We start from the raw sequence: 57,671 nt of genomic DNA, 5'->3' as shown, positions 1-57,671 counted from the left end.
GCTAGCTTATTGGCTTTTTGAGCCTGGGCATCTTCCTTCTGCCTGTTCACTTCATTCTTTAGCTCGGCATCTCGCCTGCTTAGTATCTCTACCACTTCTTCGTATACATCTGACAAAACCGTTGGATGAGCAGAGTACCATGACATGGCCGTATCAAACTCCGCCTTGGTCATTTGGTGCTGATCAAGGATAAAACGGTAATACCCTGACACTTTATCTTCCTTGCTTGAATTATAGGACAAACGCGTTTGACCAAGTAAGCTCTCCACCTGATACATATCGGCTAGCACTTCAGCCATTAGCTCTTCCTGAGGCAAGTCACGCGGCACACTCGGGCGCGTTGAGCAACTGAATAAAAGAACAACTAGTGATATGTACATAAATATTTTCAGCATACTAACTTTTTTATCTACCATCTGCCCTTAACATGGTACGGATGGTTTTGAGAACAATGACAAAATCTAAACGTAAAGACCAATTATCTATATACTCAAGATCCATACGCATCCAATCCTCAAAGGACACATCGTTTCTGTTGGGTGAAATTTGCCAGATACAAGTAATACCAGGTTTCATTGATAAACGACGGAGCTGCCAGCGCTCATACTCTTTTACTTCTGATGGTACTGGCGGACGAGGCCCTACAATAGACATGTCGCCCAACATCACATTAAAGAACTGCGGCAACTCATCCAAACTCGTCTTACGTAAAAAATGACCAATACCTGTAATGCGAGGATCGCGTTCCATTTTAAAAGCCGGGCCATCCATCTCGTTCTTCTCCATCAAACTGGCTTTCAAGTCCTCAGCATTGGTCACCATGGTACGAAACTTATACACCCAAAACTTACGTCCACGCATACCCACACGCTTCTGTTTAAAAAAGATAGGACCTTTAGAACTTAATTTAATCCCAAGAGCAATACCTATAAAAAGTGGTGAAAAGATGGTGATGGTAAAAAATGAAACAAAAAAATCAAATACACTCTTGAACTTTAGCAAAAGGTAATCCATCGGCGTATTGGAAATAGTTAAAACCGGGATTGTATCGAAATAATGCAAGTGAGTCTTGTTCGTTAGCATATTAAAAAATGGCGATGACATTCGGAAGATAACACCTAACTCATTACAACTTGTTAAGATGACCATGATGTCTTCCATGCGCGCTTTTTCGCAACAATAAATAACTTCATCAATGGTTTTCTCTTCGATGATCTTATCAATATTAGAACCTTCAGGCAACATTGTCACCCGTTGTCCTATGCGCTCCTTTAACTCATCATTGCCAATAACACCCACAATTCGGTAGCCCCACTCATCGTAGTTGAGCACCTGATTAATAAAACTCATTGCAGACACATCACCTACAACAAGAATATTCCTCGAATTCAGCCCCTTACGCCTAGCTCCCTTAATATAGGTAAAGAACAAAACCTTTAAAGTAAACAAAACCAATGCGGACACACCACCAAAATAGATGAGTGGAACAACTCCGATGTAATGCAGGTTAAATACAAAAACCGCCAAAGCTAAAATCCCCACGCCAATAGTAGTGGCTGCAGTAACATTAAACAACAATATGGAATATGGTCTTGATCGATAGATTTCATTAGCCCTAAACGCTTTAGAAAGAAAGAACCACAAACCTAAAACCACTAGATGGAGGATGATGGAATCTTTATTACTTAGGAAAGTAAATTGACCAAAATAAAGATAAAAAGCTATATCTAAAGAAATCCAAGCAAGGACAGCATCAACTATTGCCAGAAAATTATTGACAACTCTTTCTTTCTCCTTTAACATTCGTGCATGCGTTTTATTTTGTGCAAAAATAAGGAATTACCTATACAAAAGTGACTTCTTGGTCTATTAAAATGCTGGAATGTAAACCAAACTAAGTTGGCCTCCAACAGAATTATACAATTGGCCCACATCAAAAGCGATTTTCCCTTTCACATAAAATCCTTCCAGCCAATTGGTTTGCCAATCTATCTCTAACATCGAATACATTTGACGTTTAGTGCTTTTGAAAAAATAACTCTCTGTCTCCTCCCAGCTTGATCGACCTCTAAACTCCTCAGCATAGCTTCCCTTATTTAGGGTGTAGCTTGTTTTAATACGATACTTCAATACAGGTAATATATAGCCACTTGCTCCCAAATGAAAACCATTCACCCGGTTATTGTAGAACAAAACCTGATCATATTCATCCCACGGCGAAGCGTATTTTCTCACTTTTGTAGCCGTATGATACAGAGGCGTCCCCATATTATTGCCATGATAAATCCAACCATTGTAATAACTACCGTTATTCATGTAATCATCGCGTCCACCATAAGCGTAACCCTCATTTAACTCTACCTCAAGGTAACGGCTAACCTCATCTTCTGTCCATCCGGTTTTAGTCTCACCAAACACCTCGTACATAAAGCCATCCAAATCGTCCTCAATCTCATGCATCCAAATAATCGAACCTTGTGGATGCCCGTTATAAGCCACTGGATAAAGTGGGTCAGGAATTCCATAGCCAGACTGATGATCTGTACGAAACACTTCAAACGAAAAACCCTGCAACCACTTTAAATCTTTCGGCTCCAACAATACGCCCAAGCTATAGTCCTTATTGTATCCATTGTAAAACCGCATACCCGAAGCATCTGCAAAGGGCATTTGCCAATAGAAATGCACATCTGCAAAATTGTTATCCCAGTTAAAACCAAAATCCCACAATCCCATATGAGCTCCTGCAGCATTCGTTTCCTCACCTCCTCCCAAGGACGCTGATCCTTTAGCGGTGAATGTTGCCCAAAAATCAATTGGAATTTCAGTACCATTGGGTCGTGTTCCTCCGAACAATGCAGAATGCATTAAACCGGCATAAGGCTTTAGTTTTAATCCGCCAACGCGTAGGTAAGCAAACTTTTCGTGAAGCAGCACATCACTGGCACTATTCCCCTTCTCAATGCGATCGTCGTTCAACCAGCCTTGGGACATCCCACCTTTAATCTCCACCCAATCATTTGTAAAGCCCAATGGTAAATAATCAAAAATACCCATATTGACCTTGGGTACTGGTCGGGCATTTGAATTCATCAGAAACATACCAGAACTTAATTCATCGTTGATAATAACTGGAGAAAACTGCTCCTTACCCAATGAAAAATCAATAAACCACAACTTTCCTTTTACATAAGCTTCCTGCAAAATACTGTTCGACACATTGGCATTAAGCAGCCCCCTTACTCCTATATTCAGTGCCACATTCTTATTGTTTAAGACCTCATAATCAGCTCCCAATTCAAGCAAGGTTTCAGAATAGCCAAACTGTTCAAACTTCCCCCATTCATTCGCAACTAACCACATGGGGCGTACATCATCAGTAGAGCCCAATGTATGAAAACTAAGATCTGCTTTTAAGTTATTTTCCTGAGCTTTTGCAGTATTAAACACCGTAAAGCAAAGCAAAACAATCATTAATTGATTACTTAATTTATGAATCATTAATTTATATACTTGTTGTTTATAATTCCAGCATCAAAGGTACTATTAAAATCCATGCGTAATATTAGGATGAAAGGATGCTACAAAGCACTATTAAACATATCATCTTTTTACTATCTTCGCAGCACCAAAACAAACTATTACCGACCTTGAAAAACCTTGTTTGCTATATCGTTGCTTGTTGCTTTGGAACTTTAGCTTTGCATTCGCAAACCCCTACTAGCACAGACAATGCAAAACCCGAACACACGTACTTGGGTGCCAAACTCCATGGAGGCATCGTGGTTCCTCATCATGTTAACATGATGTATTTTATCGAGGATTTTTCAGGTGGACTTGAGCTCACCTATAGCCGCGCCTTGTTTTCACCTGATAGTTGGGAGAGCTATTTCAATTATCCCGAGATAGGCCTTGGTTTTTACTATGGCACATTTGGCAATAAAGATATTTTTGGTTCTGGCATAGCCATCTATCCTTTCATTAATTACAACATTCACCGATCACCCAAACTATCGATAAAAAACCGGGTTTCAATGGGCATCGGCTATGCCACCAAGCCTTTCGACATCGAAACCAATACCTACAATACCGTATTTAGCTCTCACCTCAACGCCTATATCGGGCTTGACATATCGCTTGATTATCGTATATCTAATCGTTTTTCTTTAGCCTTGAGTGCCACTTTAACGCATTTATCCAATGGCGCAGCCAGAAAACCGAACCATGGCGTCAATACCTTTACTGCTGGCTTTGGAACCAAGTATCATTTTAATGAAGCCTTAACGCCCATATTAGCCCAAACCACACCCCCTAACAGCGAACACCGCGAGATAATAATTGTAGGCAGTGTAGGACGCAGCCAGAGCACTCCCTATAACACAACCCTTTATTGGAATGGAAGTCTGAGCATTAACCACCTTTGGTATCTGAATGAAAAACGCGCCATCGGCTTAGGTTATGATCAGTTTTATTCAGAAACGGCACCCCACAGTTGGGAGGCCTATGAAGATTCAAATGGAGACATTCAGTTCTCCAGCAGACATTACTTATTTAATGCTTTGTTTGCATCCTACAATGTCTTCCTCGGCAAAACTACCCTTTTCGTCAACATTGGTGCATACCTACACACCAACATCGATCCACCACAACCAGTTTATCCACGTATGGGCATCAGACATTACCTAGGCAAAAATTTAATCGCTAACTTCAGCGTCAAAGCCAGCTTCTTCCGCTCCGAATTTTTAGAATTCGGGCTGGGATATCGAATTAATTATAAAAGAGACAAACAATAATGAACCAATATACACCACTTAAAATCACACTCCTAGTTGCTGTATGTATGCTATTGGGATCGTGTGAATACATTCAAAATTTAATGGGTGATGATGAAGTGATTGACCAAACGATGGAATTAGGGATTATTTCTCATATTGTTGCCGATGCCCCATGCCGTATAGTATTGCATAACAAGGAAAGTAACATCGTCAGCATAAGTGGACAGAAACGACTGGTTGACAACCTGGAACTCAGCACCGACGATGGTGCTTTAACCATTAGTCATACTAAGAAAAACTTTCTGCAAAAAAGTAAACTGATTGAAATTGGTATTTCAGCCAAGCACCTGACTCGATTAACTGCCAACATGGCGATTGAACTGGAAGCACCGGAGACTATAAAAGCGGATCATTTCACGATGCTTATAAATGGAGGAGCAAAGTTTGCGGAAATAGAACTAGATCTTTATTGCCAATCTATTCAACTCAGAGTACATGGCAACAACAACATTGGTAATTACCATTTAAGTGGGCTAACAAATCAGGCATTTATTGTGCTCGAAGGCAGCGTTAATGTTGATGCACTAAAGTTAATAACTAGCAATTGTAAAATAAAACATATGTCTATCGGCAGCTGCAAAGTTCATGCCAGCACAAACCTTAAGGTCGACACCTACTCCTCGGGCAATACCTACTACCAGGGTGGAGCCGTAGTAAGCCACCAATGCATAAAAGTGCCCTATCTCAATTGCACCGGAAAAGTTATTAACCTTGATTAATTCACACTCATGCAAACTCCAAAGGTCTCCTTATTTTTAACCACATACAATTGGTCAGAAGCATTACAACTTTGCTTACTAAGCATCAGTAAACAAACGCACATGCCCGATGAAGTAATTGTGGCAGATGACGGATCTGGCAACGAAACAAAGCTTGTAGTAGAGCGCATGAAAGAGAACTTTCCTTGCCCCTTAATTCATGTATGGCAAGAGGATGAGGGTTATCGCATCAATGCCATCCGTAATAAAGCAATTAAAGTTGCGAAATACCCATACGTTATACAGATTGATGGGGATATTTTGTGTGATGAAAATTTTGTGAGAGACCACATACAGTTTGCCAAAGCTAATCGCCTGGTTATTGGTCGACGAACTGACATTTCATCATCCGACACCGAAAAATATTGTCAGAAGCTTAACTATGCGAACATTCCTAACTTTAGGAATAAAATGATTGCCGTGGCCCACCAACATTTACTCTACGATGCAAAAAAAGTAAAAGGAGTACGGGGTTGCAACATGGCCTATTGGCGGGACGATGCTTTCAGAATCAATGGATTTGAAGAAAGCATGGTAGGTAAAGGTCCTGATGACAAAGAGTTTGCTATCCGACTAATCCACGCGGGTATTGAGGCCTATAACCTCAAGTTTTATGCTATTGCCAACCATCTTTATCATGGTGATGAAGGTTTACGCAACAACTACGGCAGCAATCAGAAATTATACGCCGACACTATCTTAGAAGGTCGAATCAGAGCCATTAAGGGCTTAGAATAAATAGACTATGAACATCTTATTTGTATGCTCAGCTAAAGCCTGGGGCGGCAACGAAAAATGGACATCCATGGCGATGTCGGCACTTTCAAAAAACCACCAGCTATTCTTCATTGGCAAATCAGAGAAACTCCTCCCTAAATTTGGACAACATAGTGGAGCAAGAACTTTACCTTTTGCTTCCTACTTTGATGCCTACACATTTCTGAAGCTCAAAGCATTCATCAAGACAAATAAAATCGACCTGATCGTCAGCACGAAGAAGAAGGAATACTTTATGTGTGGGATCATTGCCCGCCAGTTGGGTATTAAACATCTTATGCGCTTAGGTGTCAGTCGTAAGATGAATATTCCTTTTTGGCATCAATTAAATTATCGTGATTTAAACGACGGCCTAATTGTCAATGCCCATTATTTAAAAAAAGAGCTACAACACAACTCCATCTTTAGCAAGCATCCAATACATGTGCTTTACAATGGCATACCAGGATTTACTTCGAACAATCACTTAGCACCAAAAACACAACTCGACACATTCAAAATCGTAAGCAGTGGACGCATCACACGACAAAAGGGTTATGGTTTATTAATCGACGCTATCAGGGGATTGGATGAAGAGCTAAGAAAAAGGCTTGAAGTGCAAATTATTGGAGAAGGGCGCAATGAACAGGAATTTGAACGCCAGTGTGAAAAACTTGGACTGAATACAATCATTCGTTTTACGGGTTTTGTTGATCACCCCTGTGACTTAATGAAAAATGCTGATTTATTTGTTCTTCTATCAGAACGTGAGGGTATCTCCAACAGCATATTAGAAGCCATGACTATAGGCATACCAGTACTATCAACTGACACTGGCGGCATAAAAGAGCTGATCAAGGATGAAGAGACAGGGTTTCTTGTTGAACGGTCTGTGGACAAAATCACGGCTAAACTAACTGAACTGATTGAGAAAAAGGGCTCCATATCAAGCAAAGGAGAAAAAGCTTTTCAGCTTGTCAAAAAGCAATTTGCTTTTGATATTTTCGAGAAAAAGATAAACGACCTGTTTCAGCGTTTCGAATAATTCAATAGTCATTGTAACTTCTTTTATAAACAATCATTGCTGAGCGACCAATCTTTGTTGAATGTATTGAATAGAACAAAGCATTAACTGTTCGTAACGTGAACCTTTAAAAACTAACCATCTTCTCTTTATTTGCCCGCAGATTAACGCTGATATACACAGATTTGTTTTCCTTTGAAAACTTAAGAAAACTCTAAAAAAAATGTTTTACCGGAGAGTTAAAGGAGAACGCGGAGAGAATCCACCTCCTAATCTAAAATTATTACTTGGCGACCTTGACTTATATAATTCTTCGCGGCCTTTGCGTACAATACTCATCTCTTTTTTCTCTCCTCTTTTTACCCGCAGATTGACACTGATTATTTTTTTTCGTAAAAATGATTCTTGTACGAAAAGCGTTTGCTTGTTAATATACCTGTCAAACTTAGCCAAAAAAACTATTTTCGGCCTTTGCCTGAAATACTCTCTTCTGTCCTCTCTTCTCTATTTTTGTCCACAGATAAGCACAGATTTGTTTCCTTCGGAAACTTAAGTGCACTCTATAAAAATTTTTACTGCAGAGTTAAAGGAGAACGCGGAGAGAATCCACATCATAATCTAAAATTATTACTTGGCGACCTTGACTCATTTAATTCTTCGCGGCCTTTGCGTACAATACTCATCTCTTTTTTCTCTCTTCTTTTTACACGCAGATTTACACTGATTTGTTTTACTTCGTAAAAATGATTCTTGTACGAAAAACGTTTGCTTGTTAATATACCTGTCGAACTTAGCGTAAAAAACTAATTTCGGCCTTGTCTAAAACACTCTATTCTCCACTCTCTTCTCTTTTTTTTGCCCACAGTTTGACACAGATAAACGCAGCTTTGTTTCCTTGCGGAAAGTTTAGAGCACTCATAAAAATATTTTACCGCAGAGTTGAAGGAGAATGCGGCGAGAATTAACCTCCTAATCAAAATTATTCCTTGACGAACTTACCGAAAAAGAATCCGAGGCATTGCGTACAATACACCTCCCTCTTTTCTCTCCTCTTTTTGTCAGCAGATTGACGCAGATTATTTTACTTCGTAAAAATAGTTCTTGTACGAAACTGTTTGTCTGTTAATATACCTGTCGAACTTAGCGTAAAAACTATTTTCGGCTTTATCTAAAATACTCTTTACTCCTCTCTCTTCTCTTTTTTTGTCACTTGACAAATCAAATAGAGAATTTTCTCCTCAATTAATTGGACATAGTAATCCTGAATATGTAAATTGATTCTGTTTAACCAATAAAATAGAATTATGAATAGAATATTACTCTTAGCAAGTCTGCTATTAATCTGCGCATCTGCATTTGCACAACTTTCAATTACTACAATTAACCAAGCCGATGTTATTACTTTTGATCAGACATTAGACGGCATCAACAATGGAATTTTTAATGCATCTGGTTTCTCTCCCTCTCCTAACGAAGGACAACTTGATTCTGACGGACTAATAATCACAGGCTTTTCCGATGGCGATGTACTTTTGGGCGAGACCAAGCTTGATGGTGATTTTGCCAGAGGAGCATCAGAAGGAGGAGTTGGCACAGGTGGTATTTATGCCTTTAAAGTGGCTGAAAATGATTATGCACTAGGCCTGCAACCCGGTGGCACAGACCTAACTCCTGGTGACATCATAATTAAAATAATTAATAATACAGGTGGCGTTGTTAATTCAATCGACATCTCGTACGATATTTACGAGTATAACGATCAAAATCGCTCTTGTAGTGTAAATTTATCCACTTCTGAGAATTCTATTGATTACACGCCCAAAGCCTCCACAGATTACCTGACTCAGGAAGTAGCTGAAGCAACACCCACATGGATCAAGCAGGAGCAAAATTTGAGTCAAAATCAGAACATACCCAATAGTGCTACTTTTTACCTCAAATTTACCATTGATGATGCAGGTGGTTCTGGCTCACGTGATGAAATAGCAATAGACAATATCAGCATCCGCTTTAATGACACACCAACCTCAATTACAAGTCCAACTCTAAGCACCTGCAGCATTGTGCCACATCCTGTAAAAGAATTCTTTACTTTTAACAGTGACAAAACTGTTAAACACCTGATGATTTATGATACCACTGGCCAAATCGTTAAACAAATTGATGAGCGAAGCAAACAAATAGTTGTTCCTGTATCAGCTTTAAGTAAAGGAATCTATTTATTGCATGTCACTTTTGAAGACAATAGCAAGGCGTGTAAAAAGATAGTAATCCAATAGTTGAGTAATAAAAAGTAAGGTCTTATTTCTCTTTATTGAAAACAATAAACGTAAAGAGCGCAAGGGAAATGTCTCCTTGCGCTATTTGTGTAGTTTGGAACTCCTCCTAATCTTACAAATAATTAGTGCTTGCCCGAAAAGTCCAATTTCTTCGTTACGCCCTTTTTGAAAACAGTCATTTACAAAAGTAAACTCCTAGATTTTCAGAAAAGACCAAGCCTTGAAATTTAACTTCTCCATCCAATCACTTGAGAAATATCTGAGTTTTCTTGCAGAGACTAATTAGGAAGGAAGATTATTTTTTGGTATGATTAACTCTCTTTTTGAAACTCTTTGATTCGTTGCTCCTCTTTTTTCTGGCATACCATAAACACACCGTTGGCTTCCGTCACGATACAATCCTTTAAACCTTGTAACACCACTTTACGCCCATCGGGGATTGTGATGATGTTATTTTCACAATCATAAGTCTTCACAGCATCGCCAACTACCGTATTGCCGGCTTCATCCTTCTCTCTCTTTTCCCATAGGCTGCCCCAGGTACCCAAATCAGACCAGCCAAAATCCGCTGGCATCACGTAAATATTATTGGCATGCTCCATTATGCCATAGTCGATGGATATATTCTCACATTGTGGAAATTGACTATCCACAAAAGCCTGCTCTCCATTGGTATAATAGACTGTTTCACCTGCTTTAAATATTTTAGCAAGCTCCGGTAGATAACTTTCAAAAGCGTTCAGGATACTCTTTGATGACCACAAGAATATACCAGCATTCCAAAAGAAATTACCCTCTGATAAATAATTCTCAGCTGTCGCCAGATTGGGCTTTTCTTTAAAAGCTTGTACGGTATTAATAACATCATTAACACTAGCACCTGCCTGAATATAACCATAGCCCGTTTCCGGTCGATGAGGATGAATACCTAAAGTCAGTAAAACATCATTGGTACTCACAAAATCTAGCCCGTCCTGAATGACCTTTCTAAATGCCTCTTCTTTGGTAATTAAATGATCAGATGGCGCTACAACAATGTTAGCATCCGGATTCTGCTGATTAATCTTATAGACCGCATAGGCAATACAGGGAGCTGTATTACGCATGCAAGGCTCCATTAAGATCTGCTCGTCCTTGATCTCGGGCAGCTGTTCTTTAATCAAAGCTTTGTAGCGCTTCCCGGTAACAATGTATACATTTTCAATCGGCACAATACCGTGCAAACGATTGATCGTCTGCTGAATCATGGTTTGTCCTGTTCCCAGAATATCCAAAAATTGCTTCGGTGTTTCCGGCGTGCTCATGGGCCAAAAGCGGGAACCTATGCCGCCGGCCATTATTACTAGGTAGTTGTTGTTCATAGCTTATTGTTTTCGAGCTGAGTCGTGAGAAGGGAGAGATGAAAAAATTTATTTATCTGACCCATGGTAGAATTATACCGATTACTATTCAAAATGCGCCTTTCGTTCGCTTCACTCCTAAAAGCACTAAGAATATGTATCGGCATTATACCAGCACATTTTAATATTTAAATGGTATTACATTACTCACCACTCATTACTCTACTCTCACATCTAATTTACATACCACTGATACATCTTCTCTATTCCCTCTTCGACATCTATCTGGTGATGCCAACCTAAGTCATGAATCTTTGTCGGATCGGTGAGTTTACGCATGGTACCATCGGGCTTATCGGAATTAAAAATCAAATCACCCTCAAAACCAACTTTCTCTTTGATGGTCTCAGCCAATTGCTTAATGGAAATTTCCTTACCTGTTCCTATGTTGATGTGTGTATTTCTGACTTCACTTTTGTTCGCAGAGTCAGTCGACGCATAAGTATCTTTAAAATCGACTTTCTCCATCACATACACACAAGCAGCCGCCATCTCTTCCGACCAAAGGAATTCGCGCATGGGCTTGCCTGTCCCCCAAATCTCTATACTTACTCGCGAATTAGGCAAATGGTCATCCGAATTAAACGAATTTAAACGAATGCCGTATTTATCAAGCTTATTGAGTATTTCTTCTTCGGAGTGACTACCATTAATGCCTTCAATCGGATTTTTATCCAAATCAGCACGCAAGGCTGTCCAGTCATTATTTTGAAGGCATTTACCCAGGTGATTTTTACGTACCAAAGCAGGTAAGACATGAGACTTCTCCAAGTCAAAATTATCGTTTGGACCGTACAAATTCGTTGGCATCACCGAAATAAAATTGGTTCCATACTGCAAGTTGTAAGACTCACACATTTTAATCCCAGCAATCTTAGCAATGGCATAGGGCTCATTGGTATATTCCAGGGGAGATGTCAACAAACAATCTTCCGGCATGGGCTGTGGTGCCTGCTTAGGGTAAATACATGTAGAACCTAAAAACAATAGTTTCTTCACACCATGTACATAAGCCGAGTGAATCACATTGTTTTGTATCATTAGGTTCTCGTAAATGAACTGTCCCCGATAGGTATTATTGGCCACAATACCGCCCACCTTCGCAGCTGCCAATATCACATAATCCGGTTTCTCGGCTTTAAAAAATTGATTAACCGCTTCGGAATCCATCAGGTTTAGCTCGTCAATTGAACGTCCTATTAAATTGGTATAGCCTTTATTTTGCAGGGTCTTCCATAAGGCTGAACCTACCAGGCCACGATGGCCAGCTATGTATATCTTTTCTGTATATTTCATATACTTACGAATTGTACTAATTATTGCGAATTGTGCGAATACACCTTTCTAATTATTCGAATATTGTGGATTGATAATACGTTTATAGGATAAAGAAGCCGTACCAAAGTTGACCAATATCCCAAGTCTATGATTGATAGCTCGTAAATAATTACCCGTCTGATCATATTGATTCTTTACAAAAGAATTGGTTGATTTTATTTCAACCACGATTGCTCCATAACAAACAAAATCAACTATATAATATTTCCTCAAGGGTTTCCTATCATAATAAATTGTCAACTTCTTTTGACGCTCAAAGGGAATTTCTTGCTTTGAAAACTCTCTTTCCAATGCTTCTTGATAAACAGCCTCAAGAAATCCAGGCCCCAGTTGCGAATGAACAGCCATGCAGGCACCAATGACTTTATAACTTTCTTCCTTATAAATTATGTCTGTCATCCCACCTACCTAGTTCGTTTCATTCGCAATACCTTCGCCATATTCGTGTAAATTACTCGAAATAATTCAAAGTCTCGTAACCGCCATCTTTCAAATACTTGTCTTTTTTCATCAGGTGAATATCTGATTGCATCATGTCCTTGACCAATGCCTCCAGGTCATATTCTGGTGTCCATCCCAATTTCTCATTAGACTTAGTTGGATCACCAATCAACAATTCAACCTCTGTTGGACGATAGTATTGAGGATCAACCTTCACAACTTCAGTACCTATCTCAACTTGGTATTCTGGCATATTACACGCCACTACCTTACCCACTTCATTTTCTGTCTCACCCGTAAACTCTAGTTCGATGCCCACTTCAGCAAAAGCCATGCGTACAAAATCACGTACTTTGGTGGTTACCCCGGTGGCAATCACAAAATCTTCTGGTGTGTCTTGTTGCAGGATTAACCACATCGCTTTGATATAGTCTTTGGCATGTCCCCAGTCACGTTTGGCATCCATGTTACCAAGGTAGAGGCAATCTTGCATGCCCATGCCAATCTTAGACACCGCACGAGTAATTTTACGGGTTACAAAGGTCTCTCCTCGTAAAGGACTTTCGTGGTTAAACAAAATACCATTACATGCATACATGTTGTAGGCCTCACGGTAATTAACTGTTATCCAGTAGGCATACATCTTAGCCACTGCGTAAGGACTGCGTGGGTAAAATGGTGTTGACTCCGACTGCGGCACCTGCTGCACCAAACCGTACAACTCTGATGTGGAGGCCTGATAAATACGTGTTTTCTCCGTCAAGCCCAAAAGACGAACAGCTTCCAAAATACGCAAGGTACCCAAGCCATCCGCATTGGCAGTATATTCAGGAGTATCAAAACTCACTTTCACATGACTCATGGCCGCCAGATTGTATATCTCATCTGGCTGCACCTCTTGAATAATACGTGTCAGGTTCATCGAATCGGTTAAATCCCCGTAGTGCAAGATCAAGTTACGGTTCTCCACATGCGGATCCTGGTACAAATGGTCAATACGATCGGTATTAAACAAAGATGAACGACGCTTAACACCATGAACGATGTAACCTTTCTTCAATAAAAATTCGGCAAGGTAAGCGCCGTCCTGTCCGGTTATACCGGTTATGAGTGCTATTTTGGGCATAGTATGTGTTTATTTTTTAAAAGTAGAAGTCGGAAAATGCCCCCTATTGATAAAGTATCTTCCTGATAATTATTATTTGAAGTACAAATATCGTCTTATATTCAATTATTTCCAAAAAGGATGGCTCTTTGCTAGCTTAATAATACTTTAATCCTTGAGCCCTCTGCGTACAAAACTCATTTCTCACAACTCTCCTCTTATCGCTTTCTTTTTTCTTGCCCGCTGATTTGCGCTGATGTACACAGATTCGTTTCCTTTGGAAACTTTAAAAAAAGTTTTACCGCAGAGTTAAAGGAGTACGCTGAGAAGATACTGTATATCAAAAAGTAAATTGTGATCGCATTTAGATAAACGCTTCTCGCGATGTGCGCTAAAACATTCGCCAATACGCCAAGCTTATTGATAGATCCCTTTGCGAACTTTGCGTGAAAAACTCATTGCTCACATCTCTCCTCTCATTACTTTCTTTTTTTCTTACCCGCAGATTTACGCTGATGTACACAGATATGTTTTCTTCGAAAACTTGGAACAACTATAAAAATTTTACCGCAGAGGAAAAGGAGAACGCGGAGAAGATACTGTGGTTCTAAATATGTCTAGCGACCGCTTTTAGTAAAATAATTATCACTAAGAACGAAAGTATATTGATAGATCCCTTTGCGAACTTTGCGTGAAAAACTCATTTCTCACAACTCTCCTCTTATTGCTTTCTTTTTTCTTGTCCGCAGGTTTTTCGCGGATGTCCACAGATAAGTTTCCTTTGGAAACTTAAACAACTTTTACAAAAATTTACCGCAGAGGCAAACGAGAACGCGAAGGGAACCATTCAGCTCCGATATTCACTCAAAAGCTACCTCAATTCACATCTTGCTAAAAAAAATATTATCACAACCTTGATGCTTTCTATTCTTTCCAACCTTTGCTAGAAATACTCAACTTACCATTTCTTGTCCGCAGAATTTCGCTGATGTGCACAGATTTATTTCCTTCGGAAATATGGTAGTTATACAAAATTATTAGTCGGCTACTTTTCTTTACAGCCATTGCGAAAGACTCTTCTCTCACCTCTCTTTACTCATTTCTTATCTCTAAACCAATCCCAACCACAAGCTATTACTGAAACCTCTCTCCTTGTAATCCCGGAACACCAAGCAAATATCATATTGTTCTGTGCCACAATAATCAAACTTCCACAAGTAAGACTCATCTCTTCGTTCTGCTTCGGTTTGCTTATACTCTGTGTTGTATTGTCCTCGCTCATTGGCAATCAAAAACAAGGTATCGAAAGGACTTTCTCGTCCATCATCTTTCCATTGAAACAACAGCCCCTCCTCAGTCCGCTCGACACAAGCTTCCGATGGTAAAGAAACATTCCCCATACTAACTAAAGCCTTTGTGTAATCAATGTGCTGTTCTGGATATTCACCACCAACAGCATTGAGCATATTATAGGACTTGGCCGCCATATAAGCAGAGCGACCAACAGCTTCCTTTTGAAATGTTATTCTCACCACATCTTTATAGGGCCCTAGAAAGCCATTCACCAACTCCATTTTCTGGCGCTGCGCCAATTGTTTCTCTGATTTTTTATCCCTATAACTCCCTGGCAAGGAACGTGCGTAGCTATTACCGTACATTTGGTAGTTTACTACATTACCAATTCTCCCTGAGGAACCATCATTACTATTATATCGTGCCATAGTTTTATCGATTGTTAGATGATTAGACAATTGAAATTAGAATACGTACATTTTTTGCAAATCAACACATCAAAAATCAAGTACTTCTTTACGTCACTTTCGGGACAGCTAGATGGCGACAAGCTACCTTCCTATGCATAAAATCATATTCAAGTTAAAACAAACACAGACTTAAGTCAAATTAAACTCAATTGAAATCGAATTTAATATGAGTTTAGTATGAGTTAAATATGACTTTACTTTGAGTTTAGTGCAGTGTTGGTATTGAGATGGTATGAAAGAGATATAGAGATGCTGCTCTAAAGTTTAAAGCAAAAGAAAACCCACCTCTATCGAGATGGGTTGACTCACTATATGCTTTAATATTTTATCGAGCTAAATACCAATCAATCGTCTTTACGATACCAGTCTCAAAGTTCTCATCAGCTTTCCAGCCTAGTTCCGTTTCAATTTTTGTGGCATCAATAGCATAGCGCTTATCATGCCCAGCTCTATCCTTTACAAAAGTGATTAACTCTTTATAAGAGCTACCATCATGCCTAGGGCATTTACCATCTAATGTTTCACAAATATGATTAACGATAAACAGATTGTCTCGTTCATTTCGGCCGCCAATATTGTATGTCTCACCAGATCGCCCTTTGTGATAAACCAAGTCAATGCCGGTGCAATGATCAAGTACATACAACCAATCGCGCACATTTTTACCATCACCATAAATAGGAATATTCTCCCCTGATAGTGCTTTTCGTACGATTGTTGGGATTAACTTCTCGTTATGCTGTTTAGGACCATAATTGTTACTACAATTACTAGTCGTCACATTCATTCCGTATGTATGAAAGTAAGCACGAACTAACATATCAGAGCTAGCTTTCGAGGATGAGTACGGACTATTGGGAGCATAAGGCGTATCCTCCCTGAATAAACCAGTTTCGCCTAATGTACCATACACTTCATCGGTAGAGATATGATGAAAACGGCATCCTTCATACCCTTCTTTATAAGCAAATGGCGCATCCATCCAATATTTTTTAGCAACATCCAACAGGGTGAATGTTCCATTGACATTTGTCTTGATGAAAATCTCAGGTCCTGAAATGGAATTATCAACATGGCTCTCTGCCGCAAAATGAATAACGCCTCTGATATCATAGGTCGTAAATAAATACTCGATCAGTTCTCGATTACAGATATCCCCTTGAACAAACTCATAGTTAGCCGAACTATCCACTTCTGCAAGATTATTTAAGTTTCCTGCATAGGTTAGCTTATCCAAATTTATGATTTTATAATCCGAATACTTCTGAATAAAATAAGGCACAAAATTAGCGCCAATAAAACCTGCGCCTCCTGTTACTAAAATTGACTTCATATTTCTTTCTTTTTAATCTTTTCAATGCATTCCCGAAGCGCATCTCTCCAGTAAGGAATTGTTATTTTATACTCATCTTTTATTTTGCTTTTATTCATAACTGAATAATAAGGTCGGGCTGCCGGTGTCGGATAATCTTTTGTTTCAATAGGCTTAACAGAACAATTAGTAGTGGATAACTCCATGATAGCCTTGGCAAAATCATACCAGGACGCCACTCCTTCGTTGGAATAGTGGTATAAGTTGTTACTTGTTTCGGGTGACTCCACATAACAAATATGCAAAATTGCTTTTGCGAGGTCTTTGGCATAAGTAGGTGTGCCAACCTGATCAAAGATGACAACAAGTTCCTCACGTTCCTTCCCTAGGTTCATCATTGTCTTTACAAAATTATTGCCATATGATGAATATAACCATGAGGTTCGGATAACAATACCTTTCACTTCAGATTCCAGTATGTAGTTCTCACCTTTACGTTTGGTGCTGCCGTAAACACCTAGTGGTGAAACTGCATCATCTTCCTTTAAAGGTTTAAAGAACTGCCCATTGAAGACATAATCTGTTGAAACATGTATTAATCGTATATCATATTTTAATGCTGCCTCAACTAAATTTTTCACAGCAATCGCATTGACCATCTAAGCAGATTTAATATCTGTCTCTGCTTTATCCACAGCTGTATAAGCAACGCAATTAATAATGACATCAATCGGTTGATGACCGAGGAAAGAAATTATATCGGCTTCATTACATAAATCCAATTCATTGACATCGGTAAATACAAAAAGGTCATCACTGGAAACGGATAATTCTCTTAATTCTGAGCCTAATTGGCCATTGGCTCCTGTAACTAAAATATTCATCTAAAAGGGTATTTCCGTGTCCGACATTACTTGCAATAACTTATCTTTTCCAGATAAAAGAATCGACTCTTCTTCTATTTGCCAATCTATATTTAATCCCGGATCATTCCAAGCAATTCCCGAATCATGCTCAGGGGCATACCAATTGTCTACTTTATAAGAGAAAATGGCCGATTTACTAAGAACGACGAAACCATGTGCAAACCCCCTGGGTACAAATAACTGGCGTTTGTTTTCATCTGACAATTTAACAGCTACATGTTTTCCAAATGTAGGGGATCCTTTACGTATATCAACAGCTACATCTAACACTTCTCCCTCTATACAACGTACTAGTTTTGCTTGATTGTATGGTGGCAATTGAAAATGAAGGCCTCTTAGAACACCATAACTTGAGCGTGATTCATTGTCCTGAACGAAATTTACTTTCCCTATGTTGTCTTCAAACTGTTTTTGATTGAAAGACTCAAAAAAGTATCCACGCTGATCACCAAACACTTTAGGCTCTATGATGACACAACCATCTAATTCTGTCTTGATAAATTGCATTATTATTTTTTAGCTAAAGACAACAAGTATTCACCGTATTGATTTTTGGACAATTTCTTCGCTAGCTCAAGCAATTGTTCTCTAGTTATCCAATTCCGATGATACGCAATTTCTTCAGGGCATGCTACCTTCAATCCAATACGCTTTTCTAAAGTCTCCACAAAATGGCTCGCTTCTAATAAGGATTCATGAGTACCTGTATCTAACCAGGCAAAACCACGCCCCATCAACTCCACCCTCAAACGTTCTTCTTCCAAATATTCCTGGTTAACGGTTGTTATCTCCAACTCTCCTCTTAAACTTGGCTTTATTCCTTTAGCGACTTTAATCACATCATTAGGATAGAAATACAAGCCTACTACCGCATAATTCGATTTGGGATGCTCGGGCTTCTCTTCAATGCTTGTTACATTACCTCCTTCGTCAAAAGTACAAACACCATAACGTTCCGGGTCATTCACATAATAACCAAATACGGCTGCTTTGTTTGCTTGTGACACCGTTTGTACAGCATTAGCTAATAATTCAACAAAACCATGTCCATAGAAAATGTTATCACCCAATACTAAACAAACATCGTCATTGCCAATAAACTCTTCCCCTAATATAAAAGCTTGTGCCAAACCATCGGGTGAAGGTTGAACGACATACTCAAGATGAATTCCCCATTGACTCCCATCGCCCAATAAACGAATAAATCCAGCCTGATCTTCAGGAGTGGTAATAATTAACACCTCTTTAATACCTGCCAACATCAAAACTGACAATGGGTAATAAATCATGGGTTTATCAAAAACCGGTAATAATTGTTTTGAAGTAGCTAGTGTAATGGGATGTAAACGAGTGCCGGATCCTCCAGCAAGTATAATTCCTTTCATTTAAACTTTCTTTAAATTATAATATTTATCTCCCTTTTGCAGAAACAAACAAAGTAACGCAATATAGGCTGCATTGGTTCCTGATGTAAAAAAGTGTCCGGCTAAAGAACCTATTAAAATATAGGCACCGACAAAAAACCAGGCTAAACGATTATTTAAATCAAATTTGAATATTGTTCCAAAAATCAAAACAAAATATACTATAGAACCACATATACCATAAAAAACAAACAAATCAATTAAGTCCATTTCAGCAATTGGAAGTTTCAAATAATATCCTCCAATAATAAAGTTATACCACTCCCAACTATAGACTGTTGGAATAACTCTTTCTACAAATATATCACTTCGCAAAGATGTTAAAGAGGTAAGCAAACCATCAGATATATATATTTCTTTAAAGAAATCATATACACCTGTATAAGTAACGAAAAGAATAAGTAGAAAGAGGGATAGAACAAAAATCACTCCTTTTAAAAAAAAAGATAACTTAACCACATCAATTAACAACCAAAGGGTTAGACAGGTGAAAAACAATAAAATTACCTTTGTCCCCAAAAGAATTGAAGCAAATAACAAGATTGATATAATTACTAAATTCCAAATATTAAAATCATCTTTAATCTTTTTAAGAAAATAGACTATCCCTATTATCCAGAACAGTGATATCTCATTATGAGCCGCAATCATGGGCTTATAGCCAAAGCGCCTTGGACCGTATGTATAAAATAGAGAATTATCAGTTACAAAAGCATAGATAACAACTAAGGCAGCGAGTATATATATTATTTCGAGAATTTTAAATTGGTATTTACTTGATGATAAACTAAATGTCCAAAATAAAATGATCGGAAAAATATACTTGTTACTTTCTTTAATTATTTGAAATGCATTATACGTATTAATCGAGTATGAATCATTAATCATCCATGAAATAGACAACCACATAACAGGCAAGGCAATTAATATAATTATATGATACAAATGTTTTTTCTTATAAGTTTTATTAAAAAAAATCATTAGTATTCCACCAAGCTCAACAGCGGCCCTAAAAAAAAATGAAAACCTATTTCTTTCCTCTAGCCCCTGACTGCTATCAAGGTAAAAGCTATATGCATCAACTGCAAATAAGGTAAAGACTATTATCTCAACGTAATAAAATCTTACGTAAAAACTTATTTGATTAAGTAGCTTTAGCAAGGTTATAGTTTCTATTAAATAAACATATTAAAAGAGACCTTTAAACTCACAGTCTTGAAACCAATCTAGAAGTCCCTCTTCAAAACCATATTTATAATTACCTTTTATTTGATCAAAAAGTTTTAGACCACTAATATTAGTTGAAATCATTAATTTTTTAACTCGATCTGGATGTATACCTTTCTTTTTACCTCCCATAGCACCGATGATCAAGGCCGATATTTTAAGTATTTCTCCATTAATCATAAGGGTTGGATCTTTACATTCTATAACATTAGAAATACTTTGCACAATTTGCTTAATACTCAACGGCGGAGCATAAGTGAAATTAAATAACTGTACTCCAAATGAGTACCCTGCTATTAAACAATGAGTAATATCAACTAAATCTTTAACGTAAATACATCCTTTAATTGTATCCTTTCGTCCCGGGTAAAAAAATACGCCCTTAGCTAAGGCTTTATAAAGCCGGGTAAAATTACCATTTTCACCTTTGCCGAAAACAACTCCTGGGCGTAATATTAGAAGTTTTCTAGTATCGCTCTCTTTGGCTTGCCATATCTTATGAATATTTTCTGCAACTAGTTTTGATATACCATATGGCGTGTTAGGAGTTGGCAATGTCATTTCTGTTTTTACATCTTCGGATGCACCATAAGGAGCAATAGAACTTGTAAAAACAATAGTTTTTATGCCATTATCTTCCGCAAACTGACAAATATTTTCAGCACCTTTTATGTTCGTCTCAAAATATTCGTAATCCGGATGACCTGGCGTTGTATGAACTGCTGCCAAATTGATTATTATATCATCCTCCGAAAATTCACCTTCAATTTCTATTTTCTCTCTGACATCATAACTTATATCTTTTCTAATGTCGTATTCTACAACTTCTCCTAGGTTATTTCCTTGAATGTAACTTTTAAAGTGACTCCCAATAAAACCCTCTGAACCAAATATTATATACTTCATCTTAAAAATCCTAAACCTAAAGGCTTCTTCTAAATTACTATGCTACTGGTTTGTTTTCCTCAACAAAAATAGCTTATTATGAAAATAATACATTAGAAATATAATAAAATGCAAACCACCTTTTAATTTATTTCCATCATAAAAATAATTTGAAATAACTTCAAAGTTCGCTTTTATTAATCTAAGTTTGTTTGAGCTTAATGAGTTTGAACTTTTTCTGTAGAACACAAGTAATTCATCTACACAATAAAGATATTGTGTACGCTTTAAAATCTCTAAAAAAAATATCCAATCTTGCCTTTTTCTCATTAAAGGGAAACGGACATCTTTAACAACCTCTCTCTTAAGCATTAATGAAGAGGTTAAGATGTAATTGTTGAATCTAAGTCGTTTAAAGCTTAATCTTGAAGGCACAACAAAACTTGTAGCACCATTACCATCCTCGTTAACATTTTTGTACCAAGAAAAAGAACCTGCCCATTGATTTTTATTAATTGAATTGACTTGAATCTCTATTTTTTTTTCGTCCCAATAATCATCTGCATCCAGGAATGCTATAAATTCACCCTTAGCATGATCCATTCCCACATTTCGCGCAACTCCGGCTCCTTGATTATTGGGCTGCTCTAATAACTTAATCCGATCATCCTTCTCTGCAAATCCCCTTACAATGTCTATTGATTTATCAGTTGAGCAATCATCAACAATTATTAACTCCCAATTATTATAAGTCTGATTGATAACTGAGATTATGGTAGTTTCAATAAACTTTGCCGAATTATACATGGGAGTTACTATACTTACCATTAATGGCTCTTTCTTATTTACTTTGTTGAGAATCATATACTAATATAAATTGATCACTTACCTCTCATAAATTAGTTTTATACAAAGATACTACTAAAGTTCATTAAGCAGTAAGTTTGTATTTTCAACCATGTAATCCACACTAAACCTCTTGCACGTAAGTTCCTTGGCTTTTTCTCCAAGCTTCTTGCACGATTCAGCATCCCTCATTAGCGTAGTGACAGAAGCTACTACACTGTCAACATCACCGTTTATCAAGAATCCACTTTCATTATGCACAATAACCTCCTTAGGACCAGAGTTATTTCCGCCAATTAATGGTAAGCCATAATAACCTGCTTCGGCGAAAACCAGGCCAAATCCCTCAAAATCCTTATCATCAGTCATAGTATTTATCATGACAAAGGTATCAGCAGCAGAATAGTAATAGTCTAATAATTCTGACTCAACATAACCTGCAAACCTTACAATACTATCAATACCCAATTCTACACATAACTTCTGTAATTTTTCTTTTTCGGGCCCATTACCAACTATTACATAGCGAAAATGAGGATATTTATCAAGAATAGAAGGGATGGCACTTAATACTTTTTCATGCCCCTTGCGGCTATCGACTCTCGAAACTGTTAAAGCATAAAAACAATCTTTTTCAAAACCTATTCTTTTTCGAGCTTTTTCCTTAGGAATAACATTCATCTTTGATAAATCTACTCCATTTGGAACAACGGTTACTTTATCAGCTGAAACACTAGCATATTCAATTGTCTTTGCTTTAGTAAATTCGCTTACTGCGATTAGTTGGTCAGCTACAGACAAGGTTTCCTTCATTCGATCCATAGTATCTGATGAATCCTTATGTCTGGTTATTTCAGCACCATGACATGTGATTACCAGCTTGTACGAAAATAGTTTTTTTAGCAACATTGCCGGATAACCAACTTTCCATGTTGTGGCAAATACATAATCCGGTTTCTTAATTAATGCATTAAAAAACAAATACAAAACTAGAAATAATCCTTTTACTGCTTCAGGAACTTTAATCCCTAAACTAATTCGCTTAACACGAACTGTATCCGGCCAGGTATTTTCCTTATCACGACCTTTAAATGTTAGTACCTGAACATCATTATTTCGTCCTAAACCCTCAGCAATATAATAGGAGTAATTTTCAACACCTCCAATGGTTGGTGGATAATCTTTAGATAATATGAGTATTTTCATTTTAATTTATTCTACTGAGGTTTCTCACCAATAAAATGGAGGATCTTATTAAGTCGTGATTCCCATGTGTTTTGACTTGCTATTTTTATTCTTTGTTCTTTTTTATCAGAATTATCCTCTAACAAGATACAAGCTAACAACTCTTTAAGACTACCTAAATCGCTATATGTATTCAAATACGCGGTATATTGCTGAATACTGGATAAGTTCTTGGCGATAACAGGTTTACCGGAAGCTAAATACTCAAATATTTTCAAAGGAAATACCCTCTCTGTATGAGAGCTTTTCAAATATGGCAACCATAATATATCGGCATGAGACAAATAAACAGATACTTGTTGATACTCTCTATAACCCAGCAATATTATATTCTCTGATTGATTAATTTTATGTTCCAATGTTTTGTTGCCAATTCGATTGGGGCCAACAAAAACAAACAAATGACTATCAATTGTATCCGATGCAACCTTTAAAATTATCTCAAGGTCAGTTTTATAGTTATCAACTACACCAGTAAACATCACCTTACATCTCTGATCTTTGACCCACTTTTCGTCTATGACAATAGATGCATCAGGATTAGCAAAGTGCACAAAATCACCAACATTATGAATACACTTACAATTTGCATTTATAATCTTTTTGTCTTCGTAAATTGAATTTGATGTGGCTGTCACATAATCAACTGATTTGACAAGTTTAGGTTCTATTATCTCCAACTCTTTCCTTCTCGAAGAGTTATTCTTAAAAAAAGGTTGTGTAGCAAATTCATCCACACAATCATATAACAACTTCCCGCGCTTTATGTACTTAGTAAAGTAATAAGCTTGCGGTTGGTATATCCAATAAATAACTTCCTGATTACGGAACATGTAATTACAAGCTCTCGCAATAAGATACCAACTCGCCTTTTTTAAAATCCCACCTTTGATTAATGGTAGCGGTAAAGAAACCGTCAACAAACTATCAGTTCTTTTTTGAATAATTTTAAAGATTGATAAAAACTGTTTTTGTCGAATTAGTTTTCTTAAATAACTAGTTGACAATCCTTGATCAATATAAACAACAGAATAATCATCAACTTTTGATAAGCGACTCATCAAGTGCTGCTTATTGGTCCAAATATCAGCATCGTAACTATCATTTGAAATACAAACAACGACCTTTTTATTATCAAACTTATAACTCATCTACTAAAATAATCTAAATACTAACTTATTAACTAACCCATACACCCTACAGAACAGACTATATTTTTGCCGGATCATATTCTCTACACTTGCACTAAATCTTTGATCACCTGTCAACTGGAACATTACAAATAATTGCTGTACATGTAGCATATGATAATGGATACTAGCCAGGTTCTTCTTCTTTCCTGTTAAGTACGTTATATCATAATTGCTCCATTTTTTTTCATCCCAGAGTGAAATATTATCTGCTAATTGTGAGGACAACTCATTAAACAGTCGATTACTCTCCTCGTAATGTTTACCTAAATCATATAATCCCCATAAAGCAGTAATATGACCGTTTAAAACTCCAGACAGTTCCTCAGAAGGGTACTCCTCTAACACACTAACTTTACATCCAGTATCATTTATTTTTACATTTCTTAAAACTCCACCTTCTTCAACCGTGAGTTTGAAATTAGCAAATAACTTTATTGCCGCATCTAAATAGCTATCCTCTTCCGACAGAGTGTATAGCCTTGTCAATAAAGACAAAGCTACACCCAAGGATAAGGCACTTGGCCATTCATTTTTTAATCCGTATAGAGCAACAGGGTATTTGTTTAGAACTGTAAAAGTTGCGTTTTTATATTGAGTAGCAAGTGACAAATACTTGTTTGTATGCAAAATACATTCGTTCAACCAATATTTCTCCTTCGTTTTGATATGCGCCTGAAAGGAGGCCATAGCATATTGAATTAATTCAATAGAAGAATAATAAGTACCTCCATCCTCTCCAACATATTGAGTAAGCCCTTCATTATCACGTTCCAACTCGCACTGAATGGCTTTCTCTGACATATCCCAATAATAATTTTGTGGATCAGAATTTAATGGGTACTTAATATGCCAATAATCCGTAGATTGAAGCGTATAATATTGCTTAAACGTATTTAAAGATTTATATGATTTTGTTGCTGCTTTCATATGAAAATATTCTAGGTACTTTTATTTTTTGATGATATAGTGAAGCAAACATTAGTCCAAAAAAGAAGTTCAAAACTCCATTCTCTAGGGCAGTCCCAATAATTCCGATTCCTAGAAAGCAAATTGTAAGTAATGCGGTAAATGTTCCTACCTTACTCATCTTGATCGAAAGAGCGATGATTTTCACACCAAAATATGTCAATATAACAATTGAAAAAACACCTACAAGTCCATATAGATAAATAAATAAATTGTCCGCAGGATGATAAAGTAATGGTTCAAAAATAATTTGTGAAGCCCCAATTCCACCAATTCCTCGCCCGAATAGCAAATCACCATGATTCTTAATTAAGTCTAATGCTTGAGGCCATACCTCTTCGACTCTAACTTTAAATGAGGAAAACACAATTCGATACACAAAGGGCATATTATTATCAATTACAAACAAATTACTCCAGCTTAAAATTGGTAAAATTACGAGTAACAATAATAATCCTAAAATACAAGACTTCAATATTACATTAGGAGTTCGCCTTTTTATTAAAACAAACATTGATATTAACACAAAGGAACCAATAGCACCCTTATTAGTTGATATTAACATCCCGATAAAGAACAGTATTGTCAATAAAAAATGTCTTACTTTCCATTTCTCTAAAAAACTATAGTTCAAAACGGTAGCAATTAAAGCAAAATAAGCTGGATTGGACCAATTTCTTCCAAATCCAGCTAAACGTTTAAATCCACCGGCAGCATGTGCAGATCTCGATAGATCAACCGTAACGCCTCCAATATCCATTCCAGTGCGCTCCCATGGAAAACTATAGAATACATTCAGCAGTAAACCAATACAACTAAAGAAAGCTAACCAATTAATTGCTTTTAAGAAACGACTACTTAACTGTGGCAAAAAGCGATAGCTTTGAATACCGATAAAGAAAGATATATATATTTTATAGCCAAAAAATACTTGCTTATACACAACCCCATTTAGTAATGCAATTGCGCCATAGAATGATAAGATGACGACAAACAGAATCATGATTTTATTTACAACAACAGTCTTGTTCTTTCTAACTATTAACAACATAGCTACTACTAGTAGGATGAGATCTTTTGTATATATAAAGAAGCCTAAACCCATCCTATCGGTATATAATCTTATAGGTGCTTCAAAAACATATAATATAAAAGAATATACAACTCCTAAGAAAATAACATCTGCTATATTTAGTTTTAGTTTGAATAATGACATTAATCTAACTTAGAGAAACACTTCTTTTTACTGACGCAGAACTCATTAAAAATATATTATCAACTCGAAAACTTAAAGTTTGCATTTTTTCGAAAATCCCTATTAATATTTTGCAATATATATCCGCAGTAGCACAAAAGAAGACCATATTGAATGTTTAAACTTGAACCGTCGTCTTAGTTGGTTGCTTGTTATAACAGAGTTTGAAGCTGCATCTTCTTTGTGTAGAATTTTTAAATCAGGATTATATATAGCTGTTAATTCATGTCTCCTTACTCGTGAATATAAGATATCTTCTTCGCCATACATAAAGGTTCTTGGATCAAATGCGTTATGATATTTGAGATAATACTTTTTTGAAAAAATAATAGCCGCACCATGAAGCTTTACTGCTTGATTTGTTTCGAACTCTTCTATACAGGTATGCCTTTTTTTATTTTTCAGCTTTCGTTTATTATCTACATATTCAATTAACAGTGTATCCTTATTAATAAAATTTAAAACAAACAAGAGGATATTATATATAAGTGCCTTAAAGCTTTTTTTCATTGAGTCTGTCGGGTTAGGCACAGGATTTTGATCGACTCTGTCATTAATTGACCAAATACAAGGTCCCAGCATATCAAAATCAGTTTGTTTATATATCTTTTGTATTTGATCTACGAACATTCGGTCTTCTATTATCGTGTCATTGTTTATAACGATATAGAAATCTGGATTGTAGTTTTCGAACGCATATTGGCATCCAACATTATTACCTTTGGCAAACCCTAAATTCTTTCTTTGCTCTAAAACAGTAACTTTAGGATTGTCTTTATATTTATCTTGTAAAATTAGACTACTATTATTAGGAGAATGATTATCTACAATAACTATATTATAATCATCTCTTTTTATCGAATCAAAAATTGAGTTTACACATTCAATTGTATCTTTATATACTTGATAATGTAGTATTATAAATGTATTCATTTAAATCAGTGTTGTAATATAATACCTTGCTTAAAATCGGTTGTGGATTATATTAGTTCTTTATGACTTTTTTACTTGCATGAATAGTCCTAAGGTATATAGACTTTAGTATATCTCGTTCCTACATCTAAAAGCCAATTCTGTATATTAAAAATATAAAGACGGCTGAGTATTATAGATAACGTAAATTGTGAAAACCATTCTGCTTAAAACTGTTAAGTTATCTTCAGCTGATATCTTGCACTTTACGATCAGAAGTATTAATAGTCTCAGTATGTGCTATAAGCGTTATTTTGTTATCTGAAAAATCATTATCTATTTTTAATCATTCCTCGAATTGTTACATATAGCTTACCAACTGTAAATTTCGCAACAGGGATAATATTTTTCGGAAAATAAGAAAATGAATAAAACAGATATAAACAGTAATATTTAAGAAAGCTCCAAAACCCAATATGGTTAGGATATTCAAATAAGGTTTTATAAATGATGGATTTATAAGTACTTCTTGGGAAATTATGATTAATATCATAAAGCCAAGGAATCATGTTAAAATCGTTTTTCAACATATCAACAGTTACCTTTGAGGATATACCTCCAGCATTTTTTCGGTAAACACACATTGTATCTGCTAAAAAACATATAGGACCTTTAGAAGCTATAAGAAAATTTAAAGCTCTGTCACCTGAAAATATATTTGAAGGAAATTTATTTTCTTTCGTAATACATGAGCGAAACATTAAGGAAGCAGTATGAAGTTTTCTGTGAAATAATATATCTTTTAGATGTAATGTAGGTGCAACATTTTTAAAAAATACCTTCTCGGTAGATTCTATTTCGTTGATTCGTATTGCCTGATGCCCACAACCTGAATACTCCTCATTCTCTTCTAAAAAATCAACCTGTTTTTGCAACTTATATGGATCTGTCCAATAGTCATCCCCTTCGCAAAGGGCTATATATTTACCCCTAGCTCGTTTTATATTATCAACCAGTGGCTTAACACCTTTAGTGTATTGATTCTCATCATATGCTAATAGGTTTACCTTATCCGGATATTTACTCGCATAATCCTTACAGATTTCTGCCGTACCATCTGTAGATGCATCGTCTCTCAGTAGAATTTCAAACGTAAAATCTGTCTCTTGCATTAGAAAACTATCTAAAGCCTCCTGTATATAACCCGCATGATTATAGGTCTGGCAACAAATACTTACCATTACTTGTTTGCTATTCATCTCTATCTTTAAAAAATAAGCTATCCCTATTGGACAAAATAAAATACACAGCTCAAAGAGCAGGTTTAGACACCACTAGTTGCAACATTACACCTGCTCTAAATAACTTGAGTATCAGTATTGACATTATTTATTGACAAAAGCAAGGATCTCATTAACCGTGTTGATTCTGTCTATTTCTTCTTCTTCAATCTTAATCCCGTAGTGTTCTTCAAGACTCAAAAAAAGAGTCAGCTTATCAAGGGAGTCCACCCCTTGATCTGTCATGGGGATGTCATTCTTAAATGTTCCGAAATCGATCTGTCCTTCTAGTTCTTTCTTAAGTAATTCAATAATGTTTTCTTCTGTTAGTTTCATCTTATTATCGTTTTTAAATTTTACAATCTGTTTAACAATGCACTTGACCAGGACAGGCCTACTCCAAAGCCTGAAATCAAGCAGGTATTTATACTTGTGTCATCCAGCATTTCGGCTAAAATAAAGGGAATTGATGATGAAACAGTATTGCCATAGGCATTGATTTTGAACGGCACTTTATCCTCTGCAATTTTAAGGCGCTTTCGTAAAGTATCAACGATATACTTGCTCCCTTGGTGAAAGACAAAGCGATCGACACTATCGGTGCTCTGGTTGCATTGTTCTAGCAGTTTCTTTACGTCTTTAGGCACGGTCTTAGCTGCAAAATTGAAGATGGCGTGGCCACTCATAAACAACTGTCCATTGCGACAAATCAAACCTTCATGACCCTTGCCGGAAGTTCCAAAAGAAAAACGCTCGCTGGTAAATACAGGGGCATCAGAAATCAAGGTTGCCGTGGCTCCGTCCCCAAAAAGTACAGAGGTGTTTTTATCTTCGGTGTCCAGTACTTTGGAGTAAGGATCTGCGGTGATCAATACGCCTTTTTTCATTCCGTTTTGCGTCATAAATGCGGTAATGACGGACAATCCATAAACAAAACCGGAGCAGCCTAGTGAGACATCGAAGCTAGCACAGCTCTCCGGCAGATCGAGCTTACCGTGTATCATTGCAGAGGTGTGTGGTATGTTATAGTCCGGATTTTGTGTGATGACGATCAAACATTCGAGATCCTCGGATGCAAAGCCCGCTTTTTCTTGCAAATTACGATAGGCTTTTACCCCCATGTCAGAACTATCCTCACCCTTGTCTTTACGTGTAACATATTCTACGCCAATTTTATTTTGAATAAAGAAGTCATCCATCTCAAACTTCTCTTTTAGATCGTAATTAGACAATATGTTTTTTGGCAAGTAAGTGCCTATGTTTTGTATTCCCAGCATAGCTTTAAACTAATGAAAAATAAATATAACCGACTGGTTTATTATTAATCAAGATTTCACTTTTTGTTAACTTATTATTGAGATTCTTTTGTAACAGGATCGTTACATCTTTAGTCATGTAATCGGCAATACCATCTAGGGTAGCGTACTCAAACTTGGTCACAATCCATTTGCCCTCGCTGTGCATGTCTTGCATGTAGCATTTGTTCATGGATACAACCAGCTCGCTAAAAGTATAGCCTTTAGTATTGTAGTTAAGCTTAATAGTGTCGCCTTCAATCTCTGAATTGCTGAATACATAGTCCTCGGAATAATCACTTCTGCTGTCAATCTTGACGCCATTATCTACCACGTAGGCCTTGTGTAATACATCTTCGATATAGTAAGTAATGAGAGAGTCGTATTTCTCGATCTCCTCTTCAGGGTCTAATATGAGTGTCGCATTGTTTCTAATCCAATTATGTGCACTGTACTTTATGTTTTTTACCGATTGTTCCTTTAAAGCCAATGCGTCGACAACGGCATCAAAAATATCCGGCCCTTGTACATAGCTTCTCTTGCCTTTAAACGAAAATTTTAATTTAATATTTTTCATTTTTTTGATTTTAGAAAGTTTAACATATTCCGCTTGTGACTATAGGCAAAGTAGCCCGAGACATCGGCATTTTCTGCAATGTTATTTATCACCACACTTCCCAAACGCACCTTGGCATTGTTGCCTATTGTAATGCTATCGCTAATGGTGGATGAAGGACCTATCCATACCGAGTGACCAATGTTGACATTGCCGGCGATCTGGCAAGACCCTGCTATCATTACATTTGCACCTACCTGGCTGCCATGGCCTATAACGCAACGGTTACTAATCTTTGTATTAGCACCAATATGAGTGAAGAAGGCATGGTAGGGCTTTTGGATAATAGCTCCGGTAAGAATGTGGCAGTTTTCTTCAATTTTAACCCCTCCGGCAGTTTCTAAAAAGAAAACGAGGCCATCAACGGTGGTATTTTGCATGCCGCCAGAGCCAATTACGACATAGTCGTCGATCACGCAATGATCGCCTATTATCGTATTATCCTTGATGATGGTACCAGCACCAATTTTGACATTTTTACCTATTTGCACCTTTGGTGATACCACAGCCGTGGGGTGAATCTCAGCTGTTTCGTCGACATAATCTGTCGTGACTAATCGAAGCTTCTCCATCCTGACTAAACGGTTGTGCAGCTCATAATAGCACTTCTGTGGGTGCTCACTTACAATTAGCCCCATATCATCAGCTACAAGCTCAATAAGATCTTCTTTTGTAATCACTGCAGTTACCAGCTCATTTTTATTGAGATTCTCAATGGCTAATGCATCTGTAGCATAAGCTATGGACTGTTTCGTAGTGTGATGTGGAGAATAAGTCGAGCTTATTTCCCTATCTCTCACAAGCTGTTCCTTGTCAAATACTTCTCTTAGTCTCATTTTGGTAATTTATTATTTTGCAAAGATACAACAATGACCTAATTCTTGGGGATAATATCCTTAATCAATCGGACATTGCCGATATTAAAGCCCCATGCTATTCCTCCATATAAGAGTAGCCCAGAAAAAGAACCAATGGATAATTGCCAGAGTTTTGAGCTTGTTATTCCTGTTGTCAAATAAACAAAAGCCCCCATCACTAGGCTTAATAACAAGACGGGACCAATATCCTTCATCTGCTGCCAAAATCCATAATTAATTATTCGCTTAGTATAGTAAGTATTAATTATCAATGCCAACAAGGATGTTGCGATTTGACCAATAAGCATAGCCTTTATGCCTATTGGTATGGTAATTACTAACATGATAATTGTAATCACTTTTTTTATCACCTCTAATCTCAAGAAGAGATCCGATCGTCCTTTGACATTTATCACATTGAGATTGATGGCATGGATAGGGTACCACATCATTGCAAAACACATAATTTGTAGCATCCAAACTGTTTCACTCCACTTGGCCGTCAAAATCGTAATGACTAGAGGTTTGGCCAAAGCAGCCAGTCCCATCATTAAGGGAAAAACAACCAATGCTGCCATACGAATAATCTTACGGTACCCTTCGCGTAGACGAAAATCATCGTTTTGCACCACACTCAGCACAGGAAAGGTTACGCGTTGTATAATCGTGGTGATATTAGATGATGGAAACTCTGAAAACTGCTTGGCACGCGTAAAAAAGCCAAGCGATTGAGCCGAAAAAACCTTCCCTATTACAATTGTAAAGATATTCTTAAAAAACGTATCTAGTAAACCAGAGAGTAATAGTTTGGAGCCAAAAGAAAATAAATCCTTAAAGCGCTGGAAAGAAAAGCCATGACGAGGCATCCATTTAGAGATACACCAGAGTATAATCAGGTCTAAGCTTCTCCGAAGCAAATTCTGGACCACTAGTGCCCAAACTCCAAAGCCAGCATATGCTAAATATATACCTACACCACCTGAAATAACAATCGCACTCACCGCTGCTTTTGTTTGCGATTTAAAATCAATATTAATGGTAAACTTGGCTCTTTGTACTATCGCTAAAGAATTAACGATTAAGGTCAAACCAAGAACTCGTGTTAGTTGCACCAGTTGAGGTTCGTCATAAAAACCCGCTATCAAAGGTGCAAATAAGAAAAGAAGGGCATAGAATAAAAACCCAACAGCACCACTAAAATAGAAACTGGTCGAATAATCTAATTCATCACAATCTTTTTTTTGCACTAAAGCCGTAGAAAAACCACTATCAATAAAAGTATCCGAAATCGCTAAGAATATGGCTAGCATCCCTATGAGTCCATAGTCAGAGGGCGAAAGTAGTCGAGCAAGTATAAGCCCAAGTACAAACTGTACACCTTGTGACGAAAAACGCTGTATCGCGCTCCACATAACACCTTTAACAGCTCTCTGTTTTAACATTGAACTCAATGTGCTATTTTTTAATTATGTAACATATTCTTTCGATTTCAGCTTGTTCTAAAGTTGGATAAATTGGTAAACAAATAACCTGCTCTGCTATTTTAGTTGCATTAGGTAAATTATGTGTTTTTGCAGAATCATATCCTTTATACATTGGGAACTCACTAATTAGGGGGTAAAAATACCTTCGCCCATATATATTGTGTTTCTTTAGCTTTTCATAAAGTTGATCCCTTGTGCTTCCATAATCATTACCATTCACAAAAATTGGAAAATATGCATAATTACCAATTGTTTGCTCTTGTTCTGATAATAGTCGTATTCCATCAATTTCTTCTAGTAGTTTTTGGTATGTATCAGCCACACGTTTCCTTTCAGTCACATTGTGCTCATGATTCTTCAACTGTAACAAACCATAAGCAGCTTGCAACTCATTCATCTTAGAGTTAATCCCAGGAGCCACAACTTTTGTTTCGCCTGCAAATCCGAAATTTTTTAAGTAATCTATACGTTTTTTAGTCGCTAAATCGTGACTTATAATAGCTCCTCCCTCAATGGTATTGTACACTTTAGTTGCATGGAAACTTAGAATCGATAAATCCCCATAATTCAGAATACTGGTATCCTTATAATTCACACCAAAAGCATGCGCAGCATCATATATGGTTTTTAAACCATAGGTATCAGATATTTCTTGAATACGCTCAACTGCACATGGATTACCATATACGTGTACAGGCAATATTGCCGAAGTTTTAGGTGTGATTGCTTCCTCTATCTTTTCCGCATCTATATTACAGAAATTCTTTTCAATGTCAACAAATACCGGTGTTAACTGATTCCATAATAGGCAATGCGATGTTGCTACAAAAGAATAAGGAGTTGTAATCACTTCACCAGTTATCCTTAAAACCTGCAATGCAGTTAACAAGGCAAGTGTACCGTTCGCAAATAATGAAACATAAGGAACGTTTAGGTATTTAGCTAATTCCTCTTCTAGCTTTTGATGAAAGGGGCCATTATTTGTCAGTATATTGTTATTCCAAATCTGCTCTATATATGGAATAAAATCCTCAAGATCAGGCAATGCCGGCTGTGTTACAAATACTTTTTTATTATCCATGTAAAATAGTTAGAATCTTTAGTTTTGTTCCAGATTATCCAAGAGAACTACACAAAATTCTTGTTTAGAAAGACATCCAATAACCTTTTCAAGTTGCTCCTCGGACAGTCCAAGTTCTTCTTGTATTAAAACTATAGGTCTTCGGCCATTAGCTATTAGCTCTTGGGTTTTGATCTCTAGTTCAGTATTTGAATTTACCGTAAAAACCTCCCCTTCAGACTTAAACTCAGCCTTAGACCCAGCTTCAGCCTCACTAATCATCCCTACAGCTATCGTATTATGATTTATTGGATCGATAAGGATAAATGCACCTGAGTCTTTTAGGTCTTGATATTTATCTACAAGGATTGGTTGCACTGTATGAATCTCTACAGATGCTATAGCATTCAACTCTAGAGAATCAACACTACTTGTTTCCAAGGTATTTACATCAACTCTGTGGCGTATAGATGTTATAAGTGCTTTGGTGCTATTGTTGGCATGCTTCAAATAAAACTGAGTGCTCTTATTGAGTGGTTTCTCATCCATCCAAACCAACATGGCAGTAATACTTTGCGTTACAACGGGTTGGTTCGCTTGATGCACAATCATATCGCCACGTGAAATATCAATTTCATCTGCAAGAGTAAGTGTTACAGATTGGGGTGGAAAAGCTTTATCTACTTCTCCATCGTAGGTGTGAATTCCCGTTACAGTAGAGCTTTTACCTGAGGGCAATGCTACTATGACATCTCCTTTTTTAACAAGCCCTGAGCTTACTTTACCACAAAAGCCACGGAAATCTAGATTTGGTCTATTGACATACTGGACAGGGTAACGCAAGGTATCATAGTTGCGATCCTTTGAGATTTCAACCTTCTCAAGGAATTCGAGTAAGCATTCTCCCTTATACCATGAAGTATTTTTCGATCGATCAACAACATTATCTCCCTTTAATGCTGACAATGGGAAGGTATAGAAATTCTTAACATTTAATTCCTTTGCAAAGATTGCATACTCTTTGCATATCTCCATATAACGCTCTTCACTATAACCTACCAAGTCCATCTTATTCACGGCTAATACTACGTGTTTTATCCCAAGCAATGATGCAATAAAAGTATGTCGTTTGGTTTGTGTGATAACGCCGGTACGTGCATCCACTAAAATTATAGCAAGGTTCGCAGTAGATCCGCCTGTAATCATATTTCGAGTGTACTGCTCGTGCCCTGGGGTATCTGCAATAATAAACTTTCGTTTATTGGTGGAGAAATAGCGGTAGGCCACATCGATGGTTATACCCTGCTCTCTTTCGGCCTTTAGACCATCGAGTAACAATGCGTAATCAATCTCTTCACCCGCATTCCCGACGCGTTTACTATCCCGTTCTAAAGCATCGAGCTGATCTTCGTATAGTTTTTTACTATCAAACAATAATCGACCAATCAATGTTGACTTTCCATCATCCACCGATCCTGCAGTTAATAGGCGAAGTAAGTCTTTTTTCTCATCTTGAGCGAGAAATTCTTTTATATTTAATGTTGCTTCGTTTAGCATTATTATTAGTGTTTTACCCCCTAATTATTATAAATTAACTTTAACGTTTTTCGTATGATTACATTACATTTTAGCATGAATTCCTAGTACTTTTAAAAATACCCTTCTCGTTTCTTTTGCTCCATGCTTCCATCTTGGTCGAAGTCAATGACGCGTGTTGTACGTTCTGAGACCTTTACGGTCATCATCTCTTCAACGATATCTTCTACCGATGTGGCATTCGATTCTACCGCACCTGTTAGAGGATAACATCCTAAAGTACGAAAGCGTACCATACGCTTCTCCGCTGTATCTGCCAATTCTTTAGGCATACGATGATCGTCTACAAGAATCAAATTACCATCTTGCTCAATCACAAGTCGCTCTTTTGCAAAATAAAGTGGAACAATAGGTATATTTTCTAGACGAATGTATTGCCAAACATCCAATTCTGTCCAGTTGGAGATTGGAAATACACGGATTGATTCACCCTTGTGTACTTTTGTATTATAGATATCCCATAGCTCGGGGCGTTGATTTTTAGGATCCCACTGGTGATTCTTATCCCGAAATGAGAATATGCGTTCTTTTGCACGCGACTTCTCCTCATCTCTACGTGCTCCACCAAAAGCCGCATCAAAGCCAAACTTATTAAGCCCATCCAAAAGAGCTTGTGTTTTCATAACATCAGTATGCACCTTGCTGCCATGAGAGAAAGGGCCAATGCCTGAATTAAAACCTTCCTTATTGTGGTGTACTATAAGATCCCAATTCTTTTCTTTCGCATATTGGTCACGGAATTCAATCATCTCTTTAAACTTCCATTTCGAATCAATGTGCATCAATGGGAATGGCACTTTCCCCGGAGCAAAAGCTTTTTCGGCAAGGCGAACCATCACCGATGAGTCTTTACCAATGGAATAGAGCATTACTGGATTCTCAAATTCGGCAGCCACCTCTCGAATAATATGAATAGCTTCCGCTTCTAGTTCTTTTAAGTGAGAAATCTTATAATCTACTTTTTCGTTCATTTTTACTGCTGTTACTTTTAGTTAAGAGCTAACGATAATTAAATACCTTTTAGTGGATTACAATATCTACGATTATAATTTTCCTAGGGCATATACCGCATAAGTTACAGAGCCTCCAAAGAAACTATCATTTATTGATTGAGCTGATTCTTTTCTATATCTAATGCCCTTACTAATTATGATTAAATTCTGAATTGAGTTAATGGATCTAAGACTTAGATCGGATTAACACTTGACGTGATTCAATTACATTTAAAATAATTACCCCATTGTAAAATACATAAAATTATTAAAAATCACTTGCTCTTGATATGCTAAACAATATTACCTCCCCTATTTTCGTAATGCGACAGAATCAATCTTAATTTCGTATTCAACCAATGCATTACTACAACTCGCTAAGCCATGATTACACAGTGAGTTGAGATCATCAACCATATATGAACACCAAAAGATATAAACATTACTAATGTACACTCTAGTATTAACTCTACTAATTATTATCTATCCCTACAATTCTTTCTGATCAATGAAATTAATCTACCATTCCATAAAAAATAATTAAAAGGCATATTATTAGCATTGGATTTATTTTAGCCCCTTCCAATTGTGTACAATTCAAAACCAACTTCATCCATTATACGTATATTTAATATGTTCCTACCATCAAACACGAATGCTGGCTTTTTCATACAATTATATACTCTTTTCCAATCGTATGCTTTAAACTCATCCCACTCAGTCAAAATTGCCACAGCATGCGAATCGTCCATCGCTTCATATGGATCATTAACAATAGTTATTAGTCGTTTATTTTCTTCTTCTGATCGGGTACTTAAATAATCCAAATCAGTATATATCTGTCCGGCTTTAACCTTGGGATCGTAAATTACTAATTCTGCCTGTTCATTTAGTAAGTAATCCGCAACATATATCGCAGCTGACTCTCTGGTATCATTGGTATCCTGTTTAAAGGCCCATCCAAGCATCGCAATCTTTTTACCTGATACTGTATTAAAAAGCGTCTTGACAATCTTTTCTGCAAAACGACGCTTTTGATAATCGTTTAATTTAATAACCTGTTCCCAATAATCGGCCACTTCACCTAAACCGTATGAACGAGCGATATAAACTAGATTTAAAATATCTTTTTGAAAACAAGAACCGCCAAAACCAACAGATGCTTTTAAAAATTTAGGACCAATCCGACTATCCGATCCTATAGCATTGGCAATCTCGTCCACATTGGCACCCGTCTGTTCACAAAGGGCAGACATAGCATTAATAGAAGATACCCTTTGGGCTAAGAATGCATTTGCAGTTAACTTAGATAGCTCAGAAGACCATACATTGGTTGTGAGAATACGTTCTAATGGCAACCAATGTGAATATACGTTTACCAAGCTTTGAATGGCTTTTAGTCCATCTTCATCCTGATCTCCACCAATTAGTACACGGTCGGCATTGTGTAAGTCATCAATGGCTGTTCCTTCAGCCAAAAATTCAGGATTTGATAACACTTTAAAGTTTACATTTTTCCCTTCAGCGTCCAATATTGTTTTAATGGATTCAGCTGTTCTTACAGGTAATGTTGATTTCTCAACTACTATTTTATCAGATGTAGCCACCTTTGCGATTTTTCGAGCACATAATTCTACATACTTTAGATCGGCGGCCATGCCTTTACCCACCCCATAGGTCTTAGTTGGCGTGTTCACAGAGATAAATATCATTTGTGCCTCGTCAATAGCTTTATCCACTTCTGCAGAAAAAAATAAATTTCTATCACGAGCTTCCTGTACCACCTCTTTCAAGCCTGGTTCGTAGATAGGCAGCTTATCTAAATTTTCAGTGTTCCAATCTGCAATACGTTGCTGATTAATGTCCACAACAGTTACCTTTATTTCAGGACACTTTTGTGCGATTACAGCCATGGTTGGACCACCAACATAACCGGCACCAATGCAGCAAATATTTGTAATATTATTAGGGATATTCATTTTATATAAGATTAAAAATTATTTTTCACACTTGACCACACCAACTTACCAAACACAACTCCTAATCCAACAAACCCACCTAAAAACACACTCACCACTAAAATAATCTTTTTCTTCGGTCCACTTTTATCAATTGGCACTTTGGCTGGTTCCAAGATGGTGAAGGCAGGCGTTTGCTCATTCACCGCAATCTTGGCCTGTTCCAATTGCTGAGCCAAACCTTTAAAAACGGTTGATGACATATCGTAATCATCACTTAAGCGTTGAAACTCTAAATTAACACGTTCCGACACCATGTTACGATGCTTGTCTTTGTATGCATATAAGCGCCCTTGTGACTGTTCGTATATCTCTTTCTTTTGGTCGTATTGCTTTTGTATAAACTCCAGGTGTTCACGTGCCTGTTTGGTTTTGTAACGGATCACATAGTTTTGCAATAACTCAACAGCTTTTTGCACGAACTGAGCTACCAAAACTGGTTCACCCACTTCGGCTGACACATTGATTAGTCCCGTTTTTTTATCCACTTCAATAACTATCACCTGTTCTACTGCTGCCATGGCACGTAACTCCTCTTCAGATAATTGGAGTACCCCATAATCGGGTAATTCAGTTTTAAGGTCCTCGTTTCCACCACTTAGAGCATCTTTAATGGTCCAGGGCAAACGAATAGTATATTTAGCCACTTTGCTACCAAGAGATTCTATTGTATCAGCCAAAGCATATTCGTACAATGAAATTGGTTCAGTATAGTCTTCAAAATGAAACTTCTGATGCACCATCTCTTTTTTAAAGGGATAAGAATTAACCACCTGCGGATACACCTCAGCTGGAATGCCAGATGTACCGCCCATCATGGAACCGAGATTAATACCTGCCATACCTGCTAATGCTCCTAGGTTACCCATTCCTCCTTTTTTTTCTTCAGAAGGGATAAGGGTAGAGTATGCCTGGTATTTTACTGGACTGGTAAAGGCAATGATTAAGCCAATAATTACAGCTACGCCAATGGAATAATAAATGGTCTTTCGACCATTCCAGATTGTTTTGACGAGGGCGATAAGGTCTATTTCATCGTCTTTGATGATTTGTAAGTTATCGTTTGTATTTTCTGTATTCATATAATGAACTTTTTCCGCAGATATGAATTATATTTTCTTCTGTCCGCAGATTTTCGCTGATTAACACGGATTTGAAACAACTGTGTCGTTCCTTAAATCGTAATCCTCTCATTTTTTAAATAGCATCGCTATTTCTTTTCTGTGTTAATCTGTGAAATCTGTGGTTACTTTTTTTTATTCTTACCAATTTATATGATGCTCTTTTAATCTAAATAATTGTCGTTTCCCTTTTTAATGACAGTCTATCTAATCTGCGATTCAATACTTTCTTTTTCTCTGTCCGCAGATTTTCGCTGATGAACACGGATTTTAAACAACTGTGTTGTTCCTTAAATCGTAATCCTTTCTTTTTTAAATAGCATCGCTATTTCTCTTCTGTGTTAATCTGTGTAATCTGCGGTTATTTTTTTCCTTTTCTCTATTTATCCAGTCTGCCGCTTAACACGGTATCTTTTGAATCTAAATAATTGTCAGTTCTCTTTTTAATGACCATCTGTTTAATCTGCGATTCTATACTTTCCTTTTCGCTGTCCGCAGATATTCACTGATTAACACGGATTTAAAAACAACTGCGTCGTTTTAAGTTTATTAATTGAAATAGCTAAGCTATTTCTTTTCTGTGATAACCTGCGGTTACTTTTTTTCCTTTTCTTTAAAGTTCACACCCGTTAATCTATGGTCTAATATTATTTCTATTAGTGCTTACTTATGAATTAATGACTCTCTTGTATTCCAATGATTCATTTCCAAAATTAACAAGTAATGCCAGTTTCTTTCCGGTTATCTTTAAATAATTTATCACTTGTGCCATGTGTTCATCTGTCAGCTCAGAAACCGCTTTTAATTCTATTATAATTTCATCGTAACAGACAAAATCGGCTTTATACCGTTTGTTTAATTCAACTCCTTTGTAATATACTCTTAACGCTTCTTCTCGTTTGAATGAAACCTGCTTATTAGCCAATTCAATAGCTAGTGCTTCCTGATAAATTGGTTCTAACATGCCTCCACCTAGTTCGGAATGCACTTCCATGCAACAACCAATTATTTTATAGGTCTTTTCCTTATCAGGTAATATTGTCATTTATACTATTCTATTATCTTATTAATAGCACTCTATCGTTTCTTTATCCACAAATAGATACTTTACTTTCTTTGTCCACAGATTGACGCTGATTAGCACGGATTAAAAAACTTCGTTATTTCGTATATATCCTATTCGCTTTTCCTTTATGAAATAGCATAGCTATTTCTTTTCTGTGTTAATCTGTGTAATCTGTGGTTGATTATTCTTTCATCCACAGGTATATGTTTTACTTTCCTTTGTCCGCTGATTGACGCTGATTAACACGGATTTGAAAACAACTGCGTTGTTTTACATTTATTAATTGAAATGGCATAGCTATTTCTTTTTCTGTGATAATCCGTGCAATATGCGGTTACTTTTTTGTCTTTTTCACCCTCCCTACATTCTGTCAACAATTGTAACAATCGTGAGTGACAATGAAGCCAAGGCGCTAGCCATCGCAATCCAGGCAGATGCAGGGATTGGTTCTTTGACGGGTTTCTGTGGCACCACAACTTCAGACCCTGGCATTATCTTGGGGTAGCTCCTAAAAAACAAGAAGTTTTTTGTTGAAGCAGCTGCTCCATTGGGATAAATCACATATACTTTTCCTTTTTTTGCTCGCAAATCAAAACCACCACCGGAACGCACATAGTGCTTCATATTCTTACCCTCTATGTATGATACTGATAAGGGATTTAGTACGCCTCCGCTTACCTTTACTGTTTGTAACTGACGGGGAATGACTAATTCATCACCATCTTGCAAAAAGATATCTTCTTTCGTCCCTGGATTCTTAAGAATTTGTTCCAAATCAATGCTCACCACATCGAAACCTAGATCTGAGAATACCAATGAGGTATCTGATGCAACGAGTTGCTCTCTTAATCGCTTTACTTTTTGCGATACCTCCACCTTACGGGTCAACATAGCTCCTTTAGGGTAGGCATCTGGCGACAAGCCTCCAGCGCGGGTTATTATGGTCGATACCCGCTCGTTTTTGGAGGTTAAACTGAAAGAGCCGGCATAATTCACCTCTCCATACACATTAATGATTGATTTCGTTTCGAAACCGGGTGCCTGCCTTACAAAGACCTGATCAAATGGTTGTAAGCTAAACTGTGCATCCTCACCGTGCATCTTTAGCTGTCGGGATATGGAGAATTGGTAGACGTGTGCTATTTTATTGCCTGACTTTTGTGCTTCATCATGACTTAAACGGCGTGAAATTTCAATGAAAGCCTCTGAAGCAGATTCTTTAAAACCACCTGCTTTAAATACCAAATCTGACAAAGTCATTTCCTGATTGAAGTCAAACTCACCGGGGTATTGCACCTCGCCAAATATTTCTACCGTCCTTATTTCTCTTAAATCCTCAATCGATGATATGGTGATGATATCTTCACGCTGCAAGGCGATGTCCTGATCTCCACGAAGTATTTCTTGTACGTTAAAGGTGATGTTTTGCAAACTTAGGTCATCCATTAGGCGCGTAATTAAACCACGATTAAGAAATACATCTTCCCTAACGCCATCCGCCTTATCAATCAATTGCTTTAGACTTAAGCCTTCTGTTAATTCGTAATTCCCTGGTCGATAAACAGCCCCTTCAATACTAACTTTGTTCTCGTACCGTTCTAACACGACACCAGCCACAATACTATCACCACTCTGCAACATTACCTGATCGTAACTATTAGCCATTACATCTTTAAATGAACGTTGTTTGGATGTGGTACGGTATAATTCAATACGCTGAGAATAGGCATCCTCAGTAAAACCACCAGCGAACTCAATCATATCACTCACCACCTCTTGATCTTTGGCTTCGAACAATCCATTGCGTTTAAATTCGCCTGCTATTTTGATTCGTTTTTCATAGGTCGGTATCAAAACAATATCGTTATCACTTAAAGGAATGTTTATATCACTCTTACCTCTCAACAAAAATTCATACACATCCAACTCGGCAATAATTTCACCATTACGTATTACTTGGATATTACGAAAAGAACCATCTTTGTTAGGGCCACCGGATAAATACAAAGCATTAAAAGCAGATGCCGTACCAGGCAAGGTATAGGTCCCTGGTAAAAACACTTCCCCAATCACATTGACTTTAATGGACTTAACCGTACCCACATTAATGGTGGCAAACGTACGTGGGTTTGAAGATTTCAGGTCGCTATAAATTGAAGTTAGCTTATTAAATACGCGCTTTTGGGCTGCTTCTTGTGTTAAGCCTCCAATTTGAACGGGCCCTACATTAGGAATGTTAATAGATCCGTTTTTATCAACAAGTAATTGGTAGCTCTGTTGAGATACTCCCCATACGTCGATTAATAATTCATCACCAGCACCAAGCACATAGGATGGTGGCACCGGAATGTTCACGTTGGGTTCAAAGGTCAGGTTTTCATTATTAAAGAAGGAGAAACCAAAAATACGCTGATCGACAACTGCAGAATCAACAGGCATCTTGATGGATTCCACCATGCCATACCCATCGGTCATCGCTCCACTGCCGCCTCGATTTGTAGCATCAGATCCCCCTGATAGTTTCACCTCATTGATTCGTTGTCTTAATTTAGCAATCTGCTGTTGACTCATCCCACGAGCCTGGGCAAGTGCGATGGCCTGCTGTTCTGACAACCCCCGCTTCTCCATCTCTTGCACCATGCGCAAGACTTGAGCATCGGTCATATCATCCACATTCATGGATTTCACATCGACAGAATTGGGGTCGATACTTTGTGCCTGCAACACAAGCTGAGCACCAAAAATAACTAACAACGAAAATAATATCAAACGTAAACTCATACGTCACTATAATTTTAAATGAACCTTTATCAGGTACTATTGTTGATTTAACAGTACGCTATCGCTTCCTGACTCCCAATGCAAACAGCAGGAAACAGAAAGCTTTCTATTTAAAAACCAATGCCTTACAAGCACAATGAGCACCCATAAACCAAAGGCAGCGCGAAGTTATGCATTATAGCCTATAATCCTATGTTAAAAAAGATATTTTTCAACATATCAAATAAGCTTTAACAACTCGTAACATTAAGGGAAACTACTCCTCTTTAAAGAAACGCTTCTGAAAGAATAATATTATAAAAATCCCGATGGTAATGGATGAGTCTGCAATATTAAAAACAGGGCGAAAAAAGATAAAAGGGTTGCCACCTACAAAGGGGAACCACTCAGGATAACGCCCCTCAACCAAGGGGAAATACAGCATATCAACCACTTTACCGTGCAAGAAAGATGAGTACCCACCTCCCTCAGGCATAAATGTGGCAATCTGACCGTAACTATGATTAAATATCACACCATAAAAAGCACTATCAATAATATTACCCAAAGCACCAGCCAGCACCAAAGCCACACAATAGATCAAACCCTTTGGGGCATCTTTTTTACTCAGATTAACCATGTACCAGCCAATACCCACAACAGCTATCATTCGGAAAATACTTAAAAAAGCCTTACCAAATTTACCAGCCAACTGCATACCAAAGGCCATTCCATTATTCTCGACAAAATGAATGATAAACCAATTACCAAAAACAGGAATTTCATCACCAAGCATCATATGTGTTTTAATATAGAACTTAGCAAGTTGATCGATCAACAGGATAAGAAATATGATGAGAAATGACTTTTTCAATACTGACATAGTAATTGCTTTAAAATATTTATTGACTGTAATTACGGGAATTAATGAATGTGGTTACAGAAACACACACTTTATTACCATTACTTTATAACGCATAATTGACCAATGAATTACACATAGCAATTCATTGGTCAATCAATATATTTTCTAAGAAATAGTCACAAACCAATGGCTTTTACTTTTGCCCTTGCTTTGCTTCTACACTTAAGGTCGCATGTGGCACCGCTTGCAAACGTTCTTTTGGAATCAATTTACCAGTGACACGACACACTCCATAGGTTTTGTTTTCAATACGTACCAAGGCAGCCGATAAGTGCTGAATAAACTTTTGTTGACGTTGCGCCAATTTACCAGCCTCTTCTTTTGATAATACAGCAGCCCCTTCCTCCAGCACTTTGAAGGTAGGTGATGTATCTTGCGTATCGTTACCATCCTGGTGTGTGATGGTATTACGAAGCAATTCATAATCTTTCTTGGCTTTATCGAGTTTCTTCAGGATAATCTCTTTGAATTCCTGAAGCTCTTCATCTGAGTAACGGGTTTTTTCAGCCATAATGACTAAGTTTTAGTTATCAAATAGTCCACTTATGCCTTTTGCACAGACATAGCGGTGGTTATTTCATCATCAATATCAACGGTTGTGACACCATCATTATTGCATTGTTCCACTAATTTTACTTCAACAGCTAATGTTTGGGCTCCAATATACTCAGCATGCTTTTCAACGGCACTATTAATGGCATCGTGCTTTTGAATTTGCAACTTAATTTTGTCGGTCACATCAAAACCTGAGTCTTTACGTAGATTTTGAATACGATTAACAAACTCACGCGCAATACCTTCTTCGCGTAATTCTTCAGTTACATTAATATCCAAAGCCACTGTTATCTTACCCTCATTAGCTACTAACCACCCTGGGATGTCTTCTGACATAATCTCTACATCCTCCAGCGTTAGTGTAATGGATTGTCCGTTGACATCCAATGCATATTGCTCTTCTTTCTCGAAGATAGCAATTTCTTCCTGACCCATGGCATTTATAGCACCTGAAATTGCTTTCATATTTTTACCATGCTTAGGACCAAGGGTTTTAAAGTTTGGCTTAATTTTTTTCACCAAGACCCCGGCATCTTCTTTCAGATACTCCATCTCCTTGACATTCACCTCAGTCAGAACCAAATCCTTAATAGCCTCCAACTGATGCTCAAAGATTTCGTCTAAAACAGGTACCATTATTTTATTTAATGGCTGGCGCACTTTTAAATTCACTTTACGTCGTAAACCTAATACCATTGACGAAATCGACTGGGCATATTCCATACGCTCTTCCAAAGCTTTATCAATCATCCCCTCATCAAAACCTGGGAATTCAGCTAAATGAACGGATACATCGGTATACTTGCCTGACATTTTGTTTAAATCAGCAAAAAGCTGATCTGTAAAGAATGGAGCGATAGGAGCAGAAAGCAAAGCCACTGTTTCCAAGCAAGAATACAATGTTTGGTAGGCCGCCAACTTATCCTCGTTCATTTCACCACCCCAGAAACGTTTACGGTTTAAACGCACATACCAGTTACTCAGATTCTCCATAACGAAATTCTGAATGGCGCGACCAGCACGTGTTGGCTCGTAGTTTGAATAGCTTTCCGTTACTTCCTTAACCAATGAATTTAGCAAAGACATGACCCAACGGTCAATCTCTGAACGCTTCTCAATTGGCACCAATGCTTCTTTTCCGGTAAAACCATCAACATTGGCATACAATGCAAAGAAAGAATAGGTATTATATAATGTTCCGAAGAACTTACGTTTTACTTCATCAACACCTGCGATATCGAACTTAAGGTTATCCCAAGGCTGTGCATTGGTAATCATGTACCAGCGCAATGGATCAGAACCGTATTTCTCAATCACTTCAAAAGGATCAACACCATTACCCAAGCGCTTGGACATTTTGTTACCTTTTTTATCCAAGACCAATCCATTGGAAATAATATTCTTGAAAGCAACAGTATCAAACAACATGGTTGCAATGGCATGCAATGTAAAGAACCATCCTCGTGTTTGATCAACTCCCTCCGCAATAAAATCGGCAGGATAAACCTGATCAAAACCTTCTTTATTCTCGAATGGATAGTGCATTTGCGCATATGGCATAGCACCTGAATCGAACCATACATCAATCAAATCAGATTCGCGTTGCATTGGCTGCCCACTATCGGAAAGCAATACAATGCCATCAACGTGGTGACGGTGCAAATCTATTTTATCGTAATTATCTTTGCTATTATCACCCACTTCAAAACCATCAAACGGATTTTTCTCCATTAGTCCGGCATCCACGGCTTTATTTATCTCATTCATCAACTCTTCAACAGAGCCAATGCACTTTTCTTCTGTTCCATCTTCTGATTTCCAGATTGGCAATGGTGTTCCCCAATAACGCGAACGACTCAAATTCCAATCCACCAAATTCTCTAACCATTTACCAAAACGACCTGTTCCGGTTGATGATGGCTTCCAATTAATGGTTTTATTCAACTCAATCATACGATCGCGCACGGCCGTTGTTTTAATAAACCAGCTGTCCAATGGGTAATATAATATTGGCTTATCAGTACGCCAGCAATGTGGGTAATTGTGAACATGCTTCTCTACTTTGAAAGCCTTGTTTTCCTTTTTCAGCATCACCGCTAAATCCACATCAAGCGTAGGAGCATCTTCCGCCAAAGAAGTATCATAGGCATTCTTCACAAAACGACCTGCATACTCGCCATAGGTATCTTTATTCACGAACTTGGCAACAAATTCAGCATCCAAATCCTCAATCTTAAAGAATTTACCAGTTTTATCAACCATTGGCTGACGCTTACCCTCCGTGTCTATTAAAATAAGTGGTGCAATACCAGCTTGCTTAGCAACACGATCATCATCAGCACCAAAAGTAGGCGCAATATGAACAATACCAGTACCATCTTCAGTAGTTACGTAATCACCAAGGATTACACGAAAAGCATCACCATCAGGCTTCACCCACGGCATTAACTGCTCGTAACGAACCCCTTCCAAGTCTGTTCCCACATAACTAGCAACAACTTTGAAAGGAATCTTTTTATCACCAGACTGATAAGCATCAAAATCCAGCTCTGCATTCTTAGGGTTGAAATAATTATCAAGCAAAGATTTTGCTACGATAACCGAAACAGGCGCACCTGTATACGGGTTATACGACTGAACCTTTACATATTCAATTTTTGGACCAACAGCCAAAGCAGTGTTCGAAGGTAAAGTCCACGGTGTTGTTGTCCATGCTAAGAAACTTAGTTCTTCATCGTTATTAAATAACTTTTCAGAAGCCTCATTTCTAACAATCTTAAATTGTGCTGTACAAGTTGTATCTTTTACATCGCGGTAACAACCCGGTTGGTTTAGTTCATGCGTACTTAAACCGGTACCTGCAGCAGGTGAATATGGCTGAATAGTATAACCTTTGTAGAGCATATCCTTCTTATACAACTCCTTTAAAAGCCACCAAAGTGTTTCTATGTAACGGTTGTCATAGGTAATGTACGGATCTTCCATATCTACCCAATAACCCATTTTGTGCGTTAGATCTTCCCATAAATCCGTGTATTTCATCACATCTTTACGACAAGCCTCGTTGTATTCCGACACGGTAATTGTTTTACCAATGTCTTCCTTAGTAATACCCAAAGCTTTTTCAACGCCTAATTCAACTGGCAAACCATGTGTATCCCAACCAGCCTTGCGTTTTACATGAAAGCCTTGTTGGGTTTTAAAACGACAAAAAATATCCTTAATGGTACGCGCCATCACATGGTGAATACCTGGCATTCCGTTAGCGGATGGAGGCCCTTCATAAAACACAAATGTAGGCTTACCTTCCCTTGTGCTAACACTCTTCTCAAATGCTCCGTTTTCCTCCCAGGCCTTAAGTATATCCTTATTTACCTGCGACAGGTTTAATCCTTTATATTCCGGAAATTTTGCGCTCATTAATTCTATATTTTTTGACTCTAATTTTAAAAAGTCTACAAATATAGATGTTGGTATAGTCAAAACCAAATGATTAAGCGCCTTACTGAGATGATAAAAAGCACAGTTGATTTTTTCTTTTAATCACTATAAATAAGCCAACCAGAAAACAAATAGAGAATTTAATCATTATATGCGTTGATAAAAAATGTACTTTTGCGCCATCAATAACTATGTATAAACAATTTATTACGCACTTATTATGAAAAGAATTCTATTTTCATTGATTGCTATGATGGCAATTGGAACATTCGCCAAAGCTCAAAACTTACAAGTTCATTACGATTTTGGCAAAGATCGTAAAATGGTTACTACAACATTAGAGATGTTTAAGCCAGATAAATATGGTAGCACTTTCTTTTTTGTTGATATGGACTACAGCAATGACTCAAGAGGTGTTGACAATGGTGTTTCATTGGCTTATTGGGAGATTGCAAGAAGCTTTAAGTGGAAAGAAACTCAAAAATTCGAACCTCGTGTTGAATTTAATAGTGGTAATGTAACTGGGTTCGCCATTAAAAATGCCTGGCTGGCCGGTGGACAATACACCTTTGCTTCAAGTGACTTTTCAAAAATATTTACACTACAGGCTAACTTAAAGTACATTAAAGACGGTAAAGAAGACGGTGATAATTTAACAGGCTTCCAGCTTACAGGAGTTTGGGCTGTTCAATTAATGGAAGGTAAATTAACTTTCAATGGCTTTGCTGATTTTTGGAGAGAAGATGTTGCTGTACTTGACGACAATGGAGATTTCGCAGGCATCAAAGAATATGTATTCCTAATGGAACCACAACTTTGGTATAACGTAAACCAGAAGCTTTCTTTGGGTGGTGAAATCGAAATCAGCAATAACTTTGGTCTTAACGATGGCATAATGGTTAACCCAACCCTTGCTGCTAAGTGGACATTCTAATTTAATGCAACAACAATATGTTAGAGAAATTTTTCAAATTATCAGAAAATAAAACCAATGTTAAAACGGAAGTAATCGCTGGTATTACTACGTTTATGACAATGGCATACATCCTTGCAGTTAACCCCGATATACTATCGGCCACTGGCATGGATAAAGGAGCATTATTTACGGCAACAGCTCTTTCGGCAGCCGTTGGTACTTTAGTAATGGCTTTATGGGCCAAGTTACCTTTTGCATTGGCTCCAGGAATGGGACTAAATGCATTCTTCGCCTTTGGCGTTTGTATTGGCATGGGCATGTCTTGGGAATTTGCCTTAACAGCCGTTTTTCTTGAAGGTATCTTATTTATATTAATGACCGCCTTTAATATTCGCGAGCTAATTATCAATGCTATACCTGGAAGCATCAAAAATGCCATTTCAGTAGGTATTGGATTATTCATTGCCTTTATTGGTATGAAAAACGCAGGCATTATTGTTGCCAACGACGCTACTTTTGTTCATTTAGGTGACATGAAAAGTGCTGTTGTATTGCTAGCTTTGGGTGGTATTGTGCTTACTGGCGCATTATTAGCTCTTAAAGTTAAGGGTGCTTTATTGATTGGCATGGTCATCACTACGGTAGTTGGTATTCCATTAGGCGTAACACAGTTACCACACTTCGATTTCTCTGTACCATCTATCTCATCAATTGCCTGGAAATTTGACTGGAGTTGGATCAACAGTGCTGAAGGCATCTTCACCATGATCACTGTCTTATTCACATTCTTATTTGTGGATATGTTTGATACAGTTGGAACGCTTATTGGTGTTTCTACAAAAGCAAAAATGATTGGCAAAGACGGCCGTATTCCAAACGTGAAGCAGGCGCTAATGGCCGATTCTATTGGTACAACTGTTGGTGCAGCACTTGGTACTTCAACCGTTACAACCTATGTTGAATCTGCTGCCGGCGTTGCCGAAGGCGGACGTACTGGCTTAACGGCTCTTACAACTGCTGGTTTATTTATTTTAGCGCTGTTCTTATCTCCGTTATTCTTAATGATTCCTGCAGCAGCCACAGCTCCTGCCTTGGTTTTAGTGGGTGTAATGATGATGACACCAATTCAGAATCTTGATTTAGAGGATTTCACAGAATCTATTCCAGCATTCTTCACTTTAATTATGATGCCTTTGACTTTCTCTATTGCTGAAGGTATTGTATTTGGTATTTTATCGTATGTAGTTTTAAAATTACTGACCGGTAAACACAAAGACATCTCAATTATCGCCTACGTATTGGCAGTTTTATTTGCCATGAAGTTTATTTTTATGTAGACAATACATTTCTATATTTCAAAAGGCCATTCGTAAGAGTGGCCTTTTTTTTGCTTTGATTTTACTAGTCCCGAGGCAGGTCACACCCGCCCATCGGGACTTTTTTGTATCCCTTTGGTAATTTGAGGAAGGCAATCGGCAATTAGTACCAATCAATTGGTAATTTGATTATTTCAATTGGCAACAAATGGTCGCCCATTGGCAAAAAGTGGCCTCCTATTGGTAATTTTACTATCTCAATCAGTAGTTTGAGCAAGGTAAATTTCATTGCTTCCTTACGTTCACAAATTATATTAATCCACAGAAATATCCTATGATCCCATAAAGCCTCGCCCCTTTAAAACAAATGACGTTTCATCGAACACAAATACATTCAAGCATTAAAAAAGCAGCCACCCAAAGGATAGCTGCTTCATCTATTTCGTGAAAAATATGTATTTAATCGTTAGAACCTTTTTCAAGTCCATATCCATATTTCTTATCAGATTGCTTTAATTTAAATGATAAGAAAATAGAAATAACACCGCAACCAACCAAAATAAGGATTGGCACAGTATAGTCATATACGGCATCACCTGCTTCGATCGCTGGTAATATATCCTTGTTAACAAACTTCAACAAAGCACCAATACCCCAGAAGAATAATCCAAGACCCCAATTTTGTAAGGTAAACATGGATGCATAAGCTGTACCCAAACGATTTTCAGGAATAATTTTAGCAACCGACGGCCACATAGCAGCTGGCACCAATGAGAAAGCAACACCTAAACTAACTAAACCAAAATAGGCGATGATCACATTGTTGAGTACTGATAATGATAAGTGAGCAAAAATCAATAGTAATGAACCTAGGATCATTAATGACGCTGCCTTACCTTTTTTATCAACAAAGTTTCCGAATATTGGCGTGAAAATAATGGTTCCTAAAGGAATTAAACTCGCTGTTTTAGCACCGTTCGTTAACCACACGGCCAATACATCTTTCATGTAGAAAAGGTAACTGGCGAAAAGAACAACCGAAACTACCTTAATACCTAAGGCCATAGCCTTGGTCTTTACATTGTTTGGCACAACAGCAAAGCAGATTGCAAACAAGAAGAAAATCACGTATACACTTGCAGCTCCCAAGGCTTTACTACCCCAAAGGATAACTTCTCCAGCGGCAGGCAATACTTGTGAAAATCCAAACTTATTAATTAACAAGTCAGGCGCATACATCATAAACGGGAAAATAGCTGCATAAAAAGCAACACATAACAAGGCGATGTATATAAATGATGAGTTCTTAAGCAATGCCAAAAGATCAGAAAACTTGAAATCCTCTGAGTCATCTTTCTCCTGTTCACCTGCAATAGCTTTTTCTTGCTTATCAATTTTAATATCAAAAACAGTATAAATCAAGAATAAGATTAAAGCTAAACCAATAAGAGTTGCAGCAAAAGTTACAGCAGGAGCAACGTGCCCTCCACCAATATCAAGAGACAAAGCCGTACCCATGGCTGAACCTAAACGGCCAAAGCCCATATTTATGGCCATTGCCAATGCCAACTCATAACCTTTAAACCATTTAACGATTGTACGAGTAGCAACCACACACAACACTTCAAGACCTGAACCAAAAAGGATACGTCCTAATATCATATAATTAACAACCGTTGATTGGTCATCTCCAAGCCATCCTGAAGCAGCCGCGGCTGTAATGGCACCACCTAATGTGGCAATCGATCCAAATACGATACCCGCAATACGAATACCCCATTTATCTAGTATGATACCACCAATAATAATCATCCCGAATATATTAGCAATCGTAGTCATGCCAATTATTCGACCAAACTCTTCACTATCAATACCCATTTCAGTCTCCATCAGACCTTTTAGTCCTGAGAAGAAATCCTGAAACCAGTAGGTAGAAAACGTTAATGCACTTAATAAGATTAACGCCGACCAACGCAACGCTGCGGAGTCGCGCAAAGTCTTTTGTACTTTTTCTGTCATTACAATTGTAGTTAGTTATACGAACATAAAAGAATAGCCACAACTTATGTTGCAGCTATCTTTATTTGATAAATTATTTTTTAACTGGTATACTTTTCAATGTCTCTGCCAAATACTCCCAGAATAAAGACACTGTTTCGATGTTCACTTTCTCATCCGGAGAGTGAGGGAAGCGAATGGTTGGTCCAAATGAAATCATATCCCAATGCGGATAAGCGCTCCCTAAAATACCACACTCTAATCCTGCATGGATGGCTTTGATTTCAGGAACTTTCCCCCACTTCTTGTTATACACTTCCTGCATGGTTTTTAGGATTGGAGAATCTAAATTAGGCTTCCATCCTGGGTACTGACCACCAAATGACACTTCAGCACCTGCCAAACGGAATACACTCTCCATTTTAGATGCTAATGCTTCAATAGCTGTATTAACCGAACTACGCATTAAGGCCTGAACAATAACTTCGCCATCACGTGATTTAACAATAGCCAAGTTGGTTGAAGTTTCAGTTAATCCTTCCATATCGGTACTCATACGCATTACACCATTAGGAGCAGCGATGATACCATTGATTAAATCATCCTGTGTTACTTCATCAATTAAAGAAGAAGGCATGTCTGTTTTCTCAGCAACAAAACTCAAGAAAGGTTCAGCACTACCAAACTCAGCCTTATAAATTTCTTCATACTCTTCAATGCTCTCAATAAATTCGTCAGCATTGGCAGCAGGCACTGTCACCACAGCAAATGCTTCGCGAGGGATAGCATTACGCAAGCTACCACCATCGATAGAAGCTAAGCGTGCATCATCATTAGCCACTGCAAATTTTAAGAAGCGGAACATTAATATATTGGCGTTTCCACGGCCAAGAACGATATCCATACCTGAGTGACCGCCTTTCAAACCTGTTAACGACAATTTGAAAGCTACTGATTCAGCTGGCACTTCAGCTTCGGTATAATTAAATTTCACATTGGCATCGCAACCACCTGCACAACCAACATAAAGCTCACCCTCATCTTCCGAATCCATGTTTAAAAGGATATCTCCCTCTAATAAACCAGGCTTAAGCTCATTGGCTCCTGTCATACCTGCTTCTTCATCCATGGTAATTAAAGCCTCAACAGGGCCATGCTCCATATCTGTCGCTTGCAAAACAGCCATAGCTGCAGCTACACCAATACCATTGTCGGCACCAAGTGTTGTTCCATTAGCAGTTACCCAACCATCTTCAATCAAAGTTTCAATTGGGTCGGTATCCCAATCGTGAACTTTATCACTATTCTTCTGCGGCACCATATCAATATGGCTCTGAAGAATAACACCCATACGATTTTCATAGCCAGGTGTTGCTGGCTTACGAATGATGATGTTACCCACTTCATCGCGTATAGTTTCTAAACCAAGTGACTTACCAAATTCCTCCATAAAATCAATGGCTTTTCCTTCTCTTTTAGAAGGGCGTGGAATTTGTGTCAATTTATAAAAGCTTTCCCATAGTCCCTGGGGAGATAACTTAGCTATTTCGCTCATAACTTATTGTTTAAAAAAGGGATTTTATAATTTATTATTTTCTTTCGATACTTTGCAATGCTCCAGTAACCGGATTCAAGCGGATACTTACATTCTCCTGCTCCAATACATTTGATGGCATGGAGATAACTTGTCCGTATTGCCCAAGATAAATCTCGGTTTCTTTAATTAACCTATTTTTATCAATCACCTTAACCGTTACTTTACCAGGCTTACAATAAAACAAACCATTTCTTACTTCCACATCCTTTTCCACCACGTCTGGCTCATTAGGTAACTCTTTCACCTCTGATGCTTCCAATTCAAAGTAAACAGGCGCTCCACTCACATCCATTTTATCAACTATACCATTAACCGTTGAGAAACGAAATAATACGTCATTATTGGTACTCATTCTGTCTGGAACCATATCAAAAGACTGAATAGTTGAATAGGTTTGACGCTTACCCACAAATAACTCCATGTGCTCTTCCTCCAGCTTATTCAATTCGCGCACCATTACCTCGTAGGAATGACCATCGGGTGGCAACTGCTCATAATCGCTAGCTAATATTTTAAACCGTCGTTTACGTATCTTGTAAATATAATTGGCTGTTTCTTGTGCCATGGCAGCTGTCGAGGTCTTTGATAATTGTTTCTCAATCATATCAACCTCATTAAAATTCACATCTTCAACAGAAGGTATCTCTTCAGCTGTATAATCTTTAAGATGCGACTCCTGCAATTCACTAGCATTGTTAATACCGGTTAAAACCCCTTCTGGCGTAAGCGTTACAAAAGGCGCTGAACTTTTACCCGAGTAAGAAATGGCATATTGCTTGCTCTCATCAGGCACACCAAAAGTTTGGATATAAACCGCTTTAATACGCCACTCCTCCTTGTCCTGTGTAACAACATCGCTCACATTCAACATTTTTTGGGAGTAACGATAAAAAGGCCCCACCTTATTAATCGTTTTTTCAACTTCTACATTCACTCGAACCATTGTCAATGGCAAATTATACAACAATGCATCGCTGGTAGCATTTTGCATATCAGATACATTTTGCACGTTTACTTTGGTAGGAATTACTTGTTCTACAGCACACGAAGAAAGTACTGCAACCAAGCCTAAGGCAAGAAAAAATTTCTTCATTACTATCACTGTTTTATTTTATCGATTAACGTTTTTTCAACAGCCCTGTAAAAACATGACTTTCAATGACTACACTTAAAAACAACGTCACTCATTTTAAGAAATTGCGACGGACACCAAAGGTAAACGAAAAAAATTAAAAGCCAAGATGATAATTATCGCCTTATTTGCTGAAATGCAGCACCTAAATTCTCAACTATTTCCGAAGCAACAATTGCTTCTTCAGATGATTCTTGCAAGGCAATATCGGCAGAAGAACCGTGTAAATAGACAGCCAAACGCGCTGCCTCAATGGCTGAATACCCTTGTGTTAAAAAAGCCAGAATAATGCCTGTTAATACATCTCCACTACCAGCGGTTGCCATTCCACTATTGCCCGTTGGGTTGAAATAACAATGTCCATTATTATCAATCACAGCGGTAAAAGCGCCTTTTAACACAATGGTCACGCCCAAATCGACAGCCAGACGCTTAGCTTTTCGCAAACGCTCATAAGATGACAAACTTGATCCTGCCAAGCGATCAAACTCACCAGGGTGAGGTGTTAGTACTGCATTATTTGGCAATAGCGACCACAAGGACTCGTCAAGGGCTAATATATTTAGCGCATCAGCATCCAGAACAATTGGTTTTCCATTTAAGGACTCTAACAAATCGCGCAATGCCGATTGTGTATTAGGCTTAGTACCGATACCCGGCCCAATACCAATGGCTGAAAAGTTATGCAGGTCAGGAAACTCAGAAATCAATATTTCCGATCGATCGATACTTACCATACTCTCAGGTGTAGTAATTTGAATGACATTATATCCCATGCGGGGAACATGCGTTGTTAACAAGCCCACTCCTGATTTTAAGCAAGCCTTAGATGAAAGAATGGCCGCTCCCATTTTACCCACACTACCAGCTAATAATAAAGCATGTCCACAATCTCCTTTATGCGTAAAAGTGCTTCTACTCTTTAATAAACGTTTTAACAATAAGCGTTCACTAAAGCAGTAATCCGACTTAGTTTCGTGTATTATGGCAGGATGTAGTCCAATATCAACTACCTGCCAAGCCCCCACAAAATGCTCATTCTCTGCCAACAGGAAGGCTAGTTTTGGAAATTGAAAACTGATGGTGTGGTCGGCCATAACAATGGCGCTTAGATCATTCGCTCGGTTATCTTCACCAAACAAACCTGATGGCAGGTCTATACTTACTACCGGAACATCAATACTGTTGACGTATTGTATCACCTCCTTATAAAAACCTTCGATGGGGCGATTAAGTCCAGAACCAAATAAACCATCAATAATCACACACTTCTCCTCAACAGACATAAAGTCTTTTGTCGAATTCGGCATTATTATCGAACAGCCCGATTCCCTTAATCGCACAAGATTAATTTGAGCATCGCGGCTTAGCTTATCTTCATTTGACATTACATAAGCAATAACATTTCGGCCTGATAGATACAACATACGCGCTACCGCCAAAGCATCGCCACCATTATTCCCAGGACCAACCAGTATACTTACATCACCATGGGGATATAAATCAATAAAACAATCATAAAACCCTTGAGAGGCACGTTCCATTAGGTCAATAGAGTCAATTGGCTCATGCTCTATCGTATATTGATCAATGGATGAAATTTGGGATACGGGAAATATTTTCATGTGTTTATAATTTTGTTATTCTCTGACATAGAGTTTGTTTCAAAATAAGTTGTAAACGCCAAGAAGTTAAATTTTCATGTTCATGCTCGAGGCAATAGTCCTGTGTGCTTAGCGTTTGAAGTCAGTTTCAT

46 protein-coding genes and 1 pseudogene (1 of these 47 running past the window's edge) are annotated in these 57,671 nt (G+C 37.6%); 7 read left to right on the top strand and 40 right to left on the bottom strand.

The features are described 5' to 3' along the window. The 3 genes from FNN09_RS03190 to FNN09_RS03180 all read right to left on the bottom strand — a co-directional run. Positions 1–395, bottom strand: the start of a protein-coding gene (locus FNN09_RS03190; RefSeq protein ID WP_185968835.1) for a DUF4296 domain-containing protein. The gene continues 415 nt to the left of window position 1, outside the view; only the first 395 of its 810 coding nucleotides appear in the window; the start codon lies at positions 393–395; its stop codon lies off the left edge, out of view. Positions 396–405: 10 nt separating this feature from the next. After that, positions 406–1,803 (bottom strand): sugar transferase, encoded by a 1,398-nt coding sequence (locus FNN09_RS03185; protein ID WP_143300037.1) that lies wholly within the window; start codon positions 1,801–1,803, stop codon positions 406–408. Positions 1,804–1,869: 66 nt separating this feature from the next. After that, positions 1,870–3,501 carry a capsule assembly Wzi family protein gene (locus tag FNN09_RS03180; RefSeq protein ID WP_143300036.1) on the bottom strand — a complete coding sequence of 544 codons (1,632 nt, stop codon included), beginning with the start codon at positions 3,499–3,501 and terminating at the stop codon, positions 1,870–1,872. A 302-nt stretch (positions 3,502–3,803) separates the two neighbouring features. Here FNN09_RS03180 and FNN09_RS03175 point away from each other — a divergent pair, with 302 nt between their 5' ends. From FNN09_RS03175 to FNN09_RS03155, 5 genes are all read left to right on the top strand, one after another. After that, positions 3,804–4,793, top strand: coding sequence for an acyloxyacyl hydrolase (locus FNN09_RS03175; protein WP_185968834.1), 990 nt, complete (start codon positions 3,804–3,806; stop codon positions 4,791–4,793). Then, positions 4,793–5,554 carry a GIN domain-containing protein gene (locus FNN09_RS03170; RefSeq protein WP_143300034.1) on the top strand — a complete coding sequence of 254 codons (762 nt, stop codon included), beginning with the start codon at positions 4,793–4,795 and terminating at the stop codon, positions 5,552–5,554. Before FNN09_RS03175 ends, FNN09_RS03170 begins: the two co-directional genes overlap by 1 nt. Before the next feature lie 9 nt (positions 5,555–5,563). Continuing rightward, entirely contained in the window at positions 5,564–6,331 is a 768-nt protein-coding gene (locus tag FNN09_RS03165) for a glycosyltransferase family 2 protein (RefSeq protein ID WP_143300033.1), read from the top strand. Between the two features lie 7 nt (positions 6,332–6,338). Then, on the top strand, positions 6,339–7,394 hold the full coding sequence (locus FNN09_RS03160; protein WP_143300032.1) for a glycosyltransferase: 1,056 nt from the start codon (positions 6,339–6,341) through the stop codon (positions 7,392–7,394). 1,283 nt (positions 7,395–8,677) lie between these two features. Beyond that, positions 8,678–9,652, top strand: coding sequence for a T9SS type A sorting domain-containing protein (locus tag FNN09_RS03155; protein WP_143300031.1), 975 nt, complete (start codon positions 8,678–8,680; stop codon positions 9,650–9,652). A gap of 311 nt (positions 9,653–9,963) precedes the next feature. Here the strand turns inward: FNN09_RS03155 and FNN09_RS03150 are convergent, their stop codons facing one another. From FNN09_RS03150 to ileS, 33 genes and pseudogenes are all read right to left on the bottom strand, one after another. Then, positions 9,964–11,013, bottom strand: coding sequence for a mannose-1-phosphate guanylyltransferase (locus FNN09_RS03150; RefSeq protein ID WP_143300030.1), 1,050 nt, complete (start codon positions 11,011–11,013; stop codon positions 9,964–9,966). A 213-nt stretch (positions 11,014–11,226) separates the two neighbouring features. Beyond that, on the bottom strand, positions 11,227–12,348 hold the full coding sequence (locus FNN09_RS03145; protein WP_143300029.1) for a GDP-L-fucose synthase: 1,122 nt from the start codon (positions 12,346–12,348) through the stop codon (positions 11,227–11,229). Positions 12,349–12,396: 48 nt separating this feature from the next. Continuing rightward, complete coding sequence (locus FNN09_RS03140) at positions 12,397–12,789, bottom strand: GxxExxY protein (protein ID WP_143300028.1); 393 nt, start codon at positions 12,787–12,789, stop codon at positions 12,397–12,399. A 52-nt stretch (positions 12,790–12,841) separates the two neighbouring features. Then, entirely contained in the window at positions 12,842–13,957 is a 1,116-nt protein-coding gene (gmd, locus tag FNN09_RS03135; protein ID WP_143300027.1) for a GDP-mannose 4,6-dehydratase, read from the bottom strand. A 1,088-nt stretch (positions 13,958–15,045) separates the two neighbouring features. After that, complete coding sequence (locus FNN09_RS03130; protein ID WP_143300026.1) at positions 15,046–15,657, bottom strand: DUF6266 family protein; 612 nt, start codon at positions 15,655–15,657, stop codon at positions 15,046–15,048. Between the two features lie 367 nt (positions 15,658–16,024). Next, a complete protein-coding gene (gene rfbB, locus FNN09_RS03125; protein WP_143300025.1) occupies positions 16,025–17,032 on the bottom strand; it encodes a dTDP-glucose 4,6-dehydratase in 1,008 nt (335 codons plus the stop codon). Further along, positions 17,029–17,895 (bottom strand): annotated as a pseudogene (gene rfbD, locus FNN09_RS03120) (dTDP-4-dehydrorhamnose reductase). Before rfbD ends, rfbB begins: the two are co-directional and overlap by 4 nt. Then, positions 17,896–18,444 carry a dTDP-4-dehydrorhamnose 3,5-epimerase gene (gene rfbC / locus FNN09_RS03115; RefSeq protein WP_143300024.1) on the bottom strand — a complete coding sequence of 183 codons (549 nt, stop codon included), beginning with the start codon at positions 18,442–18,444 and terminating at the stop codon, positions 17,896–17,898. A 2-nt stretch (positions 18,445–18,446) separates the two neighbouring features. Beyond that, positions 18,447–19,322 (bottom strand): glucose-1-phosphate thymidylyltransferase RfbA, encoded by an 876-nt coding sequence (gene rfbA, locus FNN09_RS03110; RefSeq protein WP_143300023.1) that lies wholly within the window; start codon positions 19,320–19,322, stop codon positions 18,447–18,449. Then, positions 19,323–20,522 (bottom strand): hypothetical protein, encoded by a 1,200-nt coding sequence (locus FNN09_RS03105; protein WP_143300022.1) that lies wholly within the window; start codon positions 20,520–20,522, stop codon positions 19,323–19,325. Between the two features lie 27 nt (positions 20,523–20,549). Beyond that, positions 20,550–21,494, bottom strand: coding sequence for an NAD(P)-dependent oxidoreductase (locus tag FNN09_RS03100; protein ID WP_143300021.1), 945 nt, complete (start codon positions 21,492–21,494; stop codon positions 20,550–20,552). Between the two features lie 42 nt (positions 21,495–21,536). Beyond that, on the bottom strand, positions 21,537–22,301 hold the full coding sequence (locus FNN09_RS03095; protein WP_185968833.1) for a glycosyltransferase family 2 protein: 765 nt from the start codon (positions 22,299–22,301) through the stop codon (positions 21,537–21,539). A gap of 93 nt (positions 22,302–22,394) precedes the next feature. Beyond that, positions 22,395–23,525, bottom strand: coding sequence for a glycosyltransferase family 4 protein (locus FNN09_RS03090; RefSeq protein ID WP_143300019.1), 1,131 nt, complete (start codon positions 23,523–23,525; stop codon positions 22,395–22,397). Between the two features lie 11 nt (positions 23,526–23,536). Continuing rightward, on the bottom strand, positions 23,537–24,715 hold the full coding sequence (locus tag FNN09_RS03085) for a glycosyltransferase (RefSeq protein WP_143300018.1): 1,179 nt from the start codon (positions 24,713–24,715) through the stop codon (positions 23,537–23,539). A gap of 3 nt (positions 24,716–24,718) precedes the next feature. Beyond that, positions 24,719–25,684, bottom strand: a complete 966-nt coding sequence (locus FNN09_RS03080; RefSeq protein WP_143300017.1) for a D-glucuronyl C5-epimerase family protein — start codon at positions 25,682–25,684, stop codon at positions 24,719–24,721. Then, positions 25,659–26,939, bottom strand: coding sequence for a hypothetical protein (locus FNN09_RS03075; protein WP_143300016.1), 1,281 nt, complete (start codon positions 26,937–26,939; stop codon positions 25,659–25,661). Before FNN09_RS03075 ends, FNN09_RS03080 begins: the two co-directional genes overlap by 26 nt. A 102-nt stretch (positions 26,940–27,041) precedes the next feature. Beyond that, the gene (locus tag FNN09_RS03070) at positions 27,042–27,911 is read right to left on the bottom strand and encodes a glycosyltransferase family 2 protein (protein ID WP_143300015.1); all 870 of its coding nucleotides are present in this window, start codon (positions 27,909–27,911) and stop codon (positions 27,042–27,044) included. 311 nt (positions 27,912–28,222) lie between these two features. Further along, positions 28,223–29,149 carry a glycosyltransferase gene (locus FNN09_RS03065; protein ID WP_143300014.1) on the bottom strand — a complete coding sequence of 309 codons (927 nt, stop codon included), beginning with the start codon at positions 29,147–29,149 and terminating at the stop codon, positions 28,223–28,225. A 126-nt stretch (positions 29,150–29,275) separates the two neighbouring features. Further along, positions 29,276–29,506 carry an acyl carrier protein gene (locus FNN09_RS03060; protein ID WP_143300013.1) on the bottom strand — a complete coding sequence of 77 codons (231 nt, stop codon included), beginning with the start codon at positions 29,504–29,506 and terminating at the stop codon, positions 29,276–29,278. A 20-nt stretch (positions 29,507–29,526) separates the two neighbouring features. Next, positions 29,527–30,447: a ketoacyl-ACP synthase III gene (locus tag FNN09_RS03055; RefSeq protein ID WP_143300012.1), complete on the bottom strand. Its 921-nt coding sequence runs from the start codon at positions 30,445–30,447 to the stop codon at positions 29,527–29,529. Positions 30,448–30,451: 4 nt separating this feature from the next. After that, complete coding sequence (locus tag FNN09_RS03050; protein WP_143300011.1) at positions 30,452–31,042, bottom strand: hypothetical protein; 591 nt, start codon at positions 31,040–31,042, stop codon at positions 30,452–30,454. Next, the gene (locus FNN09_RS03045; protein WP_143300010.1) at positions 31,039–31,917 is read right to left on the bottom strand and encodes a DapH/DapD/GlmU-related protein; all 879 of its coding nucleotides are present in this window, start codon (positions 31,915–31,917) and stop codon (positions 31,039–31,041) included. Before FNN09_RS03045 ends, FNN09_RS03050 begins: the two co-directional genes overlap by 4 nt. A gap of 38 nt (positions 31,918–31,955) precedes the next feature. Beyond that, on the bottom strand, positions 31,956–33,380 hold the full coding sequence (locus tag FNN09_RS03040) for a lipopolysaccharide biosynthesis protein (RefSeq protein WP_221932409.1): 1,425 nt from the start codon (positions 33,378–33,380) through the stop codon (positions 31,956–31,958). Between the two features lie 13 nt (positions 33,381–33,393). Continuing rightward, positions 33,394–34,503 carry a DegT/DnrJ/EryC1/StrS aminotransferase family protein gene (locus FNN09_RS03035; protein ID WP_143300008.1) on the bottom strand — a complete coding sequence of 370 codons (1,110 nt, stop codon included), beginning with the start codon at positions 34,501–34,503 and terminating at the stop codon, positions 33,394–33,396. Between the two features lie 18 nt (positions 34,504–34,521). After that, positions 34,522–36,039 (bottom strand): sulfate adenylyltransferase subunit CysN, encoded by a 1,518-nt coding sequence (gene cysN, locus FNN09_RS03030; RefSeq protein ID WP_143300007.1) that lies wholly within the window; start codon positions 36,037–36,039, stop codon positions 34,522–34,524. Positions 36,040–36,131: 92 nt separating this feature from the next. Continuing rightward, on the bottom strand, positions 36,132–37,049 hold the full coding sequence (cysD, locus tag FNN09_RS03025; RefSeq protein ID WP_143300006.1) for a sulfate adenylyltransferase subunit CysD: 918 nt from the start codon (positions 37,047–37,049) through the stop codon (positions 36,132–36,134). 593 nt (positions 37,050–37,642) lie between these two features. Further along, the gene (locus FNN09_RS03020; RefSeq protein WP_143300005.1) at positions 37,643–39,049 is read right to left on the bottom strand and encodes a UDP-glucose 6-dehydrogenase; all 1,407 of its coding nucleotides are present in this window, start codon (positions 39,047–39,049) and stop codon (positions 37,643–37,645) included. 11 nt (positions 39,050–39,060) lie between these two features. Continuing rightward, on the bottom strand, positions 39,061–40,170 hold the full coding sequence (locus FNN09_RS03015) for a Wzz/FepE/Etk N-terminal domain-containing protein (RefSeq protein WP_143300004.1): 1,110 nt from the start codon (positions 40,168–40,170) through the stop codon (positions 39,061–39,063). A gap of 706 nt (positions 40,171–40,876) precedes the next feature. Then, positions 40,877–41,254, bottom strand: coding sequence for a GxxExxY protein (locus FNN09_RS03010; RefSeq protein ID WP_143300003.1), 378 nt, complete (start codon positions 41,252–41,254; stop codon positions 40,877–40,879). A gap of 381 nt (positions 41,255–41,635) precedes the next feature. Beyond that, positions 41,636–44,056: an SLBB domain-containing protein gene (locus FNN09_RS03005; RefSeq protein WP_143300002.1), complete on the bottom strand. Its 2,421-nt coding sequence runs from the start codon at positions 44,054–44,056 to the stop codon at positions 41,636–41,638. A gap of 256 nt (positions 44,057–44,312) precedes the next feature. Further along, positions 44,313–44,918, bottom strand: a complete 606-nt coding sequence (locus FNN09_RS03000) for a lipoprotein signal peptidase (RefSeq protein ID WP_143300001.1) — start codon at positions 44,916–44,918, stop codon at positions 44,313–44,315. Between the two features lie 175 nt (positions 44,919–45,093). Beyond that, a complete protein-coding gene (locus FNN09_RS02995; RefSeq protein ID WP_143300000.1) occupies positions 45,094–45,471 on the bottom strand; it encodes a TraR/DksA C4-type zinc finger protein in 378 nt (125 codons plus the stop codon). A gap of 32 nt (positions 45,472–45,503) precedes the next feature. After that, the gene (gene ileS, locus FNN09_RS02990) at positions 45,504–48,935 is read right to left on the bottom strand and encodes an isoleucine--tRNA ligase (protein ID WP_143299999.1); all 3,432 of its coding nucleotides are present in this window, start codon (positions 48,933–48,935) and stop codon (positions 45,504–45,506) included. A 241-nt stretch (positions 48,936–49,176) separates the two neighbouring features. Between ileS and FNN09_RS02985 the strand changes: the two genes are divergently transcribed. Together FNN09_RS02985 and FNN09_RS02980 are read left to right on the top strand one after the other, a co-directional pair. Further along, a complete protein-coding gene (locus FNN09_RS02985) occupies positions 49,177–49,890 on the top strand; it encodes a DUF5020 family protein (protein WP_143299998.1) in 714 nt (237 codons plus the stop codon). Between the two features lie 17 nt (positions 49,891–49,907). Continuing rightward, on the top strand, positions 49,908–51,209 hold the full coding sequence (locus FNN09_RS02980; protein WP_143299997.1) for an NCS2 family permease: 1,302 nt from the start codon (positions 49,908–49,910) through the stop codon (positions 51,207–51,209). Positions 51,210–51,647: 438 nt separating this feature from the next. Here FNN09_RS02980 and FNN09_RS02975 read toward each other — a convergent pair whose 3' ends face one another. The 4 genes from FNN09_RS02975 to FNN09_RS02960 form a co-directional block, all read right to left on the bottom strand. Next, positions 51,648–53,207 carry an MFS transporter gene (locus tag FNN09_RS02975; RefSeq protein WP_143299996.1) on the bottom strand — a complete coding sequence of 520 codons (1,560 nt, stop codon included), beginning with the start codon at positions 53,205–53,207 and terminating at the stop codon, positions 51,648–51,650. Between the two features lie 73 nt (positions 53,208–53,280). Further along, positions 53,281–54,741 (bottom strand): aminoacyl-histidine dipeptidase, encoded by a 1,461-nt coding sequence (locus FNN09_RS02970; RefSeq protein WP_143299995.1) that lies wholly within the window; start codon positions 54,739–54,741, stop codon positions 53,281–53,283. A 34-nt stretch (positions 54,742–54,775) separates the two neighbouring features. Further along, a complete protein-coding gene (locus tag FNN09_RS02965; RefSeq protein WP_143299994.1) occupies positions 54,776–55,876 on the bottom strand; it encodes a DUF4831 family protein in 1,101 nt (366 codons plus the stop codon). A gap of 155 nt (positions 55,877–56,031) precedes the next feature. After that, entirely contained in the window at positions 56,032–57,540 is a 1,509-nt protein-coding gene (locus FNN09_RS02960) for an NAD(P)H-hydrate dehydratase (RefSeq protein ID WP_143299993.1), read from the bottom strand. Positions 57,541–57,671 lie beyond the last annotated feature (131 nt).

The sequence above is a fragment of the Carboxylicivirga sp. M1479 genome, assembly GCF_007097485.1.
Classification (GTDB): domain Bacteria; phylum Bacteroidota; class Bacteroidia; order Bacteroidales; family Marinilabiliaceae; genus Carboxylicivirga.
The sequence above is the reverse complement of the archived record's forward strand: the minus strand, read 5'-3'. Positions and strand labels throughout refer to the sequence as shown.

Coding starts and splice junctions, on each gene's coding strand:
- FNN09_RS03185 (WP_143300037.1), bottom strand. CDS start 1,803: ATGTTAAAGGAGAAAGAAAGAGTTGTCAATAATTTTCTGGCAATAGTT.
- FNN09_RS03180 (WP_143300036.1), bottom strand. CDS start 3,501: ATGATTCATAAATTAAGTAATCAATTAATGATTGTTTTGCTTTGCTTT.
- FNN09_RS03175 (WP_185968834.1), top strand. CDS start 3,804: ATGATGTATTTTATCGAGGATTTTTCAGGTGGACTTGAGCTCACCTAT.
- FNN09_RS03170 (WP_143300034.1), top strand. CDS start 4,793: ATGAACCAATATACACCACTTAAAATCACACTCCTAGTTGCTGTATGT.
- FNN09_RS03165 (WP_143300033.1), top strand. CDS start 5,564: ATGCAAACTCCAAAGGTCTCCTTATTTTTAACCACATACAATTGGTCA.
- FNN09_RS03160 (WP_143300032.1), top strand. CDS start 6,339: ATGAACATCTTATTTGTATGCTCAGCTAAAGCCTGGGGCGGCAACGAA.
- FNN09_RS03155 (WP_143300031.1), top strand. CDS start 8,678: ATGAATAGAATATTACTCTTAGCAAGTCTGCTATTAATCTGCGCATCT.
- FNN09_RS03150 (WP_143300030.1), bottom strand. CDS start 11,013: ATGAACAACAACTACCTAGTAATAATGGCCGGCGGCATAGGTTCCCGC.
- FNN09_RS03145 (WP_143300029.1), bottom strand. CDS start 12,348: ATGAAATATACAGAAAAGATATACATAGCTGGCCATCGTGGCCTGGTA.
- FNN09_RS03140 (WP_143300028.1), bottom strand. CDS start 12,789: ATGACAGACATAATTTATAAGGAAGAAAGTTATAAAGTCATTGGTGCC.
- gmd (WP_143300027.1), bottom strand. CDS start 13,957: ATGCCCAAAATAGCACTCATAACCGGTATAACCGGACAGGACGGCGCT.
- FNN09_RS03130 (WP_143300026.1), bottom strand. CDS start 15,657: ATGGCACGATATAATAGTAATGATGGTTCCTCAGGGAGAATTGGTAAT.
- rfbB (WP_143300025.1), bottom strand. CDS start 17,032: ATGAAGTCAATTTTAGTAACAGGAGGCGCAGGTTTTATTGGCGCTAAT.
- rfbC (WP_143300024.1), bottom strand. CDS start 18,444: ATGCAATTTATCAAGACAGAATTAGATGGTTGTGTCATCATAGAGCCT.
- rfbA (WP_143300023.1), bottom strand. CDS start 19,322: ATGAAAGGAATTATACTTGCTGGAGGATCCGGCACTCGTTTACATCCC.
- FNN09_RS03100 (WP_143300021.1), bottom strand. CDS start 21,494: ATGAAGTATATAATATTTGGTTCAGAGGGTTTTATTGGGAGTCACTTT.
- FNN09_RS03095 (WP_185968833.1), bottom strand. CDS start 22,301: ATGGTAAGTATAGTAACTCCCATGTATAATTCGGCAAAGTTTATTGAA.
- FNN09_RS03090 (WP_143300019.1), bottom strand. CDS start 23,525: ATGAAAATACTCATATTATCTAAAGATTATCCACCAACCATTGGAGGT.
- FNN09_RS03085 (WP_143300018.1), bottom strand. CDS start 24,715: ATGAGTTATAAGTTTGATAATAAAAAGGTCGTTGTTTGTATTTCAAAT.
- FNN09_RS03080 (WP_143300017.1), bottom strand. CDS start 25,684: ATGAAAGCAGCAACAAAATCATATAAATCTTTAAATACGTTTAAGCAA.
- FNN09_RS03075 (WP_143300016.1), bottom strand. CDS start 26,939: ATGTCATTATTCAAACTAAAACTAAATATAGCAGATGTTATTTTCTTA.
- FNN09_RS03070 (WP_143300015.1), bottom strand. CDS start 27,911: ATGAATACATTTATAATACTACATTATCAAGTATATAAAGATACAATT.
- FNN09_RS03065 (WP_143300014.1), bottom strand. CDS start 29,149: ATGAATAGCAAACAAGTAATGGTAAGTATTTGTTGCCAGACCTATAAT.
- FNN09_RS03060 (WP_143300013.1), bottom strand. CDS start 29,506: ATGAAACTAACAGAAGAAAACATTATTGAATTACTTAAGAAAGAACTA.
- FNN09_RS03055 (WP_143300012.1), bottom strand. CDS start 30,447: ATGCTGGGAATACAAAACATAGGCACTTACTTGCCAAAAAACATATTG.
- FNN09_RS03050 (WP_143300011.1), bottom strand. CDS start 31,042: ATGAAAAATATTAAATTAAAATTTTCGTTTAAAGGCAAGAGAAGCTAT.
- FNN09_RS03045 (WP_143300010.1), bottom strand. CDS start 31,917: ATGAGACTAAGAGAAGTATTTGACAAGGAACAGCTTGTGAGAGATAGG.
- FNN09_RS03040 (WP_221932409.1), bottom strand. CDS start 33,380: ATGTTAAAACAGAGAGCTGTTAAAGGTGTTATGTGGAGCGCGATACAG.
- FNN09_RS03035 (WP_143300008.1), bottom strand. CDS start 34,503: ATGGATAATAAAAAAGTATTTGTAACACAGCCGGCATTGCCTGATCTT.
- cysN (WP_143300007.1), bottom strand. CDS start 36,039: ATGCTAAACGAAGCAACATTAAATATAAAAGAATTTCTCGCTCAAGAT.
- cysD (WP_143300006.1), bottom strand. CDS start 37,049: ATGAACGAAAAAGTAGATTATAAGATTTCTCACTTAAAAGAACTAGAA.
- FNN09_RS03020 (WP_143300005.1), bottom strand. CDS start 39,049: ATGAATATCCCTAATAATATTACAAATATTTGCTGCATTGGTGCCGGT.
- FNN09_RS03015 (WP_143300004.1), bottom strand. CDS start 40,170: ATGAATACAGAAAATACAAACGATAACTTACAAATCATCAAAGACGAT.
- FNN09_RS03010 (WP_143300003.1), bottom strand. CDS start 41,254: ATGACAATATTACCTGATAAGGAAAAGACCTATAAAATAATTGGTTGT.
- FNN09_RS03005 (WP_143300002.1), bottom strand. CDS start 44,056: ATGAGTTTACGTTTGATATTATTTTCGTTGTTAGTTATTTTTGGTGCT.
- FNN09_RS03000 (WP_143300001.1), bottom strand. CDS start 44,918: ATGTCAGTATTGAAAAAGTCATTTCTCATCATATTTCTTATCCTGTTG.
- FNN09_RS02995 (WP_143300000.1), bottom strand. CDS start 45,471: ATGGCTGAAAAAACCCGTTACTCAGATGAAGAGCTTCAGGAATTCAAA.
- ileS (WP_143299999.1), bottom strand. CDS start 48,935: ATGAGCGCAAAATTTCCGGAATATAAAGGATTAAACCTGTCGCAGGTA.
- FNN09_RS02985 (WP_143299998.1), top strand. CDS start 49,177: ATGAAAAGAATTCTATTTTCATTGATTGCTATGATGGCAATTGGAACA.
- FNN09_RS02980 (WP_143299997.1), top strand. CDS start 49,908: ATGTTAGAGAAATTTTTCAAATTATCAGAAAATAAAACCAATGTTAAA.
- FNN09_RS02975 (WP_143299996.1), bottom strand. CDS start 53,207: ATGACAGAAAAAGTACAAAAGACTTTGCGCGACTCCGCAGCGTTGCGT.
- FNN09_RS02970 (WP_143299995.1), bottom strand. CDS start 54,741: ATGAGCGAAATAGCTAAGTTATCTCCCCAGGGACTATGGGAAAGCTTT.
- FNN09_RS02965 (WP_143299994.1), bottom strand. CDS start 55,876: ATGAAGAAATTTTTTCTTGCCTTAGGCTTGGTTGCAGTACTTTCTTCG.
- FNN09_RS02960 (WP_143299993.1), bottom strand. CDS start 57,540: ATGAAAATATTTCCCGTATCCCAAATTTCATCCATTGATCAATATACG.